This is a genomic window from Butyricicoccus sp. OF27-2pH9A, assembly GCF_027693185.1.
Lineage (GTDB): Bacteria > Bacillota > Clostridia > Oscillospirales > Butyricicoccaceae > Agathobaculum > Agathobaculum butyriciproducens.
On sequence record NZ_JAQEXK010000008.1, the window covers coordinates 64,084 to 120,201 of the forward strand.

61 protein-coding genes and 4 tRNA genes (2 of these 65 cut by a window edge) are annotated in these 56,118 nt (G+C 54.9%); 40 read left to right on the forward strand and 25 right to left on the reverse strand.

Annotation, left to right across the window (positions count from 1 at the left end; genetic code table 11):
• The 15 genes from PG722_RS07810 to PG722_RS07880 all read left to right on the forward strand — a co-directional run.
• Window positions 1-179: the 3' end of a transglutaminase domain-containing protein gene (locus tag PG722_RS07810; RefSeq protein WP_270580203.1), read on the forward strand. The gene continues 598 nt to the left of window position 1, outside the view; only the last 179 of its 777 coding nucleotides appear in the window; the start codon falls outside the window, past its left edge; it ends in the stop codon at window positions 177-179.
• Window positions 180-300: 121 nt separating this feature from the next.
• Window positions 301-377: transfer RNA gene (locus PG722_RS07815), tRNA-Met, on the forward strand.
• A 9-nt stretch (window positions 378-386) separates the two neighbouring features.
• Window positions 387-461, forward strand: a tRNA-Glu gene (locus PG722_RS07820).
• 3 nt (window positions 462-464) lie between these two features.
• Window positions 465-540, forward strand: a tRNA-Val gene (locus tag PG722_RS07825).
• 1,095 nt (window positions 541-1,635) lie between these two features.
• Complete coding sequence (gene yfmF, locus PG722_RS07830) at window positions 1,636-2,919, forward strand: EF-P 5-aminopentanol modification-associated protein YfmF (RefSeq protein WP_270580206.1); 1,284 nt, start codon at window positions 1,636-1,638, stop codon at window positions 2,917-2,919.
• Entirely contained in the window at window positions 2,916-4,178 is a 1,263-nt protein-coding gene (gene yfmH / locus PG722_RS07835) for an EF-P 5-aminopentanol modification-associated protein YfmH (protein WP_270580207.1), read from the forward strand. The genes yfmF and yfmH overlap by 4 nt, the downstream gene beginning before the upstream one ends.
• Window positions 4,179-4,198: 20 nt before the next feature.
• Window positions 4,199-5,032 carry a prolipoprotein diacylglyceryl transferase gene (gene lgt / locus PG722_RS07840; RefSeq protein WP_270580209.1) on the forward strand — a complete coding sequence of 278 codons (834 nt, stop codon included), beginning with the start codon at window positions 4,199-4,201 and terminating at the stop codon, window positions 5,030-5,032.
• Window positions 5,033-5,059: 27 nt separating this feature from the next.
• Window positions 5,060-5,914: a bifunctional methylenetetrahydrofolate dehydrogenase/methenyltetrahydrofolate cyclohydrolase FolD gene (gene folD, locus PG722_RS07845; RefSeq protein ID WP_161275024.1), complete on the forward strand. Its 855-nt coding sequence runs from the start codon at window positions 5,060-5,062 to the stop codon at window positions 5,912-5,914.
• Window positions 5,915-6,358: 444 nt separating this feature from the next.
• Window positions 6,359-7,036 (forward strand): ribose-5-phosphate isomerase RpiA, encoded by a 678-nt coding sequence (gene rpiA / locus PG722_RS07850; protein WP_110436003.1) that lies wholly within the window; start codon window positions 6,359-6,361, stop codon window positions 7,034-7,036.
• A gap of 28 nt (window positions 7,037-7,064) precedes the next feature.
• Window positions 7,065-7,940 (forward strand): hypothetical protein, encoded by an 876-nt coding sequence (locus PG722_RS07855; protein WP_270580210.1) that lies wholly within the window; start codon window positions 7,065-7,067, stop codon window positions 7,938-7,940.
• Window positions 7,941-8,100: 160 nt separating this feature from the next.
• A complete protein-coding gene (gene rplU / locus PG722_RS07860) occupies window positions 8,101-8,412 on the forward strand; it encodes a 50S ribosomal protein L21 (protein WP_117489775.1) in 312 nt (103 codons plus the stop codon).
• 4 nt (window positions 8,413-8,416) lie between these two features.
• Window positions 8,417-8,752, forward strand: a complete 336-nt coding sequence (locus PG722_RS07865; protein ID WP_110436005.1) for a ribosomal-processing cysteine protease Prp — start codon at window positions 8,417-8,419, stop codon at window positions 8,750-8,752.
• Complete coding sequence (gene rpmA, locus PG722_RS07870) at window positions 8,739-9,017, forward strand: 50S ribosomal protein L27 (RefSeq protein ID WP_110436006.1); 279 nt, start codon at window positions 8,739-8,741, stop codon at window positions 9,015-9,017. Before PG722_RS07865 ends, rpmA begins: the two co-directional genes overlap by 14 nt.
• Window positions 9,018-9,365: 348 nt before the next feature.
• Window positions 9,366-10,640, forward strand: a complete 1,275-nt coding sequence (obgE, locus tag PG722_RS07875; RefSeq protein ID WP_110436007.1) for a GTPase ObgE — start codon at window positions 9,366-9,368, stop codon at window positions 10,638-10,640.
• A 181-nt stretch (window positions 10,641-10,821) separates the two neighbouring features.
• Complete coding sequence (locus tag PG722_RS07880) at window positions 10,822-11,727, forward strand: DMT family transporter (protein ID WP_270580212.1); 906 nt, start codon at window positions 10,822-10,824, stop codon at window positions 11,725-11,727.
• Between the two features lie 174 nt (window positions 11,728-11,901).
• On the opposite strand, the gene PG722_RS07885 is transcribed toward PG722_RS07880, so the two are convergent.
• The 4 genes from PG722_RS07885 to PG722_RS07900 form a co-directional block, all read right to left on the reverse strand.
• Complete coding sequence (locus PG722_RS07885) at window positions 11,902-12,561, reverse strand: DUF1847 domain-containing protein (protein ID WP_116705304.1); 660 nt, start codon at window positions 12,559-12,561, stop codon at window positions 11,902-11,904.
• A 27-nt stretch (window positions 12,562-12,588) separates the two neighbouring features.
• Entirely contained in the window at window positions 12,589-13,776 is a 1,188-nt protein-coding gene (locus PG722_RS07890) for an ABC transporter substrate-binding protein (protein ID WP_270580214.1), read from the reverse strand.
• A 72-nt stretch (window positions 13,777-13,848) separates the two neighbouring features.
• Window positions 13,849-14,628, reverse strand: coding sequence for an ABC transporter ATP-binding protein (locus PG722_RS07895; protein WP_270580215.1), 780 nt, complete (start codon window positions 14,626-14,628; stop codon window positions 13,849-13,851).
• Window positions 14,622-15,569, reverse strand: coding sequence for an ABC transporter permease (locus PG722_RS07900; protein WP_270580216.1), 948 nt, complete (start codon window positions 15,567-15,569; stop codon window positions 14,622-14,624). The genes PG722_RS07895 and PG722_RS07900 overlap by 7 nt, the downstream gene beginning before the upstream one ends.
• A gap of 396 nt (window positions 15,570-15,965) precedes the next feature.
• Here PG722_RS07900 and PG722_RS07905 point away from each other — a divergent pair, with 396 nt between their 5' ends.
• From PG722_RS07905 to codB, 3 genes are all read left to right on the forward strand, one after another.
• The gene (locus tag PG722_RS07905; RefSeq protein WP_270580217.1) at window positions 15,966-16,973 is read left to right on the forward strand and encodes an ATPase P; all 1,008 of its coding nucleotides are present in this window, start codon (window positions 15,966-15,968) and stop codon (window positions 16,971-16,973) included.
• A gap of 221 nt (window positions 16,974-17,194) precedes the next feature.
• Window positions 17,195-18,292, forward strand: a complete 1,098-nt coding sequence (locus PG722_RS07910; RefSeq protein WP_243022690.1) for a hypothetical protein — start codon at window positions 17,195-17,197, stop codon at window positions 18,290-18,292.
• 27 nt (window positions 18,293-18,319) lie between these two features.
• Window positions 18,320-19,555, forward strand: a complete 1,236-nt coding sequence (codB, locus tag PG722_RS07915; RefSeq protein WP_270580218.1) for a cytosine permease — start codon at window positions 18,320-18,322, stop codon at window positions 19,553-19,555.
• A 253-nt stretch (window positions 19,556-19,808) separates the two neighbouring features.
• Here codB and PG722_RS07920 read toward each other — a convergent pair whose 3' ends face one another.
• From PG722_RS07920 to PG722_RS07955, 8 genes are all read right to left on the reverse strand, one after another.
• A complete protein-coding gene (locus PG722_RS07920) occupies window positions 19,809-20,009 on the reverse strand; it encodes a hypothetical protein (RefSeq protein WP_270580219.1) in 201 nt (66 codons plus the stop codon).
• A gap of 15 nt (window positions 20,010-20,024) precedes the next feature.
• Entirely contained in the window at window positions 20,025-20,543 is a 519-nt protein-coding gene (locus PG722_RS07925) for a nucleoside recognition domain-containing protein (protein WP_118480955.1), read from the reverse strand.
• Between the two features lie 13 nt (window positions 20,544-20,556).
• Entirely contained in the window at window positions 20,557-21,201 is a 645-nt protein-coding gene (locus tag PG722_RS07930) for a nucleoside recognition domain-containing protein (RefSeq protein ID WP_270580220.1), read from the reverse strand.
• 32 nt (window positions 21,202-21,233) lie between these two features.
• A complete protein-coding gene (locus PG722_RS07935) occupies window positions 21,234-22,421 on the reverse strand; it encodes a M20/M25/M40 family metallo-hydrolase (RefSeq protein WP_270580221.1) in 1,188 nt (395 codons plus the stop codon).
• A 46-nt stretch (window positions 22,422-22,467) separates the two neighbouring features.
• Window positions 22,468-23,634: a hypothetical protein gene (locus PG722_RS07940; RefSeq protein WP_270580222.1), complete on the reverse strand. Its 1,167-nt coding sequence runs from the start codon at window positions 23,632-23,634 to the stop codon at window positions 22,468-22,470.
• Between the two features lie 284 nt (window positions 23,635-23,918).
• On the reverse strand, window positions 23,919-24,833 hold the full coding sequence (locus PG722_RS07945; RefSeq protein WP_270384971.1) for a LysR family transcriptional regulator: 915 nt from the start codon (window positions 24,831-24,833) through the stop codon (window positions 23,919-23,921).
• A 562-nt stretch (window positions 24,834-25,395) separates the two neighbouring features.
• Window positions 25,396-26,262 carry a hypothetical protein gene (locus PG722_RS07950; RefSeq protein WP_270384973.1) on the reverse strand — a complete coding sequence of 289 codons (867 nt, stop codon included), beginning with the start codon at window positions 26,260-26,262 and terminating at the stop codon, window positions 25,396-25,398.
• A gap of 1 nt (window position 26,263) precedes the next feature.
• On the reverse strand, window positions 26,264-27,427 hold the full coding sequence (locus PG722_RS07955; protein ID WP_270384974.1) for a RecQ family ATP-dependent DNA helicase: 1,164 nt from the start codon (window positions 27,425-27,427) through the stop codon (window positions 26,264-26,266).
• Between the two features lie 906 nt (window positions 27,428-28,333).
• Here PG722_RS07955 and PG722_RS07960 point away from each other — a divergent pair.
• From PG722_RS07960 to PG722_RS07990, 7 genes are all read left to right on the forward strand, one after another.
• On the forward strand, window positions 28,334-28,579 hold the full coding sequence (locus tag PG722_RS07960) for a hypothetical protein (RefSeq protein WP_188886583.1): 246 nt from the start codon (window positions 28,334-28,336) through the stop codon (window positions 28,577-28,579).
• Between the two features lie 256 nt (window positions 28,580-28,835).
• The gene (locus PG722_RS07965; protein WP_270580223.1) at window positions 28,836-29,606 is read left to right on the forward strand and encodes a TraX family protein; all 771 of its coding nucleotides are present in this window, start codon (window positions 28,836-28,838) and stop codon (window positions 29,604-29,606) included.
• A 221-nt stretch (window positions 29,607-29,827) separates the two neighbouring features.
• Window positions 29,828-30,664: a DegV family protein gene (locus tag PG722_RS07970; protein ID WP_270580224.1), complete on the forward strand. Its 837-nt coding sequence runs from the start codon at window positions 29,828-29,830 to the stop codon at window positions 30,662-30,664.
• A complete protein-coding gene (locus tag PG722_RS07975; protein WP_270580225.1) occupies window positions 30,651-31,040 on the forward strand; it encodes a hypothetical protein in 390 nt (129 codons plus the stop codon). Before PG722_RS07970 ends, PG722_RS07975 begins: the two co-directional genes overlap by 14 nt.
• Before the next feature lie 68 nt (window positions 31,041-31,108).
• Window positions 31,109-31,498, forward strand: coding sequence for a hypothetical protein (locus tag PG722_RS07980; protein ID WP_270580226.1), 390 nt, complete (start codon window positions 31,109-31,111; stop codon window positions 31,496-31,498).
• A 113-nt stretch (window positions 31,499-31,611) separates the two neighbouring features.
• A complete protein-coding gene (locus tag PG722_RS07985; protein WP_118761776.1) occupies window positions 31,612-32,154 on the forward strand; it encodes a stage V sporulation T C-terminal domain-containing protein in 543 nt (180 codons plus the stop codon).
• A gap of 16 nt (window positions 32,155-32,170) precedes the next feature.
• Window positions 32,171-32,350, forward strand: a complete 180-nt coding sequence (locus tag PG722_RS07990) for a hypothetical protein (RefSeq protein ID WP_117488339.1) — start codon at window positions 32,171-32,173, stop codon at window positions 32,348-32,350.
• A gap of 327 nt (window positions 32,351-32,677) precedes the next feature.
• Here the strand turns inward: PG722_RS07990 and PG722_RS07995 are convergent, their stop codons facing one another.
• Window positions 32,678-33,301: a peptidase C39 gene (locus PG722_RS07995; protein WP_270580227.1), complete on the reverse strand. Its 624-nt coding sequence runs from the start codon at window positions 33,299-33,301 to the stop codon at window positions 32,678-32,680.
• Between the two features lie 158 nt (window positions 33,302-33,459).
• Between PG722_RS07995 and PG722_RS08000 the strand changes: the two genes are divergently transcribed.
• From PG722_RS08000 to PG722_RS14195, 5 genes are all read left to right on the forward strand, one after another.
• Complete coding sequence (locus tag PG722_RS08000) at window positions 33,460-34,116, forward strand: ABC transporter ATP-binding protein (RefSeq protein ID WP_202183532.1); 657 nt, start codon at window positions 33,460-33,462, stop codon at window positions 34,114-34,116.
• 84 nt (window positions 34,117-34,200) lie between these two features.
• On the forward strand, window positions 34,201-34,689 hold the full coding sequence (locus PG722_RS08005) for a deoxycytidylate deaminase (RefSeq protein ID WP_118729684.1): 489 nt from the start codon (window positions 34,201-34,203) through the stop codon (window positions 34,687-34,689).
• 23 nt (window positions 34,690-34,712) lie between these two features.
• Complete coding sequence (pth, locus tag PG722_RS08010; protein ID WP_270580228.1) at window positions 34,713-35,351, forward strand: aminoacyl-tRNA hydrolase; 639 nt, start codon at window positions 34,713-34,715, stop codon at window positions 35,349-35,351.
• A gap of 13 nt (window positions 35,352-35,364) precedes the next feature.
• Window positions 35,365-35,781 (forward strand): flavodoxin, encoded by a 417-nt coding sequence (locus PG722_RS08015; RefSeq protein ID WP_195387400.1) that lies wholly within the window; start codon window positions 35,365-35,367, stop codon window positions 35,779-35,781.
• Window positions 35,782-35,797: 16 nt separating this feature from the next.
• Window positions 35,798-36,637: a GIY-YIG nuclease family protein gene (locus PG722_RS14195; RefSeq protein WP_442867837.1), complete on the forward strand. Its 840-nt coding sequence runs from the start codon at window positions 35,798-35,800 to the stop codon at window positions 36,635-36,637.
• Window positions 36,638-36,795: 158 nt separating this feature from the next.
• On the opposite strand, the gene PG722_RS08030 is transcribed toward PG722_RS14195, so the two are convergent.
• The 4 genes from PG722_RS08030 to PG722_RS08045 form a co-directional block, all read right to left on the reverse strand.
• On the reverse strand, window positions 36,796-37,017 hold the full coding sequence (locus tag PG722_RS08030) for a hypothetical protein (RefSeq protein WP_118286113.1): 222 nt from the start codon (window positions 37,015-37,017) through the stop codon (window positions 36,796-36,798).
• A 1-nt stretch (window position 37,018) separates the two neighbouring features.
• Window positions 37,019-37,255, reverse strand: coding sequence for a preprotein translocase subunit SecG (secG, locus tag PG722_RS08035; RefSeq protein WP_110436055.1), 237 nt, complete (start codon window positions 37,253-37,255; stop codon window positions 37,019-37,021).
• 138 nt (window positions 37,256-37,393) lie between these two features.
• On the reverse strand, window positions 37,394-37,903 hold the full coding sequence (locus PG722_RS08040) for a hypothetical protein (protein ID WP_110436056.1): 510 nt from the start codon (window positions 37,901-37,903) through the stop codon (window positions 37,394-37,396).
• Between the two features lie 15 nt (window positions 37,904-37,918).
• Window positions 37,919-38,839, reverse strand: a complete 921-nt coding sequence (locus PG722_RS08045; protein WP_110436057.1) for a nucleotidyltransferase family protein — start codon at window positions 38,837-38,839, stop codon at window positions 37,919-37,921.
• A gap of 283 nt (window positions 38,840-39,122) precedes the next feature.
• Between PG722_RS08045 and pyk the strand changes: the two genes are divergently transcribed.
• The 3 genes from pyk (at window position 39,123) to PG722_RS08060 (ending at window position 43,140) form a co-directional block, all read left to right on the forward strand.
• Window positions 39,123-40,574 (forward strand): pyruvate kinase, encoded by a 1,452-nt coding sequence (pyk, locus tag PG722_RS08050; protein ID WP_270580229.1) that lies wholly within the window; start codon window positions 39,123-39,125, stop codon window positions 40,572-40,574.
• A gap of 4 nt (window positions 40,575-40,578) precedes the next feature.
• Complete coding sequence (locus PG722_RS08055) at window positions 40,579-41,769, forward strand: LCP family protein (protein WP_270580230.1); 1,191 nt, start codon at window positions 40,579-40,581, stop codon at window positions 41,767-41,769.
• 123 nt (window positions 41,770-41,892) lie between these two features.
• Window positions 41,893-43,140, forward strand: coding sequence for a M16 family metallopeptidase (locus PG722_RS08060; RefSeq protein WP_119195049.1), 1,248 nt, complete (start codon window positions 41,893-41,895; stop codon window positions 43,138-43,140).
• A 1-nt stretch (window position 43,141) separates the two neighbouring features.
• Here PG722_RS08060 and PG722_RS08065 read toward each other — a convergent pair whose 3' ends face one another.
• Window positions 43,142-43,537, reverse strand: coding sequence for a CBS domain-containing protein (locus tag PG722_RS08065; RefSeq protein WP_110436061.1), 396 nt, complete (start codon window positions 43,535-43,537; stop codon window positions 43,142-43,144).
• Window positions 43,538-43,846: 309 nt separating this feature from the next.
• On the opposite strand from PG722_RS08065, the gene PG722_RS08070 reads away from it, so the two are divergent.
• Both PG722_RS08070 and PG722_RS08075 read left to right on the forward strand, forming a co-directional pair.
• Window positions 43,847-44,854 (forward strand): ABC transporter substrate-binding protein, encoded by a 1,008-nt coding sequence (locus PG722_RS08070; protein WP_270580231.1) that lies wholly within the window; start codon window positions 43,847-43,849, stop codon window positions 44,852-44,854.
• A gap of 470 nt (window positions 44,855-45,324) precedes the next feature.
• Window positions 45,325-45,846: a CarD family transcriptional regulator gene (locus PG722_RS08075; RefSeq protein ID WP_110436063.1), complete on the forward strand. Its 522-nt coding sequence runs from the start codon at window positions 45,325-45,327 to the stop codon at window positions 45,844-45,846.
• A gap of 74 nt (window positions 45,847-45,920) precedes the next feature.
• Here PG722_RS08075 and ppk1 read toward each other — a convergent pair whose 3' ends face one another.
• Window positions 45,921-48,050, reverse strand: coding sequence for a polyphosphate kinase 1 (ppk1, locus tag PG722_RS08080; protein ID WP_270580232.1), 2,130 nt, complete (start codon window positions 48,048-48,050; stop codon window positions 45,921-45,923).
• 192 nt (window positions 48,051-48,242) lie between these two features.
• Here ppk1 and PG722_RS08085 point away from each other — a divergent pair, with 192 nt between their 5' ends.
• A complete protein-coding gene (locus PG722_RS08085; protein ID WP_118480997.1) occupies window positions 48,243-48,875 on the forward strand; it encodes an inorganic diphosphatase in 633 nt (210 codons plus the stop codon).
• Window positions 48,876-49,029: 154 nt separating this feature from the next.
• Here the strand turns inward: PG722_RS08085 and PG722_RS08090 are convergent.
• The 3 genes from PG722_RS08090 to PG722_RS08100 all read right to left on the reverse strand — a co-directional run bounded on the left by PG722_RS08090 (window position 49,030) and on the right by PG722_RS08100 (window position 51,202).
• Window positions 49,030-49,103: transfer RNA gene (locus tag PG722_RS08090), tRNA-Gly, on the reverse strand.
• A gap of 132 nt (window positions 49,104-49,235) precedes the next feature.
• Window positions 49,236-49,358 (reverse strand): hypothetical protein, encoded by a 123-nt coding sequence (locus PG722_RS08095; RefSeq protein ID WP_256372561.1) that lies wholly within the window; start codon window positions 49,356-49,358, stop codon window positions 49,236-49,238.
• 200 nt (window positions 49,359-49,558) lie between these two features.
• On the reverse strand, window positions 49,559-51,202 hold the full coding sequence (locus PG722_RS08100) for a SulP family inorganic anion transporter (RefSeq protein ID WP_270580233.1): 1,644 nt from the start codon (window positions 51,200-51,202) through the stop codon (window positions 49,559-49,561).
• Window positions 51,203-51,508: 306 nt separating this feature from the next.
• On the opposite strand from PG722_RS08100, the gene PG722_RS08105 reads away from it, so the two are divergent.
• On the forward strand, window positions 51,509-52,006 hold the full coding sequence (locus PG722_RS08105; RefSeq protein WP_117488359.1) for a GreA/GreB family elongation factor: 498 nt from the start codon (window positions 51,509-51,511) through the stop codon (window positions 52,004-52,006).
• A gap of 257 nt (window positions 52,007-52,263) precedes the next feature.
• Here the strand turns inward: PG722_RS08105 and PG722_RS08110 are convergent, their stop codons facing one another.
• Genes PG722_RS08110 through PG722_RS08120 form a run of 3 tightly spaced genes read right to left on the reverse strand, consistent with a single transcriptional unit; the run spans window position 52,264 to window position 53,161 of the window.
• The gene (locus tag PG722_RS08110; protein WP_118729696.1) at window positions 52,264-52,503 is read right to left on the reverse strand and encodes a hypothetical protein; all 240 of its coding nucleotides are present in this window, start codon (window positions 52,501-52,503) and stop codon (window positions 52,264-52,266) included.
• A gap of 13 nt (window positions 52,504-52,516) precedes the next feature.
• Window positions 52,517-52,882, reverse strand: a complete 366-nt coding sequence (locus PG722_RS08115) for a hypothetical protein (RefSeq protein ID WP_118360971.1) — start codon at window positions 52,880-52,882, stop codon at window positions 52,517-52,519.
• A gap of 12 nt (window positions 52,883-52,894) precedes the next feature.
• Window positions 52,895-53,161 carry a hypothetical protein gene (locus tag PG722_RS08120; RefSeq protein WP_118729698.1) on the reverse strand — a complete coding sequence of 89 codons (267 nt, stop codon included), beginning with the start codon at window positions 53,159-53,161 and terminating at the stop codon, window positions 52,895-52,897.
• A 172-nt stretch (window positions 53,162-53,333) separates the two neighbouring features.
• Between PG722_RS08120 and PG722_RS08125 the strand changes: the two genes are divergently transcribed.
• The 3 genes from PG722_RS08125 to PG722_RS08135 form a co-directional block, all read left to right on the forward strand.
• Complete coding sequence (locus PG722_RS08125) at window positions 53,334-53,840, forward strand: metallophosphoesterase family protein (RefSeq protein ID WP_270385649.1); 507 nt, start codon at window positions 53,334-53,336, stop codon at window positions 53,838-53,840.
• Window positions 53,841-53,866: 26 nt separating this feature from the next.
• On the forward strand, window positions 53,867-54,712 hold the full coding sequence (locus PG722_RS08130) for a type III pantothenate kinase (RefSeq protein ID WP_270385617.1): 846 nt from the start codon (window positions 53,867-53,869) through the stop codon (window positions 54,710-54,712).
• Between the two features lie 322 nt (window positions 54,713-55,034).
• A protein-coding gene (locus PG722_RS08135) for an aconitate hydratase (protein WP_118286098.1) crosses the window boundary here: on the forward strand, window positions 55,035-56,118 show its 5' portion. The gene runs 839 nt beyond the window's last position; only the first 1,084 of its 1,923 coding nucleotides appear in the window; its start codon is at window positions 55,035-55,037; its stop codon lies off the right edge, out of view.

The following is a 56,118-nucleotide window of genomic DNA, read 5'->3' on the forward strand; positions in this document are numbered from 1 at the left end:
GGCTGGGCGGCACAACATATTACATCGACTGCACGTTTGACGACCCGATCCCGGACAGAGGCGAATATGTATCCAATCAGTATTTTATGCTCACCGGAGAAGAACTGGCGCAGACGCATACCTGGAATGAGGCGTTTTACGAGCAGCTTCTGGACAGTCTGGAACAGGGTGGGAAATAGCGAAAAAATCGGTTCCAAAACTTTTTCAAAAAAATTTGAAAAAAGGTGTTGACATTTACTCGATTATGGACTATACTAAACAAGTCGTCAGCGAGCGGGCGATAACAACGGAAAAGGATATGGCGGTATAGCTTAGTTGGCTAGAGCGTCCGGTTCATACCCGGAAGGTCATTGGTTCAAGTCCAATTACCGCTACCATTTTCCCTTGGCCCGTTGGTCAAGCGGTCAAGACACCGCCCTTTCACGGCGGTAACGGGGGTTCGATTCCCCCACGGGTCACCACTTGGAAGTTTAGCTCAGCTGGGAGAGCATCTGCCTTACAAGCAGAGGGTCAGCGGTTCGAGCCCGTTAACTTCCACCACGAAAACCACTCACGAAAGTGAGTGGTTTTTCTTTTTGTTTTTTTAGGAGCACCGACTTTCTGGGGCGCGCGAGTTGCGTCGGCAATATGCTCTTTCCGGGCGGCAGTTTTTTTCAGCAACGGCTGAGCGGGGTACTCGAACTGCGTAAGCGTGTTCGTCCCTTTCCGGGCGGGAGGTTTTTCGCTTGAAATCAAGCGAGGGGTTGCGCTCTGCGGAGCGCGGGGATTCGCCGCGCCCCGCGGCGGGGCAAGAGGGTAGACACCAAGGTTTCTACCCTCTTAACTCCCACTTCCTTTTGGGAGGGTCTGGCGTAGATTGCCGACATGTGACCGCTGCGAAACAGGGGAACGGCAGTCGGGTTACTCTTGCGTTTGTTTCGCAAGATATTCGCAGTTCACAGACAGCGTACTGCTACACATACGGTTTACTCTACGCAGGCGCGGCATAGCAGTGCCGCGCAACTCTTTAACACGTTATACCGCACGGCACCTACGAATTAAGCGTTTGGTACAATTTATCCTCGTAGGTGCTGTCTATCATAACGTGCTGACGAATTGTGCGGCACGGTTATGTCGCACTCTGCGTTGATTAACCCGCATGTGTAGCAGTACGCTGTCTGTGAACTGCGAAAAGGTGGAGAAAGACACGCTGCGGTCACCCGACTGCCGTACTCCTTTTCGAAGCGGTCACATATAGGAAATCTGTGCCAGATTAGGAAGCAAGGGAAAGGTAGGAGTTCAAAGAGGAGGGGAAACCGTAGGTGTCCCTTCCTTTTTGCCCCCGCCGCGGGGCGCGGCACGTTCCCGCCGTCCGCAGACGGCGAATCCCCCGCTGAGGTTCAGCGGAAAACTCTCCGCCCGGAAAGGGACGAACACGCTTGCGCAGTTCGAGTACCCCGCTCAGCCGGTGCTGAGAAATGCTGCCCGGATAGGGCGAACAGCCTGCGCGGTTCGTGCATCCTAGCGGGTCGGTGCCGGAATAGCCTGCGTTGCGGTTAAACCACCGCAACTTCACATAAACTACGTTTGCGTTACTCCCACATATACGGTATAATATAACCCGTTAGACAAACTTTTCCGGAATCGAGGGAAATTATGCAACAAGTGACCCGAAAAACGCTGGGTGCGGGAATCAATCTCACCTGCGTGACCACACCGAAGTTTAAGCGGGCAGTGCTGCGTGCGATGCTGGTGCTGCCGCTCGGCGGCGAGGATGCCGCGCTGCGCGCGTGTCTGCCGCAGGTTTTGCGCCGCGGCACGGCCAGGCTGAACGATATGCAGGCGTTCGGCACCGCACTCGATGAGCTGTACGGCGCCCGTATCGAAGCCGCAGTGCGCAAGGAAGGCGAAAACCTGTGCATCGGCTTTCTGTCCGACTGTATTGATGAGGCTTATGCACCGGGAGCCGACGGCCTGACCGCCGGTGTGATCGGTCTGCTGTGCGATCTGCTATACGATCCGTATCTGCAGGATGGCCTGTTCTGCGCCGCCTATGCAGAGGGGGAACGCGGCAATCTGATCGACCGCATTGCCGCACTCAAAAACGATCCGCGTTCGTGGGCGCCGCGCCGACTGAACGAGCTCATGTGCGAAAACGAGGACTACGGAAAGTCCGCGCTCGGTACGATCGAGCAGGCGGAGCGCATTACGCCGGAAACGTTGTACGCGGCCTATCGCCGTGCGCTGAGTGAGGCGCAGGTGGAGCTGTTCTACTGCGGTACGATGATGCCGGACGAGGTGGAAGCGCACTTCATGGCAACGCCGCTGGCCCAGCCGCGCGAGGGCACGCTGTATCAGCCGCACACGGTCGTGCAGGCGCGGCCTGCCGGTGATGTTCGTGAGGTCGTTGAGGATGCCGAGGTAACCCAGGGCAAGCTGTCGCTCGGCTTCCGTACCGGCGGTGCATCACTGACCGGCGGAGAACCGGCGGCGTACTGGATGTTCCAGACCATCTACGGCGGCTCGACGAGCGCGAAGCTGTTCCTCAACGTGCGAGAGAAAAAATCGCTGTGCTACTATGCAAGCGCACAGTTTGTGGCATCTAAGGGACTGATGATCGTGGGCTCCGGCATTGAGAACAGAAATTTCGAGGTCGCACGCGATGAAATCCTGCACCAGCTGGATTTGTGCCGTGCAGGCGAAATTACGGATGCAGAACTCGAAAGCGCACGCAAAACGCTGGTCAACGGCTGGCGCACTATGCTCGACGACCCGCTTACACTCGAGCGCTACTGGATGGGACAGGCGGCCGCAGGCACGCTCGTATCGCCCGAGGTGCGCATCGAGCAGGTGGCCAATATCACGCGCGAGCAGGTCATTGCCGCGGCACAGAGCACAGCGCTTGACACGGTATTCTTTATGAAGGGAGCGGCAAAATGACAAAGAATGATTCCGCTCTGCACGAGAGTATGCAGACCCGCACGCTGGCAAACGGTCTGCGCATTTGCTATCTGCCCAAGGAGGGCTTCAGCAAGACCTTCGCCATTCTGGCGACCGATTTCGGTTCGGTGGACGCATCGTTCACCTTTGAGGGCAAGCGGTATGACACACCGGCGGGCGTTGCGCACTTCCTTGAGCACAAAATGTTCGAGGATGAGGACGGCAACGCACTGCAGAAATTCGCCCGCACCGGTGCAAGCCCGAACGCCTTCACGAGCCACACCATGACGGCGTATCACTTTTCCTGCACCGACCGGTTTGAGGAGAATCTGGAGATTCTGCTTAAATTCGTGTTCACGCCGTACTTCACGGATGAAAACGTGGAGAAGGAACGCGGCATTATCAATCAGGAGATCCGCATGGTAGAGGACACACCCAATTGGGAGGTGTTCGTCGGCGCGTATGAGGGGCTGTATCGTAATCATCCGGTGCGTGTGTCCATTCCGGGCAGCGAGGAGAGCATTTCGCATATTACACCGGAGCTGCTGTACACCTGTCACCGTGCGTTTTACAGTCCGAAGAACATGGCACTCGTGGTGTGCGGCACAGCGGACTTTGAGCAGGTATGCCGCATGGCAGAGGAGATTTCACCGAAGGACGCACCGGAGATCGGTCAGCGTCATTACGGCGAGCGCCGCGCGGAAGTCCATCAGCCGGTTGTGACGCGCAAAATGCAGGTGTCGCTGCCGCAGTGCATGGTCGGCTTTAAGGACGAGCCGGTTCCGGCAGGCGAAAGCCGCCTGCGCCGCAGTCTGATCGGTGATCTGGCGGTGCGTATTCTGTGCGGCGATACCTCTCCGTTATATGCAAAGCTGTACGAGAAGCGGCTGCTCGGACGCGATTTTGATGTGGATTATTCGCTCATTCCGGATGGCGCATGCGCGATCCTCGGCGGCGAGAGCCGAGATCCTGCGGCCGTGCGCGAAGCGCTCGAGCGGGAGACTGCACGGCTGGCGCAGGAGGGCATCGAGCCGAAGCTGTTCCGCCGCATGAAGAACGCGCTGTACGGCATGCGTTTGCGTATGCTGGATGTGCCCGATCTGTATGCACGGCAGGAGATCGCTTCTGCTTTTGCAGGCGAGCATTATCTGGATTTTGCCGGGCTGTTTGACACCATTCATGCGGAGGATGTGCAGGAAATGTTCCGCCGCTGGGCACAGCCGAACCGCTCGACCATGTCGGTGGTAGAGCCGAAGTAACGATAGAAAGAAGAAAGATCATGGAACACACAATTTCATTTCCGGCGCTCGGCCTGAACCTTGACATCAACCGTGTCGCTGTCAATCTGTTCGGCAAGGATATTTACTGGTATGGCATTATTATCTGTCTGGGCTTCGTGCTGGCGGCGCTGTATGTCAATCGGCGGACGCAGGAGTTCGGCGTTATGTCGGACAATCTGATGGACTGCCTGATCATCTGTGTGCCGGTCGGCATCATCAGCGCCCGCATTTACTATGTGGCGTTTGAATGGGGCTATTACAGCCAGCATCCGGATGAGATCATCGCCATCTGGAAGGGCGGCATCGCAATTTACGGTGCGGTCATCGGTGTTGTGATCGCACTGGCGGTGTACAGCAGAATGAAGAAACTGTCGTTTGCCAGCCTGTGCGATCTGGCGGCGTTCGGTCTGCTGATCGGTCAGTGCATCGGAAGATGGGGCAACTTTGTCAACGGTGAGGCACATGGAGGTGCAACCTCTCTGCCGTGGGGCATGAGCATTGACGGCGCCTCTCCGGTGCATCCGACCTTCCTGTATGAGTCGCTGTGGAATCTGGTGGGCTTTATTGCACTGCATTTCTACTCGAAGAAGCGCAAGTTTGGGGGCGAAATGGCGCTGCTGTATGTAGCGTGGTACGGTTTGGGACGTGCGTGGATCGAGGGCCTGCGGACGGACAGCCTGTATCTCGGCCCGGTGCGCGTATCGCAGCTGCTGGCCGGCATAAGCTGCATTGCAGCGATTGTTGTGCTGGTACGGCAGTATAACCGCATCAAGGTTGAAAAGGCGTTCTACGCGCCGGAGCAGGACAAGGCGGACGAGAAAAAAGGCGAATAATATTTCACGATAAAGGAGAACGACAATATGAGTGCAGTAAGAATGGACGGCAAGGCACTGTCCGCGAAGGTGCGCGGCAGCATTCTGGCAGAGACCGAAGAACTGAAAAAGCAGGGTGTAACGCCGGGTCTGGCGGTTATTATCGTCGGCAACGATCCGGCGAGCGAGATTTATGTCCGCAATAAGGAGCGCGCCTGCGAGCAGTGCGGCTTTTACAGCGAGAAGTACGCGCTTCCCGAGGAGACCACACAGGAGGAGCTGCTTGGTCTGATCGCACAGCTGAACGAGAGCCCGGCAATTTCGGGCATCCTGTGCCAGATGCCGGTGCCGAAGCATATTTCCGAGCAGGCGGTCATCGACGCCATCGACCCGAAGAAGGACGTGGACGCGTTCCATCCGGTTAATGTCGGCAAGATCATGGTTGGCAATTTTGATTTCGTGCCGTGCACGCCCGCGGGTGTCATGGAGCTGCTCGACGAGTACAAGATCGACCCGAAGGGCAAGGAGTGCGTCGTGGTCGGCCGCTCGAATATCGTCGGCAAGCCGATGAGCATGCTGCTGCTGCACCGTCACGGTACGGTTACCATTTGCCACAGCCGCACGCAGGATCTTGCAGAGGTGTGCCGCCGTGCGGATATTCTGGTAGCCGCTGTCGGCAAGGCAGGCTTTATTACGCCGGATATGGTCAAGGAGGGCGCAGTGGTGATTGACGTTGGCATCAACCGCAACGCCGAGGGCAAGGTATGCGGCGATGTTGCTCCCGAGGTGATGGAGAAGGCCTCTTATATGACACCGGTCCCGGGCGGCGCCGGCCCGATGACCATTACCATGCTGATGAAGAATACGCTCAAGGCGGCAAAGCTGCAGAACGGCATCCGGTAAATAAAAAACGTCCGTATCCGGGTTGACAATCCGGATACGGACGGGTATACTGAAGATAACGAAAGGTGCTGCCGGTAGACGGTCAGCCCCTAAAGAAAACGGAAGAAATAACCGCAATCATTGGGAGTGAGAGGCGGTTATTTCTTCTTTGGTCCTAAAATACGCTCAATAAGTACAAGTATCACTACAAGAATTACGAGATATTCCATAAAACCACCCCCTTTACAGGGGCAAGACTTAACCGCCTACCGCAGGCGCGGCAGCACCTTTCTTAACGACAAGTATAACAGAAATCGACTGCTTTTGCAATCCCACCAGATTTCGGCGGGATTGTTTTTATTTTGTAAATTAGAAAAGATTGACCTTTGTCCGGATTCATTCTATAATAAAGCTAATGAGTTAACCGCAACATACGGTTTATCACGTCAGGGGAGGACGAATATAATGGATATGAAGAAGCTTGCCGGCGATAAGGCGGCAGAGTATGTAAAGGACGGCATGGTTGTTGGTCTGGGCACCGGTTCCACTGCGTACCACATGGTAAATGCAGTAGGCGAGATGGTAAAGAACGGCCTGAAGATTCAGGCGATCCCGACCTCCAAGGCTACCGAGGCGCAGGCGCGCGAGCTGGGCATTCCGCTGCTGACCATCGACGAGCTGGATCATGTTGATCTGGCAATCGACGGCGTAGATGAGATCGACCCGCAGTTCAACGCCATCAAGGGCGGCGGCGGTGCGCTGTACCGCGAGAAGGTCGTTGCATCCATGGCGAAGGAAGTTATCTGGATCATGGACGAGTCCAAGCTGGTAGACAAGATCGGCGCTTTCCATCTGCCGGTTGAGATCGCACAGTACGGCTCCAAGCAGGCGATGGAGCGCATGGCAGCTTACGGCTGGAATCCGGTTCTGCGTGTACGCGACGGCAAGACCTTCGTTACCGATAACGGCAACTTTATCGCGGATCTGCACCTCGGCGCAGGCTTTGACATTCAGGACGTTTACTCCAAGCTGACCGGCATGCTCGGCGTGCTGGAGCATGGTCTGTTCCTCAACATGTGCAAGCGCATGATCGTCGGCCACTCCAACGGTGAGGTTCAGGTCATCGAAAATCCGTCCAAGTAAGCGCAGCTGAAAGGCAGGAGAATTAATGATGGATCAGAACGATCAGAACGACCGCTTCGACAGATTCGACCGCTTTGAGCCGGACTTCAGCCGGTTCGAAAGTGCCTCGGACCGCAGTGAGCGCTCGAGCAGCCTTGACCGCAGTGAGCGTCCCGCACGCACAGGCAGACGTCAGTCGGCACGTCCGGTGCGTTCCGGCATGCGTATGGGCAAAGGCAAGCCGATGCGCAGAGCATCGGTCAAGCTGAACTACCGCATGGTGCTCTGCATTGCCGTGCTGGTACTGCTTTTGCTGACGATCATCTTCGGCGGACTGTTTAAGTCCCGCGGCAGTAAAATTGCGGACCTGAACTCGCAGATCGAAACACTGAATAAGGATAAGGACAATCTGTCCGCACAGATTGGTGCGCTGACGCAGGAGAATCAGACCCTGCAGAGCAGCATCACCGCAACGCTTCCTGCGGCTAAGACCGCAGAGACCAACAGCATCGTGGACCTGATCCCGATGCTGAACGACGGCGTTTATGTAGTACAGAGCACTGGCTCGCAGCTTCGCTACATCAGCGTTCCGAAGGGCTATCTGCAGGACAAGCTGGGCGAGTACCGCGATGACGCTTCCGGCTATGCTGCCTCCACCGGCGATGCACCGATCTGCCAGTACTATGTGCTGTTCACCGACCGCGTGATCGGTCTTGCAGAGGGCGACACCGGCTTTGTCAGCACGGACCGCAGCGCAACCGGCTCGACGAGCACGATTCCGTCCGGCTTCTATGACTTTGTTGCTTCGTTCTTCAATAACAGCAGCAATACCACGGCTTCCGGCAGCAGTTCGAGCGACAGCAGTGCGTCCGACAATTCGTCTGACAGCAGCGCTTCCTCCGCATCTGCGGATGCAAACGCATAATCTGCGGAAAAATTAAAAAATCAGAGGCATGGACTTGACAGTTCGTGCCTCTTGTGCTATGCTATTAAAAGCCGCATTGTGCATAGGCTTTTGTAAGTGTGTATCAAACGATGCACCGCCGTGCCAAGCGTGACTCTACAACGAAAGAGAGGGAAAACACATGTATGCCATTCTGAAAACTGGCGGCAAGCAGTACAAGGTATCCGAGGGCGACGTAATCTACGTTGAGAAGCTCGGCGTAGAGGACGGTGCTACCGTATCCTTTGACGAGGTTCTGGTAGTAGGCGAGGGTGATTCCATCACCGTAGGCGCTCCGTACGTTTCCGGCGCGGTTGTAACCGGCACGGTTGAGAAGACCGGCAAGGGCAAGAAGATCAACATCTTCAAGATGAAGCCGAAGAAGGGTTATCGCCGTCGTCAGGGTCATCGTCAGCCGTACACCAAGGTGACCATCGCGTCCATCAAGGCGTAAGACCGTGACCAAAGTCACTTTTTCGCTGCAGGAGGATAAAATCCTCGCGGTGGACATTCTCGGCCACGCAGGCTATGCGGAGGAAGGGGAAGACATCGTTTGCGCAGCGATCTCCAGTGCGGTTATGCTGACGCATGCGCTGCTGTATGATGTACAGCATATTCCGGTCGATACTCTCATCGAGGATGACGGAGCGCATATCCGCTTTACGCTGCCGAAAGGCGATGTGGAACGCGGACAGGATGCACTTTGTGCTCTGAAGCTGCATTTTTCCGAGCTGGAACAAAACTATTCTGATTTCTTGAACGTAATGGAGGTGCAAGCAGATGCTGAAGATTAGCTTACAGTTTTTCGCTCATAAAAAGGGCGTTGGTTCGACCAAGAACGGTCGTGATTCCGAGTCCAAGCGACTGGGTGTAAAGCGTGCAGACGGTCAGACCGTACCGGCAGGCAACATCCTGGTTCGCCAGCGCGGCACCAAGATCCACCCGGGTGTGAATGTTGGCCGCGGTAAGGACGACACCCTGTTCGCAAAGGTTGAGGGCGTTGTTCGCTTCGAGCGTCTGGGTAAGGACCGCAAGCAGGTTTCCGTTTACCCGCAGTAATTATAGCGTTGCGTATAGGGGGCTTCAAAAGCCCCCTATATTCAAATTTCGGTTCCTTGCGAAACCGAAATTTGATACCCGAACGAAGCGATCCAAGATCGCTGGGTCGGGGTAACAAAACATCCGGCAAAGCTGGACGTTTTGTTGCGGCACGGAGTGCCGCGATTAAATGATTGCGCCGGAGGCGCAATTCGCCTGCGGGCGGGCCGATGACTCGGATTTCTGAATGAAATCCTGTCATGTGGTTGCAGTTTGCAAGCAAACTGGTATTTTATTGTCCCAGACGTTGTCTGGGATTTTGTTGATTTTAGATAGATATTACACCTTTGAGAAGAAAGGAGGACTACCATGTTTATTGATATTGCAAAAATCAAGATTGTATCCGGCAAGGGCGGTGACGGCAAGGTTGGTTTCCACCGCGAAAAGTATGTGGCGGCCGGCGGTCCGGACGGCGGCGACGGCGGCCGCGGCGGCTCGGTCATCTTCAAGGTAGATGACAATCTGTCCACGCTGCTCGATTTCCGTTACAAGAAAAAGTATGTTGCGGCTCCCGGTGAGCCGGGCGGCGGCAAGCGCTGCAAGGGCAAGGACGGTGCGGATCTGATCATTCGCGTACCGCGCGGCACGATCATCCGTGACCAGAAAACCGGTCAGGTCATGAAGGATATGTCCGACAGCGAGCCGTTTGTAGCAGCCAAGGGCGGCAACGGCGGCTGGGGCAACACGCATTTTGCAACGCCGACGCGTCAGGCACCGCGTTTTGCCAAGCCGGGTCTGCCGGGTGTCGAGCGCGATATTATCCTTGAGCTGAAGCTGCTGGCCGATGTCGGTCTGGTCGGCTTCCCGAATGTCGGCAAGTCCACGCTGCTGAGCATGGTTTCTGCGGCGCGTCCGAAGATTGCAAACTACCACTTCACGACTCTGGTGCCGAACCTCGGCGTGGTTTCGGTCGGTGAGGAGCAGAACTTCGTCATGGCCGATATTCCGGGTATTATCGAGGGCGCAAGTGAGGGTGCCGGTCTGGGCCACGACTTCCTGCGGCACATTGACCGCTGTCGTCTGCTGCTGCATCTGGTTGACGCGGCAGGCAGCGAGGGCCGCGACCCGATCGACGACATTGAGAAGATCAACGCAGAGCTTGCCGGCTACAGCGAGTTTCTGGCAGCACGCCCGCAGATCATTGTTGCCAACAAGACCGATCTGTTGGGCGATGACCGCGAGCCGGTCGAGAAGATCCGCAAGTACGCAGAGGAGCGCGGTTTCCTGTTTGCGGAGTTGTCCGCGGCGACCAATCAGGGCGTCAAGGAGCTGATGAACCTGACGTGGCATGAGCTGCAGCAGCTCCCGCCGGTATTCATCTACGAGCCGGAGTTCGTCGAGGTCGAGGAGAAGGCCGCAACCGAGAACGACTGGACCATCGAGCGCGACGGCGACGCTTACGTTGTCACCGGTGCATGGGTGGACAAGATTATGGGCTCGGTCAACATCGACGACTATGAATCCCGCCAGTATATGGATCGTATGCTCCAGTCTGCAGGCATTTACGCCAAGCTGGAGGAAATGGGCATCGAGGAGGGCGCTCCGGTCGTGATCGGAGAGTTCGAGTTCGAGTACGTTTACTAAACTGGGTGAAAGAGGACCTTTGGGTCCTCTTTTTTTCATATCGTGCGGTTGATTCAGAGTGAAGAGAACGTGCGGGAGTAGTATAATGCAATATCACTAAAAAACCATATCGTCCTATGTTCAATCTGCCAAAGTAGTGCTATAATAAAAGCATAATGCACAAAAGGGGAGTTGACAAACTGTGCAACAACAAAAGAACGATAAAACAACCTGCCTGTTGCTTGCGCTGACCACGATTTTCTGGGGCAGCCTGTACACGGCGAGCAAGGTACTGCTCGATGTGATTCAGCCGTTCACGCTGCTGTGCCTGCGCTACATCATCGCAGCCATTGCCATGACCATCCTGCAGCGCCTGCGCAAACCCGACCCGAACGGAAAGCCGCGCAGGATCAAGGGCGGTGACTGGAAATACATTATCATGTTTGGCCTGGGCGGCTATGTGCTGTCCATCGGTCTGCAGCAGTACGGCACCAAGCTGGCGGGCGCATCGCTGGCATCGCTCATCAACTGCATGAACCCGATCGCCATCTGCTTCTTTGCGGTGCTGCTGCTGCATGAGCGCATGACGATGAAGAAGGTCGTCTGCATTGTCAGCGCGGTTGCCGGTGCGGTCTGCATTGTCGGCGGAGACGCCGGCGGCGGTCATATCCTCGGCATAGCGCTTTCGCTCGGTTCGGTGCTGACGTGGAGTGCGTTGAGCGTGTTCATGCGCTCATTCTCGCAGAAGTATGATGCGCTGACCGTCACGACTTACGGTATTTACGTTGCCGCTATCGGCACGCTGCCGCTGATGCTCCGCGAGATCATCACCCACCCGGAGATGGACTTTCTGCACGCGAAGTACATCCTTGTGCTGTTTTATGTGGCGATTTTCTGCACGACCATTCCGCATTCGCTGTGGAATTACTGTCTCTCCCGTGCAGAGGCGAGCACCTGTTCTCTGTTTTACCCGATTCAGCCGCTCACCTCGATGGTGCTCGGTGTCCTGCTGCTGAACGAGCACATGACGGTCGGCTTTATTGCCGGTGCGGTGCTTATCGTGTTCGGTGTGCTGTATTCAACGCTCGGCAAAGAGAAAACCAGATGAGACGCCTTGGCTTTGCCCGATGTTATGGTTAAGCTGAAAAATCCTCCTGTCTTCAGAAGAAGGCAGGAGGTTTTTTCATTCAAAACGGCGAAAGAGAGATGACGGTGAAGTCCAAAGGGTAAAAACGCAGGGATGCAGTCCGAATCGTGACAGATTTCAGCCGGTTTGCCGAATTTACAATCCCAAATCCTTAAACCGCGAATACATGGACTGTGCGCCGTACAGTGCCGCCACCGGATTGTGCTGCAGTACCCGGTCCTTGACGATCATAACCGTTGTCGGAACCTTGCTGTGGCGCAGAAACAGGGTATCATGTCCGACGCACAGACCGATCACGATGTTGAAATCGCAGCCGTGCGCGGCAAGCGTCTTGGCCTGCATGATCGGGTTGCACATGGACTCGTGTCCGCAGCCGCCGTTGAGCTTTTTCTCGTTCGGTACGCCGATCTCGGTCTTGTCCTGTGCACCGACCTTGCAGCCGACCGTGAAATATTCGATACCTTTTGCCTTGAGAATACGGGCGAAGATGGAAGTCTCTCGCATCAGACCGACGCAGGACGCGATGCCGATCTTTTTATAACCCATGCGCTTGATGAACTCGATGGTTTCCTCGACACGGGTCAGGCGGCCGTAAAACTCGCCTTCAATGCACGCGGAGGTGCGGGCAATCAGACCCTGTTCCGGGTCGTTGCGGTAGATTTCAAGTGTTTCCTCGAGCAGTGCCTTATCTACGTTCGTCGTCAGGCAGAACGGCGGGTATTGTTCCTCGCTGGCCGAACGGCAGCCGAGTCTGCTGCAGTCCGAGCAGCTGTGTGTGCATTTCAGTTCCGACATAATCCTTTCCTCCCTGTAAAAACGATGTTATGCCTTTGTGTTTGTGTCCTGTGCAGGCTTGGTGATTTTGCCGCTGCAGCAGTCGTCCTCAGCCTCGGCTGCTGCTGCCGGCTGGAAGCTGGCAGAGGAGGCCTTTGTAGATTTAGTGGCGGTATCGGTGGAAGCGTCGCTCTCCGGTGCATCCGGAACATCATCGAAGAAGATATAGGCGTTGTCTGCGAACTTGGTCGCATCGGTGCCTTCCTTGAGCACGCCAATCTGGGTCAGCTCCTCGGCGTTCTGCTTAAGTGCGTCATAGCCGCCCTGAACCGAAGGCTTGTAGTTGTAGGTCTTGAGAATCTGTGCGCAGAAGTCCACATCACCAGAGACATACTCCTTTTCGGTGATGATCTTTGCGGTCTCGTCCGGGTTTTCCTGTACCCACTGAGATGCCTTCTGTACGGCACGGGTGAAGGCTGCTGCAGCCTTCGGGTTCTCCTCAGCCAGCTTGCTGGTGACGAATGCTGCGCAGCAGTACTCGTCCTTGTACTCGGGATCGGTTGCGGTGTCGATGAGGGCGGTCAGGCCGTACTGCTCTGCCGCGATGGACGCCGCCGGATCACCGAGTGCGATCGCGTCAACGGCACCGTTCTGCAGTGCCTGTGCCAGATCGTTGCGGGAGTAAACCGAGAATTCAACCTCCATGTTCTGGTCGGTCACGCCGATACCTGCCGCGCTCAGCGAGCGCTTGGAGACAACGGTTGCCGCGTCAGCCAGACCCGGCACGCCGATCTTCTTGCCCTTGAGGTCGGCAACGCTCTTGATGTCGCTGTCACCGGGGACGAGCAGCTTGATGCAGCCGGTGTGGATGCCGGTGGTGAACTTGATGGGCAGGCCGTTTTCCAGCGGCTGGAGCAGCTTGCCGATCAGACCCATGCCGACATCGACCTGATCCGCGCCGATGGCCTCGGAAACGTGTGCCGCGTCAACCGTTACCTGCTCAATGTCCAGACCTTCGTCCTCGAAGTAGCCGTTCTCGATCGCGATGTACATCGGTGCGGCACAGAGAGAAGGAGAGTAGATCAGACGCAGGTGGGTTGCGCCGGAATCGGCGGAATCTGCTGCCGCGGAAGCGTCCGAATTGCTGCTTGAGCCGCCGCAGGCGGTAAGCGAGAGTGTCAGTGCAGCTGCGAGAAGTCCGCTGAACACTCGAAATAAAATACCGTTCTTTTTCATGGTTTTCCGTCCTTTCAAGGGGTAATGTGAAATGAAAATACTAATAATGAACGTGCGTTCTTTAATGCAAGATCAGATATAATAGTTAGGTTCTTTGATTGTGCCGCCGTAATGGAGCTGACGAAGGATCTCCGCACGGTAGTGAAGAAAATCCTCCGAGCTGCGTGCTCTCGGGCGGGCAAGCCGGATATCCAGCGTGCCGGTGATGCGTCCCGGTCGGGGTGTCATAACGATCACCTTATCCGAAAGATACACGGCCTCATCCACATCATGCGTTACCATGATGGCGGTCATGCCGGTTTCCTTCCAGATGCGCAGGATCTCGTCCTGCATGTTCATGCGGGTGAAGGCATCGAGTGCACCGAGCGGCTCATCGAGCAGGAGCACCTTGGGCTTGCCAACGAGTGCTCTTGCGAGAGACGCGCGCTGGCACATGCCGCCGGAAAGCTGGTGCGGATACGAATGCTCGAAGCCCTTGAGGCCGACCATCTCGATAAATTCGTCTACGCGGTCCTTTTCCTGCTTGTAGATGCCGCGGGCACGCAGACCGAACGCGATGTTATCATAAATCGACAGCCACGGGAACAGCGTGTGCTCCTGAAACATGAAGCCGCGGTCTGCACCGGGGGCCTTGATGGGTGCGTCGTCGAGCGTCAGGCTGCCGTCGTCCATCGGAATCAGACCGGAGATCAAACGCAGCAGCGTGGACTTGCCGCAGCCGGACGGTCCGATCAGCGAAACGAACGAACCGGCGGGAATATCGAGCGAAACATTGTCGAGAGCGGTAATGCGCTCTCCGGTGGGATTGACAAAATGCTTGGATACACCCGAAATCGAAATACTTCCTACCATTTGATAACTCCTTTCTGCCATGCGAGCACGCGGTCGCGGAATTTGAACAGCAGCGTGATGAGAATGAAGAAGGTGACTGCAATGATGATCAGTCCGGCATATACGTTGGCATATGCCATCATTTCCTTCTGCCAGTTGATGTACCAGCCGATGCCGTACTTGGCGCCGAGCATTTCGGCGGTGACCAGCGTGATGAACGACGAGCAGGTGCCGTTGAACAGGCCGAGGAACATATGCGGCATAGCCGCCGGAATGCCGACCTTGGCAATGCGGTAGAAGCTGCCCGCGCCAAGCGTCGAGGAGACCTCAAAGTACGGGTTGGGGATGGAAGCAATGCCGCTGCTGGTGAGCACGGTGGTTGGGAACCACACAGCCAGCGCGATTAGGAAGGCACTGGCGGAAACCGCAGTCGGGAAAGCGATGAGCACCAGCGGGATCCACGCGGTGGACGGGATTGGGCCGAGCACGCGGACGAGCGGCTGTACCCAGTAGGCGAAGGTCTTGTTGAAGCCGATGGCGATACCGGTCAGCACGCCAACGACTGCACCGCTGACCCAGCCGAAGAACAGCAGGCGTGCGGAGTATGCAAGGCAGGTCGCGAGGAACGCGCTGTCCTCAACGAGAACGCCGAACACACGGTCGAGCGAGGGAAAGTACAGCACCGGCAGAATCGCAAACTTGGCGGTCAGCAGGTTGAGGATGTTCAGCACCAGAACCGCTCCTGCATAGAACAGTGCGCTGTACGACAGCTTATCGCGCACCTTGGTGTTGCCGAGCGATATCAGCAGGGCAATCACATACACGGCCAGTCCGATGAGCAGCGTCCATGTAAAATAAGGGTGCGCTGCGGCAGGATGCTGCGCGGAATCCGGCAGCAGAATATCGCAGGCGAGCGCCAGCAGAATGGAGAGAACTGGCAGCGATTTAACAAAATGCTTCACAAGAGAGAACTCCTTTCGACAAAAAATGGCGGAAAGCGTATGCTTTCCGCCAGGATGGTTAGTGCGCGTTATTCGCACATTCGCCAGGTCACAAGGGAACGCATACACGAGCAGCGGTGCATACACATACAGCAGCGATTCATACAGTACATTCGGCTCATGACAGGCTCTCCCCTCAATTCATATAAATCCTATCTGGTTTAAGTAGTTGAAAGTATAGACTTGAATAACCTGATTGTCAATAGGAATACTATGATTTTGGATAGTATGCCAAAAACGGTTTGTCTGAAAGAGAGAATTTGTCGGTTTTCATAAAGAACCGATGCAGCAGGATTTCTTATGGGATCGGGTGGCTGAATCCACGCTTTTGTGCTACAATATTTACAGGTGATGGATATGATTTTTAAACCGCGTCCGCTCAGCAGAACCATGCTCGATGACGCTTCGCTTGTCCGCGATAAGCAGCACTGCCGCCGGATCGGTCCGTGCGGTGTTGGCCGCCGGGCATTGTATTTGAACAGTTATTTTATTGACCGGCATTATTATGTGCCGTTTTCCGCCATTACGCGGGCATTTAAGTTTATAGAAGAAGGCACCGGCGGTGTCCGAGGTGTGCTTGCAGGCAGAGCCTGTCTGCTTGTGGAGTACGATAATGGTCTGCAGCAGGTGTGCTGTTTCAAGTACGAGGATCAGATTGACGAGCTGCTGCGCGTGCTGCACAAGATGCATCCGGAGATTCCGTGCGTCAGCGAGGAAGAGGAGGCAGAACTCGAGGTCGAGTGCGAGCGCCGGAGGGCGGAAGAACGCCGACGACCGCCGCTCAGCATCCGCGCCGAGCGGGAGATTGAGGAGCTGGAGAATGCGATCGCGTACCTCGAGCGCAAACCTGAGCTGTACAAGCGGCTCAGTCGTGCAGCTAAACGGCGGCGCAACTACCAGAGCAGGAGTGCAGGATATCGGTGGGCGGCTGCAGCGATCATGGTGCTCGGGGCGGCGGCGCTGATTTACGGCGTGGTGTCGCTCGTGTGCCGCGGTTTCTCCGGCGGATACCTGCTGCTGTGCCTGCTGGCGGCAGCTTTCCTGTTTGGCGGATGGCGCCTGCTGCCGACGGCACGCAACAACAATGCGGCTGTTCTGCGCGGGGATAAGCAGGCGCGGGTACAGATGCAGAACTATATTGATCGGTTTCCGGCATTTCCGCTGCCCGCACGGTACGCGCACCCGATCGTGCTGCGCCGCATGCAGCAGGCCATTGCGGAAGGACATGCACTGAACGTCATGGAGGCGCTCGAGGTCGTCAAGGCCGATCTGCAGACCATGAATGCGGATATACAGGTCTCGCAGGAGGAATACGCCGAGATTTCTACGATTAAGCCGCTGTTTCTGAATGCGGATTATAAGTAAGAAATCCGGCCTGAGGCTTGCAAAGCTGTTGACAACGGCATGGCTTCTCCCGTATAATAAATTCAGTAAAATGAAGTCGAAAAAGAGGGGATGGACGGATATGCTGTGTAAAAAAAGAACATGCGGCGTTCCATTGAATCAAATAGGAAAACGATGAAAACTAAGGACCTTCTGCCCGTAAAAATGGCAGTCGGTCCCTTTTTTTTAGGGAGGAAACTGATATGATCGAAAATTGGAATGATGTCCATATCGTACCGGAATTCAGCGATCAGGGTGTGGACTGCTACCGTCTGGCGGGCGGCAGTTTTGTCAATGAATACTACATCGTCTCGGAAGCCGAGACCCGCAAGCTGATGAACCATCCGGAGGTTGTCGGCTACGAGGTGTATGCGTCACTCGTAACAGCTACCTCGCAGATGATGTACTACCTCAAGGAGCAGAAAAAGATCACTTCGGCGAACATTCTGTCCATTCTGCGCGGCGCACTCAACTACCCGCTCGAGGAAAGCTGCTATAAGGAGCATATCCGCGTGCATGACATCAGCTTTATGTCCAGTGAGCGCGTGTTTGGCGAGAATGATGAGATGTCGCTTGATATCAAGTACTGCAAGCTGACCATGGTGCCCAACAGCACGCTGATGATCGGCGATATCATCGCCTCGGGCGAGACGCTTGTGCAGTGCCTGCGCTATGTCACCGACTATTACCGCAAGCAGGGCGCCAAGCTGCGCAACATTCTGCTGTTTACCATCGGCGGTACCCAGGGCATTGAGATTCTCGAAAAACTGACCAAAGAAATCCGCACCTACTGGCCGGACTTTGAGGGCTTCATCACCGTGTACTACGAGGGCGTTTTCAGCTGCTACGAGGAAGGCGACAAGGGCGTTTCCGGCATCAACCGTGCGCTCATCGACTTTTACTGGAAGGGCGGCATCGTGGCGCCGGAGTTCCGCCGTCAGACGCTTTCCATGCAGAATCCGCTGTTTGAGAAGTGCACGATCTACGATGGCGGCGCACGCCGCTATGAAATCCACGAGCATATTGAAGAGGTGCTGGAATTCTGGAACGGCATTCTCGCGCGTGCCGACAAGATCGACAAGCAGGCGCTGCTGGAGGAAAAACTGGGTCATGCGCTGCCGATTTCCTATGAGGACTGGCTGAAGGACTGCCATTATGAAAAGCTGGATGCAAAGCTGACGCGCTGGCTGTATCAGCAGGAGCGCGGCTTTGTCGAGAGCCTGAAGGACGTAACGCTGGAGGAGATCGCGCGTCAGCGCATTGACGAGTTCACCACGACGCTCAAAAAGTACATTCTTTGACCAATACACAAAAAGGGGATAAAATCTATGAAAAATGACAACACACCGGTCGATATCGACTTTGTGGAAGCGGCTGTGCCGCATTATGCGCGCCGCGGCATCGTAACCATGTTCATGATCATGCTGGGCTTCACCTTCTTCTCGGCCAGCATGTGGGTCGGCAAGGAGCTGGCAGACGGACTGGATTTCGGCGGCTTTATCATCTCCATGATCATCGGCGGCCTGATCCTGAGCCTGTACACCGGTCTGCTCGGTTACGTCGGCGCGGAAACCGGCATGAGCCTTGACCTGTTGGCACGCAAAGCCTTCGGTGCAAAAGGCTCGTACCTGCCGAGCGCGATGATCTCGTTTACGCAGATCGGCTGGTTCGGCGTCGGTATCGCCATGTTTGCCATTCCGGTTGCAAATGAGCTGCTCGGCGGCAGCACAGCGGCAGAATGGGTGCTCGTTATCATTGCGGGTGTGTGCATGACGGCCTCGGCGTATTTCGGCATCAAATCGCTGACGCTCATCAGCTATATTGCGGTTCCGCTGGTTGCAATCCTGGGTACGGTTGCCATGGTGATGGCAGTTAAACAGGGCAACGGCACGCTGATTGATCAGTTTGCCAAGTCCAGCGGTACGCTGACCGTTGTCGGCGGCGCCGGTCTGGTTATCGGCTCGTTTGTCTCCGGCGGCACGGCAACGCCGAACTTCTCCCGCTTTGCCCGCAACGGCAAGGTTGGTGCGATCACGACCGTTATCGCGTTCTTTATCGGCAACTCGCTGATGTTTTTCTTCGGCGGTATTTCGTCGGTCTACGTCGGCGGCAATGACATTTTTGAGGTTATGATCAACCTCGGTCTGTTCTATCTGGCGATTCTGGTCCTCGGTCTCAACATCTGGACCACGAACGATAATGCACTGTACTCGGCGGGTCTGGGTCTGGCGAATATTTTCGGCCAGAGAAAGAAGCCGATGGTGCTGGTTTCCGGTATTATCGGCACCGTGCTTGCGGTCTGGCTGTACTGGAACTTCTGCGGCTGGCTGAATATCCTCAACTGCACACTGCCGCCGGTCGGCATCATTCTGGTGATGAGCTTCTTCATGGACCGTGAGAAGTACAAGGACGTTGAAGTAACCGAAAACGTCAACTGGTTTGCGGTTTTCGGCGTTGTGCTGGGCGCTGTGGTGGCAAATCTGGTCCCGTGGGGTATCGCATCCATCAACGGCATGATCATTGCCGCTGTGTGCTATCTGGTCGGCAGCAAGGCGAAAAAATAAGCAGAATTAAAAAAATCCTCGGTTTAACCCAAGGTCAGCCGAACTTGCTGACCTTGCGATTTAATCGGGGATTTTTTATTTTTGCAAATGCCTCGTTCAGCATGGTCTCAGTACCGGACGGTCTGAAATCGTGTAGCTGACCAGATCGCTGCTGTGCAAAATGGGAGGAGAAACAGAAAAGGCCTGACAGCGCAGGCCTTTTCAAAAAGAGGTGTGAATTCGGGCGGTTGGGGTATCAGGAACGCCCGAAGGATCAGTTCTGATTTTTCTCGTCGTGCCGCTTGACCACGCGGATGCCGATCGTCAGCAGCACGGCGGAAATGATGGCTATGGTGAGGACAAAGCCGTCCTGAAGCGTAAACAGGAACCGGTCGGCCAGCATGACCGTGCAGATCAGCACGCTGCCGAGCGCTTCGAGCTGAAGGCCGCGCCGACGCGATAACTTGGAAAGCATATGCTCGGCCTCCTTTTACTGAACGCCCATTGCCGCCAGAATGACGCGCATGATGACAAGGCTGATAGCCGCATCAAGCAGACAGACACCGATGAGCAGCGGATGCCACTTCTTGTTGGTGTCGGTTACGAGCACGATACGCGCATAGTGTCCGATGAGCGTACCCATCAGGATACATGCCGGGAGCATCATAGACGCCTGACCGAGCGTCAGCGCGCCTGCCTCATACATGGAAGCGGCGGTCGCACAGCCGGAGGCCTTGGCGAAGAACGCCGAGATCAGAACCGCGAAAGCCTCGCCCGGCAGACCGAACAGTCCCATGACCGGCGACATGACCGTGCCGAGAATGTCCATCAGACCGGTCTCCTTCAGAATGTACACCAGTACATAGCCGAGAATCATCGCAGGGGTGATATTTTCAATGCCGACCTTGAAGCCCTTTGCGCAGCCCTTGAGGAAGGTATCTACGATTGAAGGTTTCTTTGCCTTTGCGGGTGCGGCCGCAGCCGCTGTATTGGTTGCCTGATTGCTCATTTCCGTTACCTCCTTATGCCTTGCCGCGCTTTGCACGCAGAATCAGACGGACGATGTTCGCACCGATCAGCTTGCAGACGAACATGATGACGATGCACGGACCGAGTGCCACCGGGCAGATCGCCACGAGCGGTGCGCCGCCGGTGATGGTGTTGTTGATGCACGCCGAGCCTGCGTACTGATACGCTACGAAAATCGTGCGCTCGTCGTCCGTAATCTCACCGTCCGCGTACAGCTCACGGGTCATGACGGCCGCAACGTCCGAACCGGTAAAGCTCGAGATGAATGCGATGCCGCACTTGCCCGGGATGCCGAGCAGCGGGCGGAGCAAGGGACGAAACAGGATATCCGACGCCTTGAATGCGCCGAGCTGCTCGAATACACCGAGCAGGCCGCAGAAGAACATGACTGCCGGAATCAGATTGAAGCCTGCCATGAAGCCGTCCTTCGCGCCGGTGCCGCCCTTGCCGATGAGGTTCGCGCCTGTGTCGCCGATCTGTCCGAACGAGCCTGCCAGATTAGTAAAGTCAAGCACCTTGATCGGTCCTTCCGCCGTGCGGAACGCACCGGAGAGCACGAGAATGAGGACGATCAGTGCCAGCCATGCGCCGATACCGATCTTTTCCTTGTTTTCCGCCTGTTTCTCTTTGTTTGCCATGAGTTTATACCTCCTTATCCCTTATCTGCCGTTTATTCGGCAGTGTTGGCAAAATCGTCGTTCAGCGTATACGCTGCGCACGCCGCAAGCACGCTGCGCTGAAACAGCGATTCTACTTCCGCATATTCGTTCGGGGTGTGATTGCCCTCGCCGCGCACGCCCATGCCGCATACCGTCGGCACGCCGCACGCTACCGTGATGCCGGAGTCCGAAAGACCGCCGACCTGGAAGCAGTCGATCTCACCGAAGCCGCAGTCCTGTGCGGTGCGCTGCAGATGACGGAACAGCGCCATAACGCCGTCAGTTGTATCCATGCACTGCATGACGCGGCTCAGATCGAGCTCCGCCGTCGTATCCGGCACCGAGTTGTGATTGGTTGCGCGGTGCAGGATTTCAAAAATTTCGTCGCGCACCTCCGCGTTTGGAAAGCGGATGCCGATGCGCACCTCGCACGAGTCGGGGATGGTGTTCTCACCGATGCCGCCGTCCACCATACCGCAGTTCATCAGTCTGCCGCGCATGATGTCGTTCTGCGACTCGATCTCAACGATCTTGTGCGCTGCCTCGAGCACCGCCGAGCGGCCTTTCTCCGGTGCAATGCCCGAGTGGGATGCTCTGCCGTGAATCCTGATGCTGACCGGGCCGCCGCCCTTGCGGCCGACCACGAAGCGGTTGTCCATGTAGCCGGTCTCGAAGTTGAACGCCGCGAGCGCGCCTGCCGCCTCTTCTGCGAAGATCTCCTTCGCGTCCGAACGCATATGCAGGTTTTCCTCGTCGCTTGCGAAGATGAACTTGATCGGGCGTTCCTTCCAGTCCACGCTGTCGAGCGCCTTGACCGTGTACAGTGCCATGACCAGACCGGCCTTCATATCCAGCACGCCGGGGCCGTGCGCCATGCCGTTCTCGTCTACGCGGAACGGATTTTCCTTCGCCGCGCCCTCCTTGAACACGGTGTCCATGTGGCCGATGAGCAGAAGCGGCGCTTCAGAGCTGCCGGGGTTCCACTCGCCGATGAGCATGTCACCGGAGTTCTGAATGGCACGGACACGGGTGTGGATGCCGGCGTTCTCCATCTCGCGGCGCAGGATGCTGCAAACCGCGTTCACGCCGTCGACCTGCGTCGTGCCGCTCTCCGTGTTCACCAAATCGCGCCAAAGATTCAGCATCGGCTGTCGGTTCTCGTCGATGTACTGACGAATCTGCGTGTAAATTTGCTCCATTTTCGTATACCTCCTCTATTGAAAGCCCGTTGTGCCGGGGCTCAGTTCACAGCATCTTCACCGCCGCGCCTGCAATGAGTACGGACACGATGGTAACGGTGACGAAGCCTGCCGTCAGCATTTTCGGCAGCAGGAAATTCAAAATCGCTTTCTTTTCCTTCTCGTTTCGTCCGAACGCCTCGGAGACCTCCTGCGGAATGAGCATGGTGGTCGGGAAGCCGAACGTGCAGCTGATGCCGTAGGCCGCCGCAAGGCTGACCGGTATGTGCAGCAGCTTAGCGCACAGCAGCGCGGCCGCCATGGTTCCCAAAACGCCGCAGGCCGCTGCGGTCAGCAGCGCAGGCAGAACGGACAGCACCTGCTCCGGCGTGGTCTGCGCCAGATTGGAAAAGATCAGAATGGTAACGAAAAACGTGATCAGGCTAGAGGCCTGCGTTTTTCCGAGGATGCTTTTATCGAGAAAGCCCAGTGCGAAGAACACCGCGCCCATGATAAGGCACATGACGAAGTAGTGAACCGCACCGCCGGTCAGCTTGGACGCATAGTACGCGATGACCGCAACGACTGCCAGCTTGGCGAAATACATCGAAGGACGCTCGCAGCATTTCGGCAGATGCAGCGGACCGTGATGCATCGCGTCGTTTTCCTCCTGCAAAGTGCTGTACTGCTCCACGAGCACCGCGTCATCGCGGATGAGCTTTGCGGTGTGCCGCAGCAGAAGGGACGCGATCGGTACGCCGATGAACTTCTGCGTCACGTAAAGCACGATGCAGAACGTCGCCGCCGTCGTGAGGTTCATCTCCTTGAGCGTGCTCGTCATGATGAGCGTTGCCGCGCTGCCGCCTGCGAAGATCGGTGCGCCGGCGATCGCCATCTCGCTGCCAATGAACGGTCGTCCAATCAGTACGATTGCTGCAACTGCGCCGCACACGCCGCACAGCGCGGTGACGACTACCTTCCACTGCCGACGCAGCTCCGCGAAGTCGATCGTCGTGCCGAGCGACACGATGAGCAGGCCGGCGATGATGTTGCCGAACCCGGTGATCTGCGCATCGTCGATCAGTGTGCGCGGCAGGATGCCGCTCCAGAAGCCTGCAAGCAGCAGGATTGCAATGCTGAGCACCGTGGAGAATATTGCTTTGGTCTTCTGCGCAATCAGATCGCTGACTGCGTAGATGCAGAACAGAATCGCAAGTGCGCTGATCGGTGTCATAAGCCTCATTCCTTTCTGTGTCTATACCGTATCATAAATTTGTTATGTCTGTCCAAATCATAAAAGTTATAGTGACGTTATAACCGAAACGGAATAGTATTCATGTACAGTTTCACGCCCGCTTTTCATGAAAAACAGACAAAAGAATAGGCGCTGTGACTAAATCACAGCGCCCTTACTTTGACACTATTCGGTATACCATTCTGCGCTTTTTTGTCCATTCTGCTTTTGTTATAACCCAGCCATAACAAAACGGAATAGCTTATTATAACCCTCGAAACGTCTTATTTCTCATTTTTTGGGTAAAGCTCCTCCAGCATCTTTACAAATGCCTGTGCTTCTGTGCTCAGCATTTCTCGGCTGCGCTGAATCCAGCCTACATTGATCTGTACTTGACAGTTTCGGATCGGAATGGTGCGGATGCCGTACTCCGCGAAGTCCGGCGCGCTCAGTCCCGGACCGAGACGAACCACATCGGTCGAGCGCAGCAGCGACAGGATGGCCGCGCTGTCGTTGACGTAAACAACACGCTTGAACTGCTCGAGACGCACGCCGTCAATCTCCAGATAAAAGCTCAGATTGGAAAAATAATCATCCGGAAGGCGGACGAACGGATGGGGCAGGAGCTGCTCCATCGTCACCTCAGACGCATGATACAGCGGATGGTTCGGACCGAGGTTTGCGTACCAGGTGTCCGTGCCCAGCGCGTGGAATTGAATGTTTTTGAACTTCAGCATGTGCTTGAGCTCCTTCACCTGCACGTTGTTGCTCATCACAAAGCCAATCTCCGCTTCGCCATGCTCCACGCTCTCGATCACCTGCTGCAGACGGTTTTCCACCAGCTTGAGCGCCACGCGATTATCGTGGTAATTGTTGTAGAACTTCGCCATCAGACGCCCCATTGTGATGATTGGATAGGAGGCAATAGACAGCACCGGCGCGTGCTCTTTCTCCGATAAGCCCTGAATGAGCTCCATCTGGTTGATGATCGTGCGCGCGTACTGGTAGAGCTTTTTGCCCTCGTCAGTCAGCGCAACGCCCTTGTTCGTGCGGTTGAAAATACGCACCTTGAGCTCGTTTTCCAGATTGCTGATGGCCTTGCTCAGATTGGGCTGCGTGACAAACAGCTTCTCCGCGGCCTTGTTGATACTGCCCTGCTCCGCAATGGCGACAAAGTAGGTAAGCTGCTGAATTTGCATAACTCTTTTCCTCTTTTGCATGTAGTATCTTCAGTATAGCATATTCGGGCGGAAAATGTCAGATGATCTTGAGGAGGGAATACCGCAGAAGCGGACGAAAACCATTTGAATATTCTCGGCGTGCGCGATAGCGGCAGCTATGTGTCATAAAAGGTTAAACAGCAGTCTTGATCCCGGCGCCGCGCGCACACACTTCCTGCGAGACTACATCATGGACCGCATTTGACACCTTTTCTTCCCCCAATACAGCCGGAGAACCATCAGCAATGGTGGTTCTCCGGCCTTTATGTTTGCGCGTAGGCATGATGAAAAGTAATCGAAACCGCTTGCGAGGGAGGCGATTTTGCACGCATATAGGTGTGATATTGACTGTAATGAACCTTGGGCATTCCATACCATACAGAAATATATTTCGGCATTTACGCAAATAGCATAAAAATATAACTAAATTCAGTAGCAGCATATACATCTCACGAGGGGAAACGTAAAATGAACAGTACGGAGCGGAAGAGAATTTGCTTTTTTCTGCTCCTTGTAAATGAAGTTATGCAGCTTGCAGAACTTAACTTTCTGGAAGCCATAGCTGCCGCATTGGTCTTGTTCCGGTGGAATTTTGTATTTTTTCGGAATAGCGTTGTAATTCTTTATATGAGTGAATGGTTTTCTCCGACTCATTCATCACGTTTTTCAGGATTTCCTTGTTGCTGCCCTTGACTTCATCGGACAGGCCACGTTTGAACTTCGCTCCCGAACGGGACACCTCGAACCGAAGCATCGGCGCATCATACTGCTCCAGCAAGTCCGCCTCCATCAGCTGAAATGTTTTGTCATAGACCGTCAATGTGGTCGTCTTGCAGCAAATACGCCACGAATGCGCGTTCTTTTCCTTGCGATTGGGGAATCCTTTGCCGAATGTGCACAGCTTGTACTGCTTCATGTACGGGCTGCGTCGAATGACACGCAGCGCCTCATCGACCCATTTCTGCGACTCGGGAAAGTAGTCCAGACAGCAGTCGATACGCGAGAGCGTCAGCTGTTCGAACTCGCAGTCCAGACCGATTTCACGCAGCAGACCGGTCATCCGGTTATCAAGCGATTTCAGCTGGTTTTCTTTCGCGGTGAACACTTTCTTGGGTGAATATTCTCCGTGCAACAAAGTGTGCGGATTAAGCCGGAAACGAATAGAACAGGCAATATTTTTGCTCGTTTTGTTCTTGCTGCGCTTCTGCTTGTACAGATAAAGTACGACACCCTGACCGCAGTACGAGGTGCAGATATACTTCTCGATGCCTTTGTCAGAATGATATGTCGCGTCTGGGTAGAGTTTGCCGAAATGCAGACTTTTCAGGTGCTGAAACACCTTGTTAAAGCTCTTTTTGGACAGTCTGTGGAATAATTCAATCGTATGGATACCGTAACGAAAATCCATTTCACACACCGCCTTTCGCAAAACAGCCGATTACTGTGTCATGCAGATCGTCTGCTGATTCACAAATCGCATACAGTTCATTGGCGGCTTCAACTGCACGATCATCCGTGTCAGAGATAATGTCAAGGTTCATCTGAAAATCGGCGTCATTCCAGAGCAGCAGTGCCTTTGCGCGTTTGCCGTCGCGCCCGGCCCGGCCTGCCATCTGGTAGAATGACGCGACGCTGAACGGCAGTTGAGAGACAATAATCAGGCGAATATCCGAAATATTCACGCCCATACCAAAGGCGGAAGTTGCAATCATGATATGTGCCTTACCGGAACGAAAGCGCGCTTCCTGCTCGGCTCGGTTAGACAGCCTGCTGTGGCAGAGAGCAATAGCAGAAGCCGAAATATCGCAATCCTCAATCAGAAAGTCACGCATATCTTCCACATCGCAAACACGGGTGCAGTAGATAACAATTTTCCCTTTACTGCCGCATTTCTGAATCGCTTTTCTGACTTTCGCATAACGAGCAGCATCATTTTTCACAAATGCTTTCTTGAGGGAGAGATTAGAACGTTTGAGCTTGCCGATATGTACGACAGGATTTTTCATGCGTAGACTTTTCGCAATATATGAAATATCATCCGGCGTAACAGTTGCGCTGAAAGCAGCAATAACAGGGGATGCGGGCAAATCCTTGATGAATTTACCGATATTGCGGTACATCGGACGAAATTCATTGCCCCATTCCGTCAGACAGTGTACCTCGTCCACAACGACTGTATGTACGCTATTCTTCTGAATTGCCTTCCAGAGGTGAGGATCACTCAGCCGTTCCGGCGCAACAAAGAGTGCCTGGAGTTTACGATGTGTCAGCTGTTCGATTGTATTGGTATTCTCCCTGTTTTCGCTGTACAGACAGCCCGCTCGGATTTTACTGTCCTTGCAACGCTGCACCAGATCATGCATGAGTGCAACGGTTGGGAGAATACCAATCAGCAGACCATTCGGGTGCAGGGTAATCATCGAGAGAAAGCAGATCGACTTGCCCTCGGAGGTTCGTGCTAAACCGAGTACATCTTTACCATCGGATAAATCTGTGATTACCTTTTTCTGAAACGGTTTGAGTTTCGAGATACCAAAGGTATTACATATCATCTTTTCCTGTTTGTTCGTCATAATTTTCACTCCAAACATAGAATTTTCATTCAAAACTGAAATTTAATAATCTCGTCTGAACTGCCTTTATTCCATTGTTGAGATTGAAGTAGAATTATAATTTCACAGGAAAAACATGATATATAATAATAGCGAAAAACTTTGTACTATGTATTTTTTTCCATTCCATTCTCTTACCCAGCTCCAGCATGCTGATACCGAACTGCTCTGACGCTGTCAATGCCATCTGCAACGACGCTTGCAATTTTTGTTAAAACTATTTGTCTAACTTTTTGGGCACTTCAACGTGCGGTACGGTGTCCGAACGAAGTCGAATACATCGCCTTCTGCAACGCGGCAGAAGCGCAGTGCAACCGCGACCGCGATCACGATGTTCGGAAGCGAGGTCATCAGCTTAGATAGGTTTGCCGGTTCTCGGTTTGCATCGTTTTTTAACTATTACGCGCATTTTTTATTATAAATTGTGCATTATTAACTATTTATTTTACCCATCGCACAAAATATATTAAGATTTTTGTATATAATATACAAGAATTTCGTGCCATTCATGTTAATTCGTGCTATGATAACCGATACGGTCTGCGCCCTGCAAAAGATGTAAATTTCGAGGCACGATCTCTGTGAAGCAGGCAGGCTGCACGCTAAACAATCCTATCCGCTTGCAGCAGGCCGGAAAACGCAGCATTGATCAGGTGCATTTTATTGGGGCGGCTGTAAATTGGAAGCGAAACCAGAGAAGGAGAGAATGTTTCGTAAAAACCAATCCAACCATGCAGGCAGAGGCGGTTCTGCCTACACGACCTGTTTCTGAAAACGGAAAAATCAATATTCTGACACGCCTGGCTTACGGCGGCGGTGACGTAGCGTGCAACGTTTGGCAACAATCAGTCTGCCTGGGTCAAGGTAATGAGCATCTGGGCCGCAATCGCTGTCCTGCTGCTCTGGATGTTCCAGAGCACCAATCAGGCTGTTGTCGGCACGATTCTGCCGTACTACTGCAAGTATGTGTTCCATAACGACTCGTGGATGTACAGCACGCTGTATCTTTCCGAAACCATCGTTCTGATCGTCGGCATACTGTATCAGCTCGACAAAAAGTATCCCGCTATCATGAAAGAACTCGCAGAGCGCGAAGCGCGCGGTGAGCTGTAACTTTCTGATCTTCATGATCCCTCAACCGTTCCCGGCATGGCTGCAATGCTGTGCCGGGAATCTGTATCTCCGGCTTTTCTCGCCCTGCCCGCACCGGTCGGCAGGGCGTTTTCCGTCTGTGCGCCGTGTCCGCCTCGCGGATATTCACAAAAAGTTTATCGCTGCGGCATTGCGGCTGTCCGCTCTTCTGTATATAATAAATGCAGAGCACATTCCTGTGTCCTCCCTCGCGATTACTAGATAAAGGAGTACCCGTATGTCAACCAACAACCTGTCCACTCCCGCCTCCGGCCGTTTTTCCCTCAGCGCCGCGGCACTTCACATTCTCGCCATGGTGCTGATGCTGATGGATCATCTCTGGGCGACCCTCCTGCCCGCGCAGGACTGGCTGACGTGTGCCGGACGGCTGGCCTTTCCCATCTTCGCATTCATGGCGGTGGAAGGATATTTTCACACCCACAACTTCCGGAAATACGCCCTGCGGCTTGCGCTGTTTGCCGTGCTCTCCGAAGTGCCGTTCGACCTGATGTACGGCGGAACCTGGTTTTATCCGGTGCACCAGAACGTGATCTGGACGCTGCTGCTCGGTCTTCTGGGCATTCATCTGATGGAAACCGTGCGCAAAAAGCAGAAAACATGGCTGTATCTGCTCACCGCCCTGCTTGTTGTGCTGATCGGCACAGTGCTGGGCACCCTGAGCATGGTGGACTACTACGGCACCGGCGTGCTGACGATCTTTATCTTCTACTTCTTCCGCGGACGGAAGTGGTGGTGTCTGGCCGGACAGCTTCTCGCCCTCTACTGGGTCAATGTGCAGCTGCTGGGCGGTCTGCTGTATCCCGTCCATATATTCGGCATGGAATTTGAGATCTGTCAGCAGGGGTTTGCACTTCTGGCGCTCATCCCCATCTGGCTGTACCGCGGACGGCAGGGCTATCACAGCAAGCCGTTCCAGTATGCCTGCTATGCCTTTTATCCCGTACATATGCTGATCCTTGTGCTGATCCTGCAATATCTGACCCGCTGACGGCCATACCGGCATCTGCAAACCTCTGTAAAACTTTTTATTTATCAAATGCGCGTTCTATTATATAATGAATACAACATTAAGGCATTTTCTGTTTTATGAAGGAAAGTGTGCAGGACAGGCCGGCTGCTGTGTGCGGTGCAGATCGACCGACTGCAAGAGAGAGCGCTTTCACCACAATAACACTGAAAATTTTCGGTAAGAGAGAAAGGAAAAACCATATGAACTGGAACATTATTACGGATTCAAGCTGTGATCTGCTCCCTTCCACCAGTCCGGACGGAAGGATCCGGCTGACCAGTGTGCCGTTTACCATCCGCATCGGGGAGCGGGATTTTGTCGATGACGAGCATCTGGATACGATGGAAATGCTCTCCGCCATGGAGCAGGAACACTCGGCCGGCCACACCTCCTGCCCCACGCCGGACGCATGGCTGGCGCAGTTTGAACAGGCGGACTGCGCGATCGCGATCACCATTTCCTCGCAGCTGTCCGGCAGCATGAACAGCGCTCTTGCGGCAAGAGATATGGCGCTGGAGAAAGATCCGGATAAAAAGATCGTCATTCTGGACTCCTTATCCACCGGACCGGAGGTTCTGCTCTGCGTAAAGGAGATCGAGCGCCTGATCCGTCAAGGCCTTGCCCTTGACGATATTGCGGCGCACGCCAGAAATTTTCTACAGAAAACCAAAATCCTCTTTGCGCTCTCCTCGTTTGACAACCTGATCAAGAACGGACGCATCCACCGTCTGACGGGTATGCTCGCCAAGGCTCTCGGCATCTGGGGCATCGGCAGCGGCAGCGACGAGGGGAAGATCGCCTTTGAAAGCAAGGCACGCGGTGCGAAAAAGGTCGTACAGACGCTGGTCAGCACCATGAAGGAGCACGGATTCATCGGCGGAAATGTCGCGATCAGCCATTGTGATAATCTCGCACTGGCTCAGACGCTAAAAGACAGCATTTTGGATATCTGGGAAAATACCAGCATCGAGATCCTGCCGACCCGCGGGCTCTGCAGCTACTACGCCGAGCGCGGCGGATTGATTGTCAGCTACTAAGCCGGAGCCGATCGACCGTCTCCGTTTTCAACAAACAAAGGGCGAAACCGTATGGTTTCGCCCTTTTTCTGTTCGGTTGATTGTTTTCCGCTCACAGCACCTGCATATCCGCCGCACTGCACGCCGCAAGGAACTCCGGAGGCAGCTCAGTGAGCAGATCCTGCAGCAGCGCATCCAGATCCTCTCACGGCCCACCATGGCAAGCCATGCCTTGAGCGACTCGGCCTTCTTGGACGGCACGGATTTGATAATGCGCCAAAACCCAGTTTCTTTCTATTATGCCTTTGCATATTCTCATCGTCAGCACATCATTTTCCATCATTATGTACTAACTCCATCCATTTCTTTTCGTTTATTGTATCTGTTCTTGCATTGATTTCCAGTATTCAAATCGGTAGAAAGCAGTACGAACTCAGCAAATGGCAGGCAGAGGCGCAGAACAAGGTGGATCTGTATTTGCTGACGCAGCCGATTACGCTGAAAAGTGCCGACGGTATACAGCCGGATCAAAGTGTGCCTGCAATTTATATCCGAAATGTGGGCGGCAATGTGATTTATCTGGAACGGTATCTCTTTGACGGCAGAGAGTACCCATTGGGAAAAGAGGTTTTGCCGCCGATGTCTGTATGCGAGGGCTACCGCTATGTTTATTTGCCGACAGATGGAACGACTCATGTTTCGCTGCAAATATATTTCGAGGACTGGCAGAAAAAACAGTGGACGACAAAGGGGGGTGCGGATTGGGAAGACGGTATTTGGAAGATTACATATCAGCCGTGCGTCCGCTGTGCAGAGCAGCTGCTAACGCGAAAGAAACAGATCTGCAAACCATAATTTTCATGAATAGGAACACATTGTGCATACGGTTTTTCTACATGAATTGCACGGTTTCAGTAAATACTACCACTATCGCAGCAGAAATACCGAAAATGGGAGGCGGAATTGCTATGAAAGCAACCGGAATCGTGCGCCGGATCGACGATCTCGGCCGCGTTGTTATTCCGAAGGAGATCAGAAGAACGCTTAGGATTCGAGAGGGCGACCCGTTAGAAATCTATACCGACCGCGACGGCGAAGTGATTTTCAAGAAATACTCCCCGATGGGAGAGATGGGCGCGGTATCAGCCGAGCTGGCGGAGGCTATGGCGCGTACAGCGGGCATGAGCTGTGCCATCTGCGACAGGGATGCGGTGATTGCGGCAGCGGGCGGTGCGAAAAAGGATATTCTGGAGCGGAGTATTTCATCCGAGCTGGAGCAGCTGATGGAACGCCGCGAATGTTACGAACGCGGTGTGGACGAGCAGCCGGAGGTGCTTATCTCCTCTCAGGACGGCTGCGCGGTGGTTGCGGCGGCGCCAATCATCACAGACGGCGATGTCAGCGGCTGTGTCGCGTTTGTCAGTGAAAAAGAGGACGAAAAGGCGGATGAGGTGCTGCTCAAGCTGTGTCAGTCGGCAGCGCAGTTTTTGTCCAAACGCATTGCAGTGTGAAAGGAGCGTTCTCTATATGCACAGGCACGATCACAAAGAGCGTGAGCCAAAGGCCTTCCCGCAGTACGACGATGCGGCGCATATTGACTCGGCAGCAGTGGCCGAGCTGCCGCCGTGGGAGCAGACACGCGAGCCGAAAGGCGATCCCAAAGCAACGGCCTACACGGAGAAATACTGTGAGGAGCAGCAGAAATGAAAACGGCAGAGGCTGTCGTGAAACTACAGCTTCGCCGACAAGCGGGAACGGGTCGTGGGCCGTTCCAAAGTTGCCCGAAAGTTCCCATACGGTAACTTTCTCTCTATAGAAGTCAAAAAAGTCAGGTACACGCCCTGACTTTTTTGGCATTTGCAAGCAAATGCTATTTAACGCGCGCTGTCGCGCGGATTATTTGAAATGGCAGGAATATAAGGCAACACCGCACAATTAAATCGCTCTTGTTCAATTATGCGGTATTGCCATAACTTTTTATAGACTGAAACGGCGGAACGATACAAATCGTTCCGCCGTTTGCGTGAAAACAGGTTAAATCATATATTCGATGGTATTCTCTGCCGTCAGGCGCGTCTGGTCATTAAACAGGAGAATGGCTTCGCGGGTGTCAATCTCGCCAAGCGCGTAAACCTCGTGGGTCTCACGCTCGAAGCAGGGGCGAGGCACGAGCCGGTTGTATTCGCACGGGTGGTCGTACACCATCTGCACGCCGTCCGTATCGAGCGACTGATCAAGATAATACGGGTCGAACACGCGCACCATGTCGTTCTCATCAATGCCGGTGAGTGTCACATAGTGCTCTCCGTCGAAGTGCAGGCGCACCACGGCAGCGCCGCCGCAGCGGAGTGCATCGCGCAGACGGCTGTTCTGCCCGAAATTCACCGCCGGACCGGACAGATACTGCGTGGAGATGTGCAGGCGGCCGATCTTGCCGAAGCCGTTCAGCCAGTTGCTGAGGAACATCATCGCCGCACAGGAGGTACCGCTTTTGCCGCTTACGCCGTCCGAGCCGTAGCAGTCCAGACAGTACAGCATGATGTTGCGGACAGCCTCCGGCGGGATATCCTCGCGCTCAAACAGGAATGCGAGCGCGTTGAGCATGGAGGTTGGACCGCAGTCATATTCGGAAAGCTGGTAGCGCAGCGGATTTTTCATAGGGGAGCCTTCTTTCGTGTGATGTATTCCTATCGGATTACTATATAATAGTAAGGTCAATGCCGATCAATGTCAATACAAATTTGCGGAAAGCGCATATTCATGGTATGATAAGTATGCTTCCTGCCAAAGATAGGGTGGGAAGGAGTGAATCGGCATTGCTAAAACTGATTCATGCGAGTAAAATATATGCTAAGAACGGTATTTGTGCGCTCAATGCAGTCGATCTGACCGTGCAGGACGGTGACTATATTTCGGTGACCGGCGCATCCGGCTCGGGTAAAAGCACACTCATGCACATTCTGGGTCTGTTGGACAGCCTGTCCGATGGCGAATACCTGCTCGACGGAGCAGCAGTCGCGCATTTGCCGGCAAAACAGCGGGCGCGTCTGCGCAGTGAGAAGATCGGCTTTGTGTTTCAGCAGTTCCGGCTGCTGACGGGCATGACAGCACTGGAAAATGTTGCGCTGCCGCTGGCGCTGCAGGGCGTTCCGCGGCATGAGCGGAGCGAACGCGCACTGGCGGTTCTGGAGCGGGTTGGCCTGTCTGATCGGGCGAACCACCGGCCGCACCAGCTTTCCGGCGGACAGCAGCAGCGGGTGGCGATCGCACGGGCGGTCGTGACAGAACCGTGCGTGATTCTGGCGGATGAGCCGACCGCAGGACTGGATCCTGCCGCGGCGGACAGCGTGCTGGAGCTGTTTGACCGATTGCACCGGTCGGGGCATACGCTGGTGCTCATCACACACGATGAGCGGGCAGCGCAGTGCGCCGCAAGGCGGATGTATCTTGAAAATGGGTGCATTTTCGGGTGAGATTATCCGACACCGGATAATCAGTGCATGAAAATAACGCAATCAAACCTAACAGGTTTTCCTATATAGAAGGAGGAAACAAAAATGGACCGTCGGGACAAAACAAACTACTACCTCGACATGGCGCAGGTTGCACTCGAGCGCGGCACCTGTCTGCGCCGCAACTTCGGCGCGGTCATCGTCAAGAACGACGTCATCGTATCTACCGGCTACAACGGTGCGCCGAGAGGTCGTGCCAACTGCATCGACATCGGCACCTGCATTCGTCAGAAGATGGGCATTCCGCGCGGCGAAAGATACGAATTCTGCCGCTCGGTGCATGCGGAGATGAACGCCATTATTGCCGCTCCGCGTGACCAGATGATCGGCGCGACGCTGTACCTGGTCGGCCGCGATATGTCCACCGGAAAGATCATGTCGGACGCAAACTCCTGCACGATGTGCAAGCGCCTCATCATCAATGCGGGCATTGAGAAGGTGATTATCCGCCGTGACACAGATACATATGACACCGTGAATGTGCACGACTGGGTGGAGAATGACGACACGCTCGGCAGCAGCATGGCATACTAAACAGACATCGGAGAGAGAAAAATATGTCAATATTCGATATTTTTAAGAAGTTGGATGAAGAAAAAGCCGCAAAGGCATCCCAGCCGATCGAGTGGATCGTGGTCGGACTGGGCAATCCGGGCGCGAAGTACGACAATACCCGTCACAATGCGGGCTTCCGTGCACTTGAGGGTTACTGCGCCCGCAGCGGACAGAAGATCGACCGCATGAAGTTCAAGGCACTGGCAGGCGAGGGAATGCTCGGCGGCAAGCGCGTGCTGTTCCTCAAGCCGCAGACCTTTATGAACCTGTCGGGCGAGGCGGTTCGTGACGCGGCCTCGTTCTACAAAATCCCGCCGGAGCACGTTATCGTGCTGTCGGACGATGTATCGCTCGACGTCGGCACGCTGCGCGTGCGCGCAAAAGGCTCGGCAGGCGGACAGAACGGCCTGAAAAACATTATCTATCATCTGAACAGCGAGGACTTCCCGCGCGTGAAGATCGGCGTCGGCAAAAAGCCGCGTCCGGATTACGATCTGGCGGCGTGGGTGCTTGGCAAGTTCCCGGCGGAGGATCAGAAGGTTATCGACAAGGCGTGCGAGGACGCGGTGAACGCGGCTGCCTGCATCATCGCGGAGGACTGTGCCGCTGCCGCGCAGAAATTCAACGGAAAACGTATCTAAGGAGTTGGTTTTGATGAAAACCGCAGTAGCATATTACTCGCTCGGCGGCACAACACGGTCATACGCCCGCGCGGAAGCCAAGGCGCGGAACGCCGATTTGATCGAGCTTACGCCGAAAACGCCGTACAACCGATTCACCGCGTTTGTGCGCGGCTGCTTGGAGGCCGTCAAGCAGAAGGCGGTCGCGCTGGACGGCATGCCGCTGTTTGTCGGCTATGACAGAGTGGTGCTGATGGCGCCGGTCTGGGCGGGTTATCCGGCACCGGTGTTCAACAGCGCGGTGGAACTGCTGCCGCCTGGTACGGAGGTCGAAGTAATACTGGTTTCCGGCAGCGGAAACAGTGAAAAGAGCAGGGCGAAGGTGCGTCTGCAGATCAAAAAACGCGGCTGTACGCTCACGGCGCAGCGTGACATCCGGGCCAGCCGATGAGCGGAAAGGATATGCGATGAAAGGATATACCTATGTGCTCCGCTGTGCGGATGATACGCTGTACTGTGGCTGGACGAACGATCTGACGGCTCGACTGGCGGCGCACAACAGCGGAAAAGGTGCGAAATACACGCGCGGACGCGGCCCGGTGACGCTGGTGTACAGCGAAATGTTCGACACGCAGAGCGAGGCCATGCAGCGCGAAGCGGCAATTAAAAAGCTCACGCGGCCGCAGAAGCAGGCGCTGATTGACAGTCAGAACGGCGGAGAGCTGCTCACTGTTTACGATGCAGACGGACGCGCCTGCGGAGAACGCCCGCGGGCTGTCGTGCATGCGCAGGGGCTGTTCCACCATGTGTGCCACCTGTGGGTGGTCGGTAAGCGGAATGGCGTGTGCGGCATCTGGCTGCAGCAGCGGCAGTTTGACCGGCCTTTATTTCCGGGCGGCTTTGATCTGACCTCGACCGGACATATCGACCCGGGTGAAACGCCGCTGACAGGCGTGCTGCGCGAAGCACGGGAGGAGAGCGGACTGCAGCTGACAGCAGTCAACTTGATCGACGGCGGCAGTTATCGTCAGCGCTACTCGCGCGGCGAAAGCGGCTTTGATGATGAGCTGGCGTATACATTTCTGGCGCGTATCGACGGCATTCCGCCGTTCCGGCCCGGCCCGGAGGTCGCGGAGATGCTGTTCGTGCCGCTGGCGGACTTTGCCGCCGCACAGGAGCAGGGCGCATCACTCACCGGTCTGACACCGGACGGACGCACGATGGAGATGCCGAACGAATCCCTTTGCTGTCTGCACACTGAGGAGTGGCAGGGCGCGAAACCGCGTATCGAAGCACTTTTTGACTGAAAAGAACAGCCGCCTCCCACTTGACAAGGGGAGACGGCTGCCCTATAATATCGACATTCATCAATATGGAACCCGAAATCCGCTGTAAAGCAGCGGATTTTTGCATTTACTTAATATTTTTTCAAAACAAAAAGCTGTCCGAAAGGACAGCTTTTGCTTTACTTGCTGAGTGCGCCGATGATGATATTGACGATCAGGCTGACCGCGGCTGCGATCGCGTAGATCGTGCTTTGCTGACGGCACGCCTTTGCCTTGGGATCATCCTGCTTGTCCTCCTGCTCACTGCGTCCGCAGATCATGCCGTAGCGGATCTGCTGCAGGACTGTCAGCGCGGCGAACGCGGCAAACAGCAGCAGGAGCAGTCGCTGAACCGTCTGCATCTTAGTGGATGAGGTTCAGGACGATTGCAATGATGACGAAAACAACGCCGACAATCGAGGTCAGACGAGCAAAGATACGGTCGGATGCGCTTGCCTTGCCGGAGCCGTAGAAGGTGTCTGCAGAGCCGGATACAGCGCCCAGACCCTGCTGTGCACCGTGCTGGAGCAGAACAACAACGATCAGGAACAGGCTTGCAACGATCATGATGACCGAGAGAGCGATTTGTGCGGTAGTCATAGGTAATTTCCTCCACTGCTTTTCATTTTTCTTATCGCGCAATAACGAGACTATGCGCGCAATATGCGTACATGATACTATATCATATTAAATGCACTTTTTCAAGAGGTTTTTCGTATTTTTGTCCGGGAATTTGTCTCAGACAAGCGGCTGGAGAATGTTTTTCAGCGAATCGCCCATGCGGTTGGTGTGCACCTTGTGCGTATCAAGGTCTACGACCGCCAGACGGATGGACGACCAGCCGTGCTTGCCGCTCTGGTATTTGCGCTCGTCGGACAGCTTTTTCAGCTTTTTGAGCACGGATTTGTCAGTCTCGCCGGCGGCAAGAATGACCGAAAGCAGCGAAAAATCGTGGTTTTCGTCCGGCTTTACCAGCTCGGCGCTGACCTGCTGCGCGTACTTCCACCAGTCGTCAAGCGTCTGCTCATCGAGCGAGGGCACGGCGAACAGCAGACGGTATTCGTGTGCGTGGCTCGTGCCGCCGGTCGGCATCAGACCGAGGATTTTGCGGGGCGTGCGGGAGTTGAAAACGCTCAGCAGCGCCGCCATTCGGCCGGAAACCTGCACGTTCTGCTGGGAACGGAAATGCGGATCCTGCCCGTTCAGCAGCTTGTCGCGCAAGGCAACAAATTCAGTAGAAAAGTCCATAAACAGCCTCGCTTTTTACAGATCGGCGGGATAATCGCCGTTTTCCGTCATAGCTGCAACGGCAGCGCAGATAGTCGGCTTGTCCTCGCGGTAGGTGACGCCGTACCAGCGGGAATCCGTGGTGAGTACCTTTGCGGTCGCCTTTCCGTCCTTGATGAGCGCGTCCACCGCGAACGGCAGATAATACTCCGCCTTCATCGGATTGTCCGGCAGCTTGCCTGCGAAAAACTCACGAAGGCCGTCATCAAGCGAGGGCAGGAAGGAAGGGGTGAATCCCCAGAGATTGAGCGACACCGGTGTGCCGGGCGCAATCTCACCGGCGGGTGCATCGCCGTCCGCATCGTAGCGGATGACGCCGTCCGCGTCGCGGTGAATGGCGGTGCGCTCGATGATATGTGCGAGCAGACCGTTTTCGTCTGCGGTGCATACGCCGCGGGAGACCGTGCCGTTTTCGGTGAGCGTGTTCTCGACCTGATAGCCGACCATGCAATAGCGGAATTTGTCGTCATCCTGCGCGGAAGCGAGGTAATCATACATTTTGCGGAATGCATCTGCGCCGTAGAAGTCATCCGCGTTGATAACGGCGATCGGGCAGCCGGCAGTCAGCTCCTTTGCACACCACACGGCATGCGCGGTGCCGAGCGGCTTCTCACGGCCCTCCGGTGCGGTCAGGCCGTCCGGCAGATTGTCGAGCGTTTGATAAGCATAGTCCACCTGCATGAAGCGGCGCGCCTTTTTGCCGATGGCGTCCTCGAATGCCTCGTGCAGCTCGGGACGGATGATGAATACCACGCGGTCAAAGCCTGCACGGTGTGCATCGTAGATGGAATAATCGAGCAGAATCTGTCCGTTCGGACCGATCGGGTCGATCTGCTTGAGTCCGCCGTAGCGCGAGCCCATACCTGCCGCCATGATCACCAAAACCGGATTTGCCATAGTCTATATCCTCCTAAAGAACCTTATCTATTTATACAAATAAAGCATTTCATTCATGTTTTTCATACTCTCAAACGGGAATACTCCTTTATTATACAAGAGCGTATCATAAAACACAAGATGTTTACGGTGCAGGTCTGCTTTTTTGTCGAAAAGCATGAAAATCCGAATGGGGTTCGGGTGATGATTGCAAAGTGACGGGAAAACTGCTAAAATAAAAAACGTATACGTATAGAGAATTTTATTATTAAAACCATATTGTTATAGAGAGGAATATGTTTCGATGCGCAAAACGAAGATTATCTGCACGCTTGGTCCCGCAACTGATGCTGTACTGCCCGAGATGATCAAGGCAGGCATGAATGTTGCCCGTATGAACTTCAGCCACGGCTCTCACGAGGAGCACAAGGCTCGCATGGACGCCGTTAAGGCAGCCCGCAAGGAACTTGGCATGCCGGTCGGCATCATGCTGGATACCAAGGGTCCGGAGATCCGTACCAAGACCTATAAGGACGGCAAGATCGAGATTGTTGAGGGTCAGGAGTTCACGCTGACCACCCGCGATATCGAGGGTGACAACACCATCGTTTCCATCACTTACGAAGGTCTGCCGAATGACGTTCAGCCGGGCACCCGCATCCTGATCGACGACGGTCTGGTTGCATTCGAGGTCGAGGAGATCAAGAATGGCACCGACATTGTGTGCAAGGCGCTCAACGGCGGTCCGCTCTCCAACCGCAAGTCCATCAACGTACCGGGTATCAAGCTGAACATGAAGTTCGTTTCCGATAAGGACCGTGAGGATATTGAGTTCGGTCTGTCTCAGGACATCGACTTTATTGCTGCTTCCTTCACCCGTTCCGCACAGGACGTCCGCGACATCAAGGAGATCCTCAAGGCAAACGGCAAGGAAGATGTTGAGATCATCTGCAAGATCGAGAACATGGAAGGCGTAAACAACGTACAGGAGATTCTCGACGAGGCAAACGGCATCATGGTAGCCCGCGGCGACCTTGGCGTTGAGGTTCCGTTTGAGGAGCTGCCGGAGATCCAGAAGTCCATCATCAAGACCTGCATTTCCCGCGGCAAGCGCGTTGTAACCGCTACCCAGATGCTCGAGTCCATGGCTAAGAACCCGCGCCCGACCCGTGCAGAGGTTTCCGACGTTGCAAACGCTGTTTACGACGGCACCTCCGCTATCATGCTGTCCGGTGAGACCTCTGTCGGCAAGTATCCGGTAGAGACCGTTCGCACCATGAGCCGCATCGCAGAGAACGCAGAGAAGACCATCCACTACGACCGCCGCCGTGTAACCCGTCTTGAGTTCCAGAACATGAATGTAGACGGCGACATGAAGACGCTGGCAATCTCGCACGCAACCTGCTCTACCTCCGCTGATCTGGGCGTTAAGGGCATTGTAGCGTTCACCGAGTCCGGTTCTACCGCTCGCGCTGTATCCACCTACCGTCCGGGCGCGCCGATCATCGCCGCTACCCCGAGCGAAAAGACCTTTAACCGCCTGACCATGTCCTGGGGCGTAAAGCCGATTCTGGTTGAAAAGCGCCCGCAGTCCGGCACTGAGCTGTACCATCTGTCCGAGAAGGCAGCGGTAACTGCGCTCGATCTGCGCGTTGGCGACGTTATCACCATCACCGCAGGTATGCCGGTAGGCGAGGTTTACTACACCAATACCCTGCGTGTACACGAACTGACCGAGAAGTCTTTCGAGGACTAACACTATGTCTTTCAAACGCTTGCAGCGTGCATTGTTCCGCACGATGGCCGCTGTTGTGGCGCTGGCAATCCTGTTCTGCATCGGACTGTACGGCTACCGCACGATGTTCGGCTATACCTATGACTCCTCGCTGTCCGATGAAAATCTGGCGGCGAGCGTCACAGCGGACGAAAATATTACGAATATTGCATTGTTCGGTCTGGATACCCGCGAGGGCGACAAGCAGAGCCATTCGGACTGCATGATGATCGTCACCGTGGACAACACGCGCGGCAAGATCAAGCTCATCAGCCTGATGCGAGATTCTCTGGTAGATATCGACGGCTACGGTGAGGACAAGCTGAATGCGGCGTATTTCCGCGGCGGTCCCAGTCTGGCTATCCGCACCATCAACGAGAATTTCGGCACGGATATCAAGGATTACGTTGCCGTAGACTTCGAGCAGCTGGTGCAGATCGTCGACGCGATCGGCGGCGTGGACATCGACGTGCAGAACGATAACGAGCTGAAGGAGCTCAACCGTGTCATCAAGGACTACGGCGCAGAGCGGGGCAAGGAGTTCTCCGGCGTGGAGAAGACCGGCCTGCAGACGCTGGACGGCGTGCAGGCGCTGTGCTACGGCCGTATCCGCAAGGGCGACACCGGCGATGACTGGGCACGCGTGGAGCGTCAGAGCGTTGTGCTGAACGCCATCTTCACCAAGCTGCAGAGCGCAAGCGCCACCGAGCTGATCGGCAGCATGCGCAAGCTGGTTCCGTATGTTACGACCTCGCTTTCGCCGACTGATATGGCGTCGCTGATCGTCGGCGCGGTCAAGAACGGCATTCCGACACTTGAGCACACCCGTATTCCGGTGGATGGCGAGTGGAGCTATTCCGGTAATTCCAGCGAGTTTATCACCTACGATCTGGATGTGGCAGCCGACCATATCCACGCATACATCTATGATGACGCGGATATCGGCAGCGGCACGACCGATGATGATACCGGCACGGACAGCAAGTCCGATACGGATACCGGGACGGATACGACCGATTCGTCCAAGAGCACGGATACCAAGTCGAATACCACTGCGGTGGACCCGGAATCCCTTGTGGAGGAAGGCGGCTGGTACGATTCCGACACCGGTGACTATTATGATTGCGATGGTGACCGATACAGTCTGGACGAAAACGGGAATAAGGTGTATTATTAAACTTGTGATCGTTAGAGAACGAAGCAGGGGACATGACGACGATCATGTCCCCTGCTCTTATATGGGAATAAGTGCTATAAGAAATAGAGAGAAAGAGTACAAACAGAAAGCAGGTAAAAACCGATGTATGTAAAACGAATTCTCCCGAACGGTGTGCGTCTGATTACCGAACGGATCGACAACATGCGCACGGTGTCGGTCGGCATCTGGGTTGGCAACGGCAGCCGATACGAACCCGCAGAGCTCGGCGGCGTATCGCATTTCATCGAGCACATGATCTTCAAGGGCACGGAAAAACGCTCTGCCCGCCATATTGCAATCGCAATCGATGCATTAGGCGGGCAGGCGAATGCATTCACAGATAAGGAATGCACATGTTACTATATGAAGGTTCTGGACAGCCGGCTGAAAAACGCGGTGGCTCTGCTGGCGGATATGTTCCTGCATTCCCGCTTTGCACAGGAGGATCTGGAGCTGGAGCGCGGTGTCGTTCTCGAGGAGATCGACATGTACGAGGACTCTCCGGAGGATGTTGCCATCGACAAGCTGTTCGAGAGCTGCTACGACGGTTCGGCACTCGGTCGCCCGATTCTCGGCACGGCGGAAACGCTCGAGCCGATGACCTCGGAAACACTGCACAAGTATATGCGCGAATATTACCGTCCGCAGGATACAGTTGTTGCGGTTTCCGGCCATTTTACCGATGAGGATCTCGATTTTATCGAGGAGCTGTTCTCCGAGATGCAGGGCGAGGGCAAAAACGTTATCACACCGGCAGCCTACCAGCCGAGCCTGTTCCTGAAGGATAAGGAGATCGAGCAGAACCACCTGTGCCTGTCCTTCCCGGGCGTATCGCTTGTCAGCGAGGATCGCTTTGCAATGAACCTGCTCAGCTCCATTCTCGGCGGCGGCATGTCGTCCCGCCTGTTCCAGAGCGTGCGCGAGCAGAACGGCTTGTGCTACTCGGTGTACACGTTTACCACACCGCATCTGGATACCGGTCTGCTGTCCATCTACACCGGTCTGGGTCAGGAGACCGAGCGCAAGGCGCTCGATCTTATCCTGCGTGAACTCGATGAATTCTGCCAGAACGGCCCGGCGCCGGATGAACTGTCGCGCTGCCGTGAGCAGGCCAAGACCACGCTGCTGATGGGGCTGGAGAATACAGGAAACCGCATGATGACCATCGGCCGCAGTGAACTGCTGCGCGGCGAGGTATCCAAGATCGAGGAAGTGCTCGATTCCTACGACCGCGTGACCGCAGATGATATCCTGAACCTTGCCCGCCGTGTGTTCGACCGCTCGAAGGCTTCTCTGGCCGTTGTCGGACAGCCGGACAGCGAGGATACATACCGCGAACTGCTTCGTTGAATCAGCTCTGCACTTGCTTACAGAGGTAGGTGATCACATCCCGACGGGTGACAATACCGCAGAAGATACCGCGTCCGTCCACTACAGGTACAAAATTCTGCGCTGTGACCAGATCGACCATATCCTCCATGCGTGCATCAATGCTTACCGAGCGGTGGTGTACCCGCAGCTCAACCTGACCGACGGTCAGCTGTTCGAGGGTTTCCTTCGGATAATGCAGCACCAGCCGCAGAAAATCACCTTCGGTGATCGTTCCGGCGTATTTTCCCTTGGCATCTACCACAGGAATCGCTGTGAAGCCGCTGTGGAGCATGTCGTCAATGGCCTTCTGCACCGGGCAGCTTTCGGTTAAGTAGGAAACCTCTACCTTGGGTTTCAGGAAGAACGAAATATTCATAGTATCGCTCCTTAAAAATTGTAATATAAATCGTAGCAGAGCAGCACCGTGAAGCTGATTCACCGGTGCTGCTTTTGTTACCTCTATTGTACGATAGACAGGAGCGGCGGTCAACTGGAATTTGACATTCCTTACAGATTGTTAACAAATTGCAAAGTTGATATTGTAAAAAATGACGGATAGATAATTCTTATCGTAAGAAAATTAAACGGTATACTTGACTTGCACTCTTTTAACTGCTAAAATGATGAAGTAACAGAAGTGCAAAAGTTCTGTGAAAAGTAAAATTTGAACAAAGAAGGGTTTCCCATGAAGAAGAGATTACTCGCAGCGCTGATGGCTGGCGCCATGGCACTCACGATGACTGCCTGCGGCGGCAGCAGCTCCGGCAGCGATGACAGCAATGCAGCCTCCGGTGATTCCGGTGCAGGCAGCTACAAGGTAGGCATCGTTCAGCTGGTTCAGCACGAGGCACTGGATGCGGCTACGCAGGGTTTCCAGGATAAGCTGAAGGAGCTGGTTGAGGCAGACGGTGGCGAGGTCAAGTTTGACTCGCAGAACGCCTCCGGCGAGTCCGCAAACTGCACCACCATCGTAAACGGCTTTGTTTCCGCGGGTGTGGACCTCATTATGGCCAATGCTACCGCAGCATTGCAGGCTGCACAGGCCGGCACCTCTGATATTCCGATCCTCGGCACTTCGGTAACCGACTACGGCACCGCACTCGGCGTATCCGACTGGACCGGCAAGACCGGCACCAACATCTCCGGCACCACCGACCTTGCACCGCTCGACGGTCAGGCAGACATGCTCAAGGAGCTGTTCCCGGATGCCAAGAACGTAGGTCTGCTGTACTGCTCCGCTGAGCCGAACTCCAAGTACCAGATCGACACCATCAAGCCGCTGCTTGAGAAGCTGGGTTACACCTGCACCGAGTATGCGTTCACCGACTCCAACGACGTTGCCTCCGTAACGCAGAAGGCTGCTGCGGCAAGCGATGTTATGTATATCCCGACCGATAACACCGCTGCTTCCTGCACCGAGGCAATTGCAAACGTTGTTATCCCGGCAAAGGTTCCGGTTATCGCAGGCGAGCAGGGCATCTGCAACGGCTGCGGCGTAGCTACTCTGTCGATCGACTACTACGAACTGGGTCAGGCTACCGGTGAGATGGCTTACGAGATCCTCGCCAACGGCGCAAACCCGGGTGATATGGAAGTACAGCCTGCACCGAACTTCACGAAGATGTACAACAAGACTAACTGCGAGAAGCTGGGCATCACCGTTCCGGATGATTACACGGCAATCGAAGGCTAAAAGCTGAAAACCAAAGCACCGTACTTTATGTACGGTGTTTCGGTTTGACAATAAAGTCCGTTTTAGCGCTGCTGCCGCTGCCGCGCGGCAGCGCGCATGAAATAGCATTTGCGGCGCAAATGCATGAAAACCGGGGGCGTGTACCTCGGTTTTCATACTTTCAGAGGGAGAAAGTTTCCACATGGGAACTTTCGGACGTCCGTGTTTTGCAAAGTCAAAACACAGATTGTCGGAAAAACGAAGTTTTTCGACAGTCTCAGCACCGTACTTTATGTACGGTGCTTTTTCATCTGCAGGAGAAATTTTGCGCACGGACGTGCGGTTTTACAGCGAAAATATACGTCAAATTGCCGAAAAATGAGGAAAAGAGTAAATAAAACTTACAATTTGCAGGAAAATGTGCTATAATTATATCAGAAAAAGTGGATAACGGAAACAGAATGAAGCGCGATGTGTGAGGAGGCATCTTGATGTATCAGGCAGGAGAGTTCATTGTGTACGGAACCAACAGTGTGTGCCGGGTAGAGTCAATCGGCAAGCCGCCGTTCGAGACCGAGGAGGATAAGCTGTACTATACGCTGGTACCGGTAACGGGTACGGAGACCATCTATATTCCGACGGATTCGCCGGTGTTTACCCGCCCGGTGATCTCCCGCGAAAAAGCAGAGGAACTCATCAACTCTATTCCTGACATCGAAGAGGACCACTTTGTTTGTCACAGCGTCCGCATGGCGAATGAGCATTATCAGGCGGCGCTGCAGAGCCACGACTGCGAGGAGCTTGTGCAGCTGATCAAGACGGTTTACGCCAAGTCGCGCCGGCACGGACGCCGTGTCAGTCAGGTCGATCAGCGCTACCGCAAGCGTGCCGAGGAACTGCTTAACAGCGAGCTTTCGGTTGCACTCGGTATTCCGCTCAAGGAAGTTCCGGCGTATATCAATCAGAGGATTGGCAAGCTGGGAAAAAAGACGGCAAAGAAAACTGCAGAATAAATGGAAAAAGAGAGGCTTTGTAGCCTCTCTTTTTCAGTCTGTCAGGAAAACGAAGTTTTCGACAGTCCATTTGTTTAGGAACCGGAGAACCATTTTCGGATCTTCTCGAGGAAACGCGGATGCGGCGCAGGCTGTGCGGCCTGCTTGCGGGCGTTCTCAATGGCCTGCTGCATTAGCAGATCCTGTGCGCAGATGGGGTCCTGCACGGCAGGCTTTTTGCAGTAGGTGCCATCCGGCTGCAGAACACGCGCCTTGACAGTATCGTGCTGCATGGCATAGAGAATATCATGCAGGCGGGTACGGACGGCAGGATCGTCAATCGGACAGGCAATTTCAACGCGGCGTTCGGTGTTGCGTGTCATCAGATCGGCGGAGGAGATATACATTTTTTCCTCGTCACCGCGGCCGAACACATAAATGCGGGAATGCTCAAGAAAACGTCCGACAATGCTCGTCACTGTGATGTTCTCGGTGTGGTCCGGCACACCGGGCAGCAGGCAGCAGATGCCGCGCACGATCATCTCGACTGTGACGCCTGCGCAGGATGCCTCCCGCAGCTTGACGATTACATCGATATCGGTCAGCGAATTGAACTTGAGCAGGATGTAGCCGTCCTTGCCTTTGGCAATCTGCTCGTCCATCAGCGCCAGAATGTTGTTTTTCAGGCTGGTCGGCGCGACGAACAGGCGGCTGTAGTGTCCGGACAGGTTGCCGAGCGCCATGTTGTTGAAGAACGCGCCTGCGTCCTGACCGATGCGTTCATCCGCCGTGATGAGCGACACGTCCGTGTACTGCTTGGCGGTTTTCTCGTTGTAGTTGCCGGTGCCGACCTGCGTAATATGGCGGACGGTTCCGCGTTCTCTGCGGGTGATCAGGCAGATCTTGGAGTGTACCTTGTAATCCTCAAAGCCGTAAATGATCTTGCAGCCGGCTTCTTCCATGCGTTCGGACCAGTCGATGTTGTTCTGCTCGTCAAAGCGCGCGCGCAGCTCGATGAGTGCGGTAACGTCCTTGCCGTTTTCGGCGGCAGCACACAGGTATTCGACCAGCTTTGCCTTGCTTGCCAGTCGGTAAATCGTGATGCGGATCGCCAGTACAGCCGGGTCGTTTGCCGCCTCACGAATCATCTGCAGGAACGGCTCCATGCTCTCATACGGATAGGACAGCAGAATATCCCGCTGCAGAGCGGCCTTGAGCAGACTCTGACCGGCAGACAGCATGGCCGGCTGCTGCGGCGTGAAGGGCGCGTCGCTGAGAAATGCGCGCTTTTTTTCCGGCAGGTGTTCGCCGAGCGAGAACGCATACCCAAGCTTGAGCGGTGCTGTGCGCGACAGGAAAATCTGTGCATCGCTGACCTCAAAGCGGCTGCGGAAGTGCTCCTTGAAGTGGTTGCTGATGGGACGGTTGATTTCCACGCGCACGACAGCCATACGGCGGCGCTGCCGCAGCAGCTTTTCCATCTTTTTGCGAAAATCTCCGCCTTCTACGCCGAAGGTCTCGTCGTCCACCTGAATATCCGCATTGCGGGTAACGCAGAGCACAGTCTTTTCAAGTACGTCGTACATCTCGAACACATGGTCAGCGTAGGCGAGCAGAATGTCCTCGGTGAGAATATAGCGCGACGGTGTCTCCGGCAGGAACACAACCGGCGGCAGCGATGTGGGTACGGGCAAAAGACCGAGCCGCTCGGTTTTCTTGTGGCTGAGCAGCGCGGCAATATGCAGCACCTTGCCCTCAAGGTGCGGGAACGGATGGTGCGAGTCCACGATCTGCGGCGAGAGAACCGGCGCAATGATATCCTTGAAATACCGCTTGATGTATTTCTGTTCGTCCGGCGCAAGCGAATCCATTGTCAGTCGGCGCAGACCGATCGCACTCAGCTTGCTGTCCACATCGGAGAACGCCGCGTCACGACGTGCATAGAGCGGCTCAACCGCCTTGTAGATCAGATGCAGCTGCTCTTTGGCGGTCAGACCGGATTTACTGTCGGTATGCTCCTTGTCCACGGCGGCCATGTCGCACAGGCTGCCGACACGGATCATGAAGAACTCATCCAGATTACTGGTAAAGATTGCGAGGAATTTGAAGCGCTCGAGCAGAGGCACGTTCTCATCCTCCGCCTCGGCGAGCACGCGGGCGTTGAACTGCAGCCACGAAAGCTCACGGTTCTGGGTGTAGCCCTGCTCCCAAATCTTCTGTGTCATATCATGTCCCCCTTCGTGGTGGCATACGCTGTCATTCTATCGTTACTATTATACTGCGCTTTTGTAAAGGAACAATGCGTTTCATGTAAAATGCATAAAAAGTTTCTTTCCTCCGCAGGTCTTGCGGGAAATGAAAAGGTCTGTTATACTGTGGATATAAAATAAGAAGAAAGAGGGAGAAAATCAGATATGATCAACATCTGGCATGACATTGATCCGAGTCGCGTAACGCCGGAGAGCTTTACGGCAGTCATTGAAATTCCGGCAGGCAGCAAGAAAAAGTATGAGCTGGACAAGCAGACCGGTCTGCTGCGGCTGGATCGTATTCTGTATACTTCAACGCATTATCCGGCAAATTACGGCTTTATTCCGCGCACTTATGCGGGCGACGGCGATCCGCTGGATGTGCTCGTGCTGTGCAGTGAAACGCTTGACCCGATGGTCGAGGTGGACTGCTATCCGATCGGCGTGATCCGCATGATTGATGATGATGAGATCGACGATAAGATCATCGCCATTCCGTTCGAGGACCCGAACTGGAACTATTATCATGATATCGACCAGCTGCCGCCGCATCACGGCAACGAGATCGCGCATTTCTTCGAGATTTACAAGAGTCTGGAGCACAAGTACACCGCAACGTCGGACGCGCTGACGCGTTCGGTGGCAGTCAAGGTGATCAAGGACTGTATCGAGCGATATGAGGTTCATTACTGCGGCAAGTGTCCGAGCAAGGAATACGAGTCGGAGAAAAAGCGTCTCAAGGAAGAAAAGAAGGAAGCCAAGGAGAAGGAAAAGCTCATTAAGGATATCCGCAAGGGCTAAGTACATAGAGCCGAGGACAGCTTTCACATCAACGAGCGGCGTGACACGGGTCTCTCCGAGGAGCTTCTCTTGCTCTTCGGGCGAAACCGTGCGTTTGATTCGGCACCCGTTATATGAAAAAAACACAGCCATCCATTTGGATGGCTGTGTTTTTTGGAGCAGGGTACGGGAATCGAACCCGCCTCTGTGGCTTGGGAAGCGACCGTTCTACCGATGAACTAACCCTGCAGACAACAGTATTATTGTAAAGGTCTGACGGGCTTTTGTCAAGTGCCCGGACGGGGAATCCATGGTGTTTCCACCGCGCAAACCGGAAAAAGACCGCTGTACAATCATACAGCGGTCTTTCTATTGTTTATTTTACTTGCGGGTCTTGGAGAAATCGCGGCAAGCCGTGCTGCCTCTCCAGGAGTAGCCGGGGTTCTGCATAAACATGGATTCAGCGATCGTACCGAGCGTGCGGATGTAATTCTTCTTAGTCATGATAATGAGCCTCCTTTAATCCGTCTTCTGACGGTGCTGCTAACATTTTTTATGTTCTTTCTGATTACGATATTAGTATAGCGCATTTCAGAAAAAACACAAGACGCAATTTCGTTATATTGTATTAAAACCGTGAAAAGAATTTGTGCAATATCCATAAAAGAAAAGGCGTATGTCTCAAACATACGCCTTGTGCATTGTTACTTTTTGCCGGTATACGGACGAAGGTCCAGCAGAGCACGTTCCACGCTCCAGTAGAAGCCCTGTTCACCGACCATATCATAAATACCGGAGCGGTGCATCATATTCATGGCACTGCTCGGCAGGCCGCACAGTACGATATCCACACCGTTTTCGTGCAGCGAACGAAGAATATTCATCAGCGCCTGTGCCGCCGAAATATCAATATACGGCACGCCGCGCATGGACAGCAGCAGCGTATCACAGGTGCCGACACGCTCGGTCAGCTGCTCGATGGTATCGATGTTGGCGAAGATCAGCGGACCGGTGATGTAAGCGACCATTGCGTTGCGGTAACGCTCGCTTAGCGCCTCGTCGTTGTTCTTGATACGGGACATGTCAACACGCTCGTAGTTGATCTGCAGCTTGGACAGACGGGCAACCATCAGGATCAGGCCGAGACCAACGCCGACTACGATCGCAACCGTCAGATCGAATACGATGGTGCAGATCATGGTGACGATAAATTTCGCCATGGCACCCTTGAAACGGTGGCTGAACATGTACTTAATGGCGTGCCACTCGTTCATGCGCCATGCAGTGACCATCAGCACGCCTGCCAGACCGGCCAGCGGCACATTCTGAATGACCGGCGCGAGCAGAAACATCATGATCAGCAGACCGACCGCATGGAAGATGCCGGTCAGACGGGTCTGCGCACCCGAGCGAACCGCTACCGAGGTACGCGCCAGAGCGGCAGTTGCCGGAATGCCGCCGAACATCGGCAGCACCATGTTTCCGACGCCCTGTGCGAACAGCTCCTGATCGTTGTTGAGCTTGACGCCGGTCGCGCGGCCGGCAGACGCACCGCACAGCAGGCTTTCGAGCATGTTCAGCACCGCGATGGAGAATGCCGGCGCCAGCAGAGCAGGAACCGTGTTCCAGTCAATCTGTGCCGGAGACAGACGATCCGGCAGCATGAGCGTTTTCGGAATCTCGCCGACGGTTGCTATATCGAGCTTTAGAATCATCGTTGCCGCAGTTGCGATGATAATGCCGATGAGCGAGGCCGGTACGACCGCGTTCCACTTTTTCGGGAAGAACACCATCAGCAGAACGACAAAAAGCGCGATCAGCGTGGTAGCAATATCCGGATGAAAGCCGAGATCCTTATACGAGATGATCTTCGCAATCGCACTGGCCCCTTCTGAGTGCGTGCCGAAGAAGTTGTCGATCTGACCCATCGCGATGATGACCGCAATACCCGAGGTAAAACCGGTGATAACCGGCGCGGGTACGAAGGCGGTCAGGTTGCCGAGGTGCAGCACAGCCGCAAGGATGAGCAGCGCACCGGCGAGAAAGGTTGCCACGAACATGCCCTGCATGCCGTAGGTCGCGATCAGCGAGCCGAGAATGGCTGCCATTGCACCGGTCGGACCGGAAATCTGATAATAGCCGCCGGTCAGCGCCGAGATGATAAGACCGGCAACAATCGCCGTAACCAGGCCGCAGGCCGCCGTCGCACCGGCCGATACGCCGAACGCCAGTGCCAGAGGCAGCGCCACTGCCGCAACGGTCAGACCGGCCATCAGGTCCTTGGCCAGCTTTTGCCCGTTGTAGCCCTTGAATTCCTGCTGAAGCTGCCGCAAAAATGCAGTTCCCATGATGTTTTTATTCCCCTTTTCGTGATTCTCCCGTACACAGCAAAAAGCAGGGCGGCCAACGGAAAACGTCAGCACCCTGCTTTGTGGTGTACAGGCGTATAGCAACAGTATATCATATGGAAAACGTTACAGCAAATAAAAATGGCAGAAAAACAGAAAATTGTGAAAATTGTTGAACATTCTGCGCGGTTATCATGTGAATTTAACCATGCGGAAATTTGACGGGAGGACAGGCGTTGCAAAATTCCGTCAAACAGCATATAATCTAAGGCATGAGCATGGAAGCATGAAAGGAAATGAAAAGCTATGCATGACGATCTGACCGCACAGGACATTGAAATGATGCAGAAGGAGCTGGACCACCGCAAGCTGGAGCTGATGCCCGAGCTGATCGAGGAGGTCAAGCGCACACGCGCGTTCGGCGACCTGAGTGAAAATTTTGAATACAAAGCCGCCAAGCAGGCGCAGAACCGCAACCGCAGCCGCATTCGATATCTGGAGCGCATGATTAAATCCGCGCATGTGATTGAGGATAAGGCAGGCGCGGATGAGGTCGGTCTGTTCGATAAGGTGGAACTGCTGTTTGAGGACGATGATGACACGGATACCATTCAGGTGGTAACGACCGTGCGGTGTGATCCGCTGAACGGCAGAATCAGCTGCAAGGCACCGCTCGGTAAGGCGGTGCTCGGCAAAAAGGTCGGTGACCGGGTGGATGTCACCACCGAGGAGGGCGACAGCTATACTGTTGTGATCAAGTCCATCACCAAGGAGAAGGATGATGGGTCGGGACCTATTTTGTAATTGAAAATGGAGAATGGAAAATGAATGTGCGCACCGAAGGCGCGGATTAAGGCAATACCGCATAATGGAACAAGAGCGGTTTGCGAATAAATTCTGCGTACTGATGAGGCGCGGTTTCTTGCAATACTTGCCGTATTGCAAGAAATCTCGGCAGCGCGGACGGAACTTGCGCAAGGATAGCGCTCATTCTCAATTATTGCACGCGATTGCAATAAAAAACTGCTGCACATCAACCGTGCGGCAGTTTTTTCATGTACTCACAGCCCAAACAGGAGCAGGGCGGCGGTGAGCAGAAACTGTTCCCAATCCACCACGCCGTCATCGTCCATCAGCAGGAACCACACGATGAGCAGGGCGATCATAGTATCCATGTCCAGCCGGACACCCTGCAGACGCGCATTCAGCGTGCGTCCGAGACCGGAAAAGGTGCTGCTCTGCGGCGGTTCGTTTGTTTCCGGTGCGGTCTGCTCTGCGGCAGCAAGATAGCGGTTATACATGGGTCAGCACCTCCTATAAGGCTCGCGGCGCGGTATCGTCTGCGGAGCGGTTCACCTGTCCGAGTGCCGCGCGCGCCATCCGCGCCATGCTGACGAGACGGAGCGCTCGGTCGAACTGGCCGGAAACCTCCTCCGCGACGAACGGCTTGAGTGCGCCGAGCAGCGCCCGTTTTTCCGGTTTTACGGCATTCTGTCCGCTCTGCGCGATCGCGCCGATGACCGGAAGCGCCTTCTGCATCATTTCGGAGGCCGGATCGTAGGTGCTCTGCGGCTCTGCCTGTGCGGACGGCTGACCGCCGAGCAGGTCGGACACGGTTTTCATCGCGTTCTGCAGTGACTCCGGGTCGCTCAGCAGCGAGGAAAGCATATCGTTTTCCATCCAAACGCCTCCTTATTTGCCGAAAATGTGCCGAAGCTGAGCGGCAAGCCGCGCACCCTCGGGTGTCTGCATGAGTTTTTGCGCTGCCTGTGCTGCGCTGCGCATGTCACCTCTTTGCGCGGCTTTTGCGGCCTGTTCCAGCTCAGCGGCATGCTGTGCGGACAGCTGCTCGACCGCACGCCTGCCGTCTGCGGTGCCGAGCGCACCGGAAAGCCGTTCGAGCGCCGCGTCTCCACCGGCCTGTGCCGCAAGTCTGCGGAGCAGTTCGTTCTGATTCATTCGCGTCCCGTCCTCTCTCATAAGAAGTTGTTTCATGACAGTATATGCCGCCGGGAGGAGAAGTGTGTGCACAGGGGAATAAATTGTGGCTGATCGCAAGAAAATTACTTTACATCGCGGGATACTCGGTGTAAAATACAGCTATATGTGCGGCGCAGAGAGAGGGAACAACATGAAAGTGCTGATATTTGCAGATTCCCACGGCTATAACATGGCAATGGCCTTTGCGGTAGACAGGGAAGAACCGGATGTGGTCATTCACTTAGGCGATCACGCCGAGGATGCTCGCGAGATCGAGCGCGTGTTCCCGGCCATGCCGATCTACCGCGTGCGGGGCAACAACGATTTTGATCCCGATGTGCCGCTGAATGCGGTTGTGATACCGGGCGGCGTGCGGATTTATATCACGCACGGCCACCGTGAGCGTGTCGGCATGCTGTCGAGCGGCATTGTGTCCCAGCGGGCTTACGAGGAGCACTGCACGCTCGCGTTCTTCGGGCACACGCACCGCATGATGCTCGAGCGGGAGAACGGCGTGTGGGTATGCAATCCGGGCAGCATCAGTCTGCCGCGCGGCGGTCCGGCCAGCTATGCACGGCTGACCATCGAGAACGGACGGGCTGCGCTGCTCGAGCTGGTCGATGAGGACGGCAGTCTGCTGCGAAAAGAGCGTCTGTAAGAGAAATAGAAAATTAGGAGAACATTATGCTTTTAGCAATCGACGTAGGCAACACCAACATGGTGTTCGGTTTATATGACGGAGACAAGCTGCGCGGCTCGTTCCGCATTTCCACCAATTCCGAGCGCACCTCGGATGAGCTGGGTATGCTGATCGCGCAGTATTATCACTTCCACGATATCGCCTGTGCGGATACGACTGCGGTCGTTATCGCGTCCGTAGTGCCGCCGGTGATGTACACGCTCATCAACGCCATCCGCAAGTATCTGTTTGTGCAGCCGGTCATTGCAGGCCGCGATGTGGACATCGGCATCAAGAACTGCTATGCCAACCCGCGCGAGGTCGGCGCGGACCGACTGGTCAACGCGGTTTCTGCGGTTCGCAAGTACGGCAAGCCACTCATCATCGTGGATATCGGCACGGCGACCACCTTTGACGCCATCGACGAGAACGGCGCGTATCAGGGCGGCGCGATTTTCCCGGGTCTGAAGGTGGCGATGGAAGCGCTGTTCCTCAAGGCCTCCAAGCTGCCGCGCGTGGACATTGAGCGGCCGGAGAATGCCATCGGCAAGACTACCGTGCAGTCCATGCAGTCCGGTGCGGTGCGCGGCTATGTCGGCGCGCTGACCGGCATTATCACGGATATCCAGAAGGAGCTGGGCGGCAAGGCGAGAGTTGTCGCTACCGGCGGCATGGGCCGCATGATGGCGGAATACTGCGACCTCATCGACGATGTGGACCCGAACCTGACGCTCGAGGGTCTGCGTCTCATCTACGAGAACAACCGCGAGGCGTTTGAAAACCGCAAGCTGGATATGACTAGCAGCGTCATCGAAGTGACCGAGGAAGGTACATGGCAGGAGAACAAGTGAGTTGAGCTGCTGCGAAACCGCTTTTTCGACAAATACAAGTGACTTTCTGACGAAAACAGTAATTCTGCTGAAAAAACGCAGAAAAAGGCTTGAACTTTTTCAAATCACTGCGGTGAAAAGTGCTTTGCAAAACCGATAGAATGTTGTAAAATAGAAGTGGTTTCGTGTATGCGAACACCACTTCTATTTTTGTTTTTTGGGGCACGGTGCGAGATGCGCCGTGGAGAAGGCTGTGGAAGCCGCAACCACCCATTCTGACGAGAATGGGGCGCGAAAGCGAAAGACTTTCGCGTCGGGACATAAAGGAGCGAAGGAAACACACATGGGTATGACAATCGCGCAGAAGATTTTGAAAGCGCACTTGGTAGACGGCGAAATGGCACTGGGTCAGGAGATCGGCCTTAAGATCGATCAGACGCTGACGCAGGATGCCACCGGCACGATGGCTTATCTCCAGTTTGAGGCGATGGGCGTCGATCAGGTCAAGACCGAGCGCTCGGTCGCTTACATTGACCACAATACCCTGCAGTCCGGCTTCGAGAATGCGGACGACCACAAATATATCGGTTCTGTCGCTAAGAAGCACGGTATCTACTATTCGAAGGCAGGCAACGGCATCTGCCATCAGGTGCATCTGGAGCGCTTCGGCGCACCGGGCAAGACCCTGATCGGTTCGGACAGCCATACGCCGACCGGCGGCGGCATCGGCATGCTGGCGTTCGGTGCCGGCGGCCTGGACGTTGCAGTCGCAATGGGCGGCGGCGCGTACTACATTCCGATGCCGAAGATGGTCCGCGTCAACCTGACCGGCAAGCTGTCGCCGTGGGTATCTGCGAAGGACGTTATTCTGGACGTACTGCGCCAGATGACCGTCAAGGGCGGCGTCGGCAAGATCGTAGAGTACGCAGGCGAGGGCGTAAAGACCCTGTCCGTACCGGAGCGTGCCACCATCACCAACATGGGCGCTGAGCTGGGCGCTACCACCTCGATCTTCCCGTCCGACGAGGCAACCAAGAAGTTCCTCGAAGCACAGGGCCGCGGCGACGTATGGGTACCGCTGTCCTCCGACCCGGACGCAGAGTATGACGAGGAGTACACCGTAGACCTGTCCGCACTCGAGCCGCTGGCAGCTATGCCGCATATGCCGGATAACGTCAAGAAGGTATCCGAGATCGGCGAGATCAAGGTAAACCAGTGCTGCATCGGTTCGTGCACCAACTCCTCCTACTACGACATGATGAAGGTCGCTTCCATCCTCAAGGGCAAGACCGTAAGCCCGGAGGTTTCGCTGACCATCAGCCCCGGTTCCAAGCAGGTATTCAATATGCTGGCGCAGAACGGCGCTCTGGCGGATATCATTTCGGCCGGTGCGCGTATCCTTGAATGCGCCTGCGGTCCCTGCATCG

Bases quoted from the DNA above. Each gene is read 5' to 3' on its own strand.
- yfmF (WP_270580206.1), top strand. From the start codon at position 1,636: ATGCAACAAGTGACCCGAAAAACGCTGGGTGCGGGAATCAATCTCACC.
- yfmH (WP_270580207.1), top strand. From the start codon at position 2,916: ATGACAAAGAATGATTCCGCTCTGCACGAGAGTATGCAGACCCGCACG.
- lgt (WP_270580209.1), top strand. From the start codon at position 4,199: ATGGAACACACAATTTCATTTCCGGCGCTCGGCCTGAACCTTGACATC.
- folD (WP_161275024.1), top strand. From the start codon at position 5,060: ATGAGTGCAGTAAGAATGGACGGCAAGGCACTGTCCGCGAAGGTGCGC.
- rpiA (WP_110436003.1), top strand. From the start codon at position 6,359: ATGGATATGAAGAAGCTTGCCGGCGATAAGGCGGCAGAGTATGTAAAG.
- PG722_RS07855 (WP_270580210.1), top strand. From the start codon at position 7,065: ATGGATCAGAACGATCAGAACGACCGCTTCGACAGATTCGACCGCTTT.
- rplU (WP_117489775.1), top strand. From the start codon at position 8,101: ATGTATGCCATTCTGAAAACTGGCGGCAAGCAGTACAAGGTATCCGAG.
- rpmA (WP_110436006.1), top strand. From the start codon at position 8,739: ATGCTGAAGATTAGCTTACAGTTTTTCGCTCATAAAAAGGGCGTTGGT.
- obgE (WP_110436007.1), top strand. From the start codon at position 9,366: ATGTTTATTGATATTGCAAAAATCAAGATTGTATCCGGCAAGGGCGGT.
- PG722_RS07885 (WP_116705304.1), bottom strand. From the start codon at position 12,561: ATGTCGGAACTGAAATGCACACACAGCTGCTCGGACTGCAGCAGACTC.
- PG722_RS07890 (WP_270580214.1), bottom strand. From the start codon at position 13,776: ATGAAAAAGAACGGTATTTTATTTCGAGTGTTCAGCGGACTTCTCGCA.
- PG722_RS07895 (WP_270580215.1), bottom strand. From the start codon at position 14,628: ATGGTAGGAAGTATTTCGATTTCGGGTGTATCCAAGCATTTTGTCAAT.
- PG722_RS07905 (WP_270580217.1), top strand. From the start codon at position 15,966: ATGATTTTTAAACCGCGTCCGCTCAGCAGAACCATGCTCGATGACGCT.
- PG722_RS07910 (WP_243022690.1), top strand. From the start codon at position 17,195: ATGATCGAAAATTGGAATGATGTCCATATCGTACCGGAATTCAGCGAT.
- codB (WP_270580218.1), top strand. From the start codon at position 18,320: ATGAAAAATGACAACACACCGGTCGATATCGACTTTGTGGAAGCGGCT.
- PG722_RS07920 (WP_270580219.1), bottom strand. From the start codon at position 20,009: ATGCTTTCCAAGTTATCGCGTCGGCGCGGCCTTCAGCTCGAAGCGCTC.
- PG722_RS07925 (WP_118480955.1), bottom strand. From the start codon at position 20,543: ATGAGCAATCAGGCAACCAATACAGCGGCTGCGGCCGCACCCGCAAAG.
- PG722_RS07930 (WP_270580220.1), bottom strand. From the start codon at position 21,201: ATGGCAAACAAAGAGAAACAGGCGGAAAACAAGGAAAAGATCGGTATC.
- PG722_RS07935 (WP_270580221.1), bottom strand. From the start codon at position 22,421: ATGGAGCAAATTTACACGCAGATTCGTCAGTACATCGACGAGAACCGA.
- PG722_RS07940 (WP_270580222.1), bottom strand. From the start codon at position 23,634: ATGACACCGATCAGCGCACTTGCGATTCTGTTCTGCATCTACGCAGTC.
- PG722_RS07945 (WP_270384971.1), bottom strand. From the start codon at position 24,833: ATGCAAATTCAGCAGCTTACCTACTTTGTCGCCATTGCGGAGCAGGGC.
- PG722_RS07950 (WP_270384973.1), bottom strand. From the start codon at position 26,262: ATGGATTTTCGTTACGGTATCCATACGATTGAATTATTCCACAGACTG.
- PG722_RS07955 (WP_270384974.1), bottom strand. From the start codon at position 27,427: ATGACGAACAAACAGGAAAAGATGATATGTAATACCTTTGGTATCTCG.
- PG722_RS07960 (WP_188886583.1), top strand. From the start codon at position 28,334: ATGAGCATCTGGGCCGCAATCGCTGTCCTGCTGCTCTGGATGTTCCAG.
- PG722_RS07965 (WP_270580223.1), top strand. From the start codon at position 28,836: ATGTCAACCAACAACCTGTCCACTCCCGCCTCCGGCCGTTTTTCCCTC.
- PG722_RS07970 (WP_270580224.1), top strand. From the start codon at position 29,828: ATGAACTGGAACATTATTACGGATTCAAGCTGTGATCTGCTCCCTTCC.
- PG722_RS07985 (WP_118761776.1), top strand. From the start codon at position 31,612: ATGAAAGCAACCGGAATCGTGCGCCGGATCGACGATCTCGGCCGCGTT.
- PG722_RS07990 (WP_117488339.1), top strand. From the start codon at position 32,171: ATGCACAGGCACGATCACAAAGAGCGTGAGCCAAAGGCCTTCCCGCAG.
- PG722_RS07995 (WP_270580227.1), bottom strand. From the start codon at position 33,301: ATGAAAAATCCGCTGCGCTACCAGCTTTCCGAATATGACTGCGGTCCA.
- PG722_RS08005 (WP_118729684.1), top strand. From the start codon at position 34,201: ATGGACCGTCGGGACAAAACAAACTACTACCTCGACATGGCGCAGGTT.
- pth (WP_270580228.1), top strand. From the start codon at position 34,713: ATGTCAATATTCGATATTTTTAAGAAGTTGGATGAAGAAAAAGCCGCA.
- PG722_RS08015 (WP_195387400.1), top strand. From the start codon at position 35,365: ATGAAAACCGCAGTAGCATATTACTCGCTCGGCGGCACAACACGGTCA.
- PG722_RS14195 (WP_442867837.1), top strand. From the start codon at position 35,798: ATGAAAGGATATACCTATGTGCTCCGCTGTGCGGATGATACGCTGTAC.
- PG722_RS08030 (WP_118286113.1), bottom strand. From the start codon at position 37,017: ATGCAGACGGTTCAGCGACTGCTCCTGCTGCTGTTTGCCGCGTTCGCC.
- secG (WP_110436055.1), bottom strand. From the start codon at position 37,255: ATGACTACCGCACAAATCGCTCTCTCGGTCATCATGATCGTTGCAAGC.
- PG722_RS08040 (WP_110436056.1), bottom strand. From the start codon at position 37,903: ATGGACTTTTCTACTGAATTTGTTGCCTTGCGCGACAAGCTGCTGAAC.
- PG722_RS08045 (WP_110436057.1), bottom strand. From the start codon at position 38,839: ATGGCAAATCCGGTTTTGGTGATCATGGCGGCAGGTATGGGCTCGCGC.
- pyk (WP_270580229.1), top strand. From the start codon at position 39,123: ATGCGCAAAACGAAGATTATCTGCACGCTTGGTCCCGCAACTGATGCT.
- PG722_RS08055 (WP_270580230.1), top strand. From the start codon at position 40,579: ATGTCTTTCAAACGCTTGCAGCGTGCATTGTTCCGCACGATGGCCGCT.
- PG722_RS08060 (WP_119195049.1), top strand. From the start codon at position 41,893: ATGTATGTAAAACGAATTCTCCCGAACGGTGTGCGTCTGATTACCGAA.
- PG722_RS08065 (WP_110436061.1), bottom strand. From the start codon at position 43,537: ATGAATATTTCGTTCTTCCTGAAACCCAAGGTAGAGGTTTCCTACTTA.
- PG722_RS08070 (WP_270580231.1), top strand. From the start codon at position 43,847: ATGAAGAAGAGATTACTCGCAGCGCTGATGGCTGGCGCCATGGCACTC.
- PG722_RS08075 (WP_110436063.1), top strand. From the start codon at position 45,325: ATGTATCAGGCAGGAGAGTTCATTGTGTACGGAACCAACAGTGTGTGC.
- ppk1 (WP_270580232.1), bottom strand. From the start codon at position 48,050: ATGACACAGAAGATTTGGGAGCAGGGCTACACCCAGAACCGTGAGCTT.
- PG722_RS08095 (WP_256372561.1), bottom strand. From the start codon at position 49,358: ATGACTAAGAAGAATTACATCCGCACGCTCGGTACGATCGCTGAATCC.
- PG722_RS08100 (WP_270580233.1), bottom strand. From the start codon at position 51,202: ATGGGAACTGCATTTTTGCGGCAGCTTCAGCAGGAATTCAAGGGCTAC.
- PG722_RS08105 (WP_117488359.1), top strand. From the start codon at position 51,509: ATGCATGACGATCTGACCGCACAGGACATTGAAATGATGCAGAAGGAG.
- PG722_RS08110 (WP_118729696.1), bottom strand. From the start codon at position 52,503: ATGTATAACCGCTATCTTGCTGCCGCAGAGCAGACCGCACCGGAAACA.
- PG722_RS08115 (WP_118360971.1), bottom strand. From the start codon at position 52,882: ATGGAAAACGATATGCTTTCCTCGCTGCTGAGCGACCCGGAGTCACTG.
- PG722_RS08120 (WP_118729698.1), bottom strand. From the start codon at position 53,161: ATGAATCAGAACGAACTGCTCCGCAGACTTGCGGCACAGGCCGGTGGA.
- PG722_RS08125 (WP_270385649.1), top strand. From the start codon at position 53,334: ATGAAAGTGCTGATATTTGCAGATTCCCACGGCTATAACATGGCAATG.
- PG722_RS08130 (WP_270385617.1), top strand. From the start codon at position 53,867: ATGCTTTTAGCAATCGACGTAGGCAACACCAACATGGTGTTCGGTTTA.